Source organism: Streptomyces griseicoloratus, from assembly GCF_014534645.1.
In the GTDB taxonomy this organism is placed as follows: Bacteria; Actinomycetota; Actinomycetes; order Streptomycetales; family Streptomycetaceae; genus Streptomyces; species Streptomyces griseicoloratus.
On the sequence record NZ_JACVQF010000200.1, the window covers coordinates 226686 to 284356 of the forward strand.

Below are 57671 nucleotides of genomic sequence, written 5' to 3' on the forward strand. Positions count from 1 at the left end.
GGCGGCCCTGCCCTTGCCGTACTCGGGACGGCGGGTCCACAGAGACACGTCACTGCTCGTCGCGACGGCGATGGTCTCCCCAGAGGGAGAGAAGCCGAAGGCCCGGAGTTCCGAGTACGTGGAGTGGAAGATGTGCCACCACTGCTCCCCGTACGGGCCGGAGTGGGGAAGTCCGCCGTCGACCGACAGCAGCACACGATGGTTGGGCCAGGCCGGAGTGACAGCCTCCAGGGTCCAGCCGTCCCCGGTCGTGGTGTGCAGCCCACCGCCGAAGAGCCCCGCGATGCGTACGCGGCTCCCGGCGATGGGTCCGAGTCCGGGGCAGGACAGGTCGGCAACCGCGTCGGGGGTGCTGTCCTCGGGATCCGGGTCGCGGTCCCTGGCCGTCTTCTCGCCGGTGACGGCGTCGAAGAGACCGTGCCCGTCGTGCGAGACGACCATGACCAGGTCATGGCCGCTCTCGGGATGCGACGCGAAGCCGATCCCGAGCAGTCCGCCGACAGGGACTCCGTACGCGTACTCGAAGACGGGCCGCCATGGCGCGGGCGCGGGAACGACCGGGGCGGCGAGCAATCGGTCCCGCAGCGCCCGCTGGTAGGCGGAGATCCCCGGTTCACTGACGGATCGCTCCACCGGAGTCGCCTTCTTCGTCTTCTTCATCACCTCTTCATGATCTCGCTCCGGGCGGCTACCGCGGCGGGAGGCCCGCCGGGACGTCGCCGGCGGCGCGAGCCGGCCTACCCCGCCGCGCCCGGTCGGGCGTCCTCGCGGCGGGCCACCGCGACGCCGACGACACCGACGATCAGCAGTACGGCGACGGTACCGAGGGTGAATGCCTCGAACGCGGCACGGGAGACGCCCCAGACGTCGTGGAAGACGTAGTCGATGCCGAAGAGCTGTTCCAGGACCCCGGGGAAGAGCGCCGACCACGACCCGATCAGGATCCACGCGTAGACGAGCGCCGCGCAGAGCAGGAAGCCACGGGTGCCGAAGGGGACGCGATAGGGCCGCGGGACGTCCGGCCGGCGGAGCCTCAGCAGGGCCAGCGCGGGGATGATGACCAGGTAGGACAGCAGCAGGGTGGTGACCGCGACGGTGAGCACCACGGCGAACACCTCGGCCGCGTCGCCGTTCGCGAGCCGCATGGCGGCGAGCATGAAGACCGTGGCCACGGCTCCGGAGAGGAGGTTGGTGCGCACCGGCGTGCCGAGCCGTGGGTGGAAGGTGCCGAGGGCGCGGCTGAAGAAGCCCCCGTCGGCCGCGGCCATGGCCTGCATGCGGTCGCTGACGATCATCCAGGCGCTGCCCTGGGTGAGCAGAGCGAAGACGAACATGACGGCGGTGATCTTCAGCAGGGGGCCGGCCGCACCGCCGTAGACGCCGAAGACGAGGCGGGCGCCCTCCATGAAGCCGCCGATGCCGGTGACCTGGTGGGCGGGTACGACGGCCAGGAGGGCGAGGACCGGCAGCAGGTAGCAGCAGGCCGCCACGGTCGCGGATCGTCCGAGGGCGGCGGGCACGTCGCGCTGGGGATCGTGCATCTCCTCGCCGGCGGCGTTGGGTGCTTCGAAGCCGACGTAGGCGAACAGCAGGATCGGTACGAGGGCGAGGAAGCCGGCGGTCGTCGGGGCGAAGCTGGTGTCGGTCAGGCCGTGGAAGCCGTGCTGCACCCCGTAGAGGACGGCCGTGACGGTGAACACGGCGAGGGCCAGGACCTTCATCGCCGCGCCCGCGGTGGTGATCCATTTGCCGCGCCGCAGGGAGACGACGGCCGTGAGGATGGCGATCCAGACGAACAGCAGCTTGAAGGCGTAGTCGGCCACCGTGCCGGAGCCCAGGTGGAAGACGAAGCCGTCCCAGGTCTCCGCGGCGAGGAAGACCAGTGAACCGCCCAGCCAGATGGGGTTGGTGACCCAGTACATGAGGGTCGTGAGTGCCGCCGCCGGGCGGCCGAGGGCGAGCTTGACCCACACGTACGGGCCGCCTTCCTGGGGGAAGGCGGCGCCGGTCTCGGCGAACAGCAGGGCGTAGGGGACGAGGAAGAACAGGGCGATGGCGGCCGTCCACGTGGCGGCCTCGCCGCCGCCGGTGGCGATCTGTCCGACGGTGTCGAAGGAGATGACCGCGGCGACGGCCATGGCGGTGATGTCGAAGCGCTTGAGGCTGCGCTGCAAGGGGGACGCTGCCGCTCGGTGGGTGCGCGGCTTCAGGTTGGAGGACACGGGCAGTTCCTAGAGGAGGGGAGTGACTGCGAGGGGGGCGCGTGCGGGGCGCCGGCAACGGTTGGGGGTCCGTGTCAGGTGCTGCCGGGTGGGGAGGCCCGGTGATGTGCCGGGCCTCCCCCGGGGGGGTCAGGCGGCGCGTATCTCACCGGTGGGCTCGGTGCGCTCCAGGACGCTGCGCAGCGCGGAGGCCGCTTCCTTGGCCTCGGCCTCGGTCATGACGAGCGGCGGGGACAGCACGAGGCTGTGGGCGGAGTCGCGGACGATGACGCCGGTGTCGCGGCGGATGACGTCGTGGGGCATCCGGTCGGGGTTCAGCGGCAGGGGTGCGCGGGTGGCGCGGTCCTGGACGAGTTCGACGGCGAGCATCATGCCGACCGAGCGGATCTCGCCGACGATCGGCAGATCGCCCAGCTGGGCCTCCAGTTCGCCGTGGAGGAAGGCGCCGAGACTCGTCGCACGGGCGAGAAGGCCCTCCTGCTCGATGATGTCCAGGTTGGCGGTGGCCACCGCGGTGGCGACGGGGTGGCCGTTGTAGGTATAGCCCATGGGGAAGCCGTGGTCGCGCAGCAGGACCTCGGCGACGTGGTCGCCGACCAGGAGAGCGCCGAGCGGGACGTAGCCGGAGGTGATGCCCTTGGCGGTGACGATGATGTCCGGGGTGACGCCGAAGTACTGGGCGGCGAACCACTCGCCGACGCGGCCGTAGGCGGTGACGACCTCGTCGAGGATCAGCAGGATGCCGTGCCGGTCGAGGACGTCGCGGACCCGGGGCCAGTAGTCGGCCGGCGGGACGAGCATGCCGCCGACGCCCATGATGGGTTCGCCGATCATCGCGGCGATGTTCTCCGGGCCGATCTCCTCGATGCGCTCCTCCAGTTCGCGGACGAGGAAGTCGGTGACCTGCCCGGGGCTCAGGTGCCGGTCGCCGTAGAGCTCGCAGCGGTACGGCCACGGGGGCGTGAGGTGGGAGACGTGCGGCATCATCGGGGCGAAGCCCTCGTGATAGAGGGGGAAGCCGGTGGCCGAGCCGCCGCCGTAGCCGATGCCGTGGTAGGCCTTGCTGCGCGCCAGGATCCAGGTCCGGCTGCTCTCGCCGCGTCGGTGGTGGTAGTAGCGGGCCATCTTGATGGCCGCCTCGTTGCCCTCGGAGCCGCCCGAGGTGAAGTAGACGTGGTTCAGGGGGGCGGGGGCGATGGCGGCGAGGCGGGCCGCGAGTTCGATGGCACGTTCGTTGGAGAACTCCCAGAAGCTGGTGAAGTACTCCAGCTTCCTCATCTGTTCGTGGGCGACGTCGGCCAGTTCCGTGCGTCCGTGGCCGACCTGGGCGAGCCAGAGGCCGCCGGTGGCGTCGAGGTAGCGGCGGCCCTCGGTGTCGGTGAGGCGGCAGCCGGAGCCGGAGGTCATCACGACGCGCTCGGTGGCGCTGCCCGGCAGGTAGGGGTGGATGATGTGCGCCCGGTCGAGCCGGGTGAGGTCGGCGGCGTCGAGGGTCATGAGTCGTGTGTCCTTTGTTCGGTACCGGTGGCGGATGCCGTGCCGGAGAGGGTGTCGGTCGCAGGGGCGGTCAGCCGTGGGCGATCCAGGTCGTCTTCAGGCCGGTGTACTTGTCGAACGAGTGCAGGGAGAGGTCACGGCCGTGGCCGGACTGCTTGAATCCGCCGAAGGGAGTGAACGGGCTGAGCGCGTCGACGGTGTTGACGGACACGGTGCCCGCACACAGGGCGTCGGCGACGCGGTGGGCCCGGCCGAGGTCCCGGGTCCACACGGAGGCGGCCAGTCCGTAGGCGGAGTCGTTGGCGAGGCGGACCGCCTCGGCCTCGTCGCGGAAGGGCAGCACGGTGAGCACGGGGCCGAACAGTTCCTCGCGGACGAGCGGGGCGTCGGGTCCGAGCCCGGTGACGACGGTGGGGTCGAGGTAGGCGCCGTCCCGGTCGGGTCGTGTGCCGCCGCACACCAGCGTGCCGCCCGACGACCGCAGGGCTTCGAGGATGCGTTCCACCTGGGCCTCGTCGACGAGCGGCCCGAGACGGGTCGTGGGGTCGAGCGGGTCGCCCGGCAGCCAGGCGCGGGCGTGTTCGGCGACGCGGGCCGTGAACTCCTGTGCGACGGCGGCCTCGACCAGCAGCCGGGTGTTGGCGGAGCACACCTGCCCGGCGTTGTAGACGAAGCCCCAGGCGGCGCGTTCCGCGGCGGCCTCCAGGTCGGCGTCGGCGAAGACCACGTTGGGGCTCTTGCCGCCGGCCTCGGGCCACACCTGCTTCAGGTTGGACTCGGCGGCGTAGGCGAGGAACCGCCGGGCGACGGCGGTGGACCCGGTGAAGACGAGGGTGTCCACGTCCGGGTGGAGACCGAGGGCCCGCCCGGTCGTCTCCCCGGGGCCGGGGACGACGTTCAGCACGCCGTCGGGCAGGCCCGCCTCCGAGGCGAGTTCGGCCAGGCGCAGCGCGGACAGCGGGGACTGCTCGGCCGGCTTCAGTACGACGCTGTTGCCCGCGGCCAGGGCCGGCGCCAGTTTCCAGCTCGCGATGTCCAGGGGGAAGTTCCAGGGCACGACGGCGCCCACGACGCCCAGCGGGGCGCGGCGGACGAGGGCGAGGTTGCCGGGCGGGGCCGGGGCGACCTCGTCGTAGAGCTTGTCGGCGGCCTCGGCGTACCAGGCGAAGACGCCGGCGGCGCCGGGTACGTCGGTGCCGTGGGACTCGGCGATGGGCTTGCCCATGTCGAGGGTGTCGCACAGGGCGAGTTCCTCGCCGTTCTCCTCGATGAGGCAGGCGAGGGCGAGCAGGACCCGCTTGCGCTCCGCGGGTGCGGTGCGCGACCAGCGGCCGTCCTCGAAGGAGGTGCGGGCCGCGGTCACGGCCCGGTCGACGTCGGCTGCCGAGCCGGCCGCCACATGAGCGGTGGTCTTGCCGGTCGCGGGGTTCACGGTCGGGATCCACCGGTCGCCGGCGGGCTCGGTCCACGCTCCGTCGATGAACAGGCGCGTGCGTGGCGTGAGGTCGGCGGCGCGCTGCCGCCAGTGGGCGTACGTGTGCATGCTGTGGCCTTCGATTGCGTCGTGGGACGTCGGCGAACCGGTGCTCGTTCGGATCGGATGGGGCCTGGGCCGTCTCAGGGGCGCTGCCGGAAGCGGCGGCGCGACGGGGGGGCGGGGAGCTCGGCGGTGAGTGTCCGCGCCCACTTCTTTGAGTCGAGATTCAAACAATGGGTGAACCGGACGTCAATGCTCTCGGCGGCAACTTCTTGCGAAGACTGATACGCGTAGCAGAGAATCGACCACCATGGGGAAAGCGGGCAGACCACGCAACCAGACGGCACGCAGGCAGGCCCTCGTCTCCGCCGCGGGCCGGGCCATCGCGGAGCGCGGGCTGGAGGGCCTGCGCATCAAGGACATCGCGGACGCGGCGGGCGTCTCCCAGGGCTCGGTCCTGTACTACTACCCGGAGCTCGACGACCTCGTCCTGGAGGTGCACCGCGGCGCGGTGGAGAGCTACCTGGACTCCCGTCAGCGGGCCTACGACGAGGCGCCCGCGGAAGATCCCGCGGCACGGCTGCGTGCCCTGCTGAACAGCGGTCTGCCGGGCACGACCGACGATCCGGTCCACGGGCTGCTGTACGAACTGCACCGGCGGGCCGGCCGCAGCCCGGGCCACGCCGAGCTGATGACGTCTCTTTTCGCCCGGGAGGTCGCGCTCTACACGACCGCCCTGGAGGTCGGCGCCGCGACCGGCGTCTTCTCGCTGGCCGCGTCCGCGCACGATCTGGCGCACGGGCTGGTGGCCCTGGAGGACGGCTTCGGTCTGCACATCGTCAGCCACAACGCGGCTGTGCGCCCCGGCAGAGCCCGTGAGCTGATCACGGCCCACGCGCGGGCGGTGACGGGCTGCCCCGGTCTGTAGCCGGCCGCCGCCCGGGGGGTTCACCGACGGGCGGGTGGCCGCTCAGGCCCCGGCGGCCCGGTCGGCGATCTCCCGCAGCAGGTCCATCACCGCCTGGGCGCGGGCGGTCTGGGTCATGCCGCCCACAGAGGCGATCTTGACTTCGAGCGGAGGGCCGCCGTCCCGGAGCTGCAGTTCCGCGACCTCGCCTCCGCCGTACGTCTGACCGGTCGCCGGCCGCTGGTTGAGCACGGAGTAGCCCAGTCCCCGGGCCACCAGGGAGCGGACGGTCTCGTAGCTCCGGGTCCGGTAACGGACGTCGGGCGCGGTGCCGGTGGCAGCCACCAGTGAGCGGAAGTAGTCGCGGCTGTGCGGAAGGTCCAGCAGAACGAGCGGTTCCGTGGACAGTTCGGCCAGATCCACGCTGCCCTGGCCGGCCAGCGGGTGATCGGCCGAGACGATGACATGGGCCGGGGCGCGGGCGATCGTCTCACTGCGCAGGGCCGGCTCGGCCGCCAGACCGAGGTCGTAGGTGAGGGCGAAGTCGATGCGTCCCGCCGTCAGGGCGTCGACGAGCTGGTCCGTCTCCGCCTCCACCACGTCGATCTCGATGCCCGGATGGCGCCGGGTGCACTCGCTGAACAGGGGTGGCAGGTAGAAGGGGGCCAGGGTCACGAAGCAGCCGACGGCCACCGGCCCGGAGATGGTCTCACCGTCTCCCCGGGCCTCCCGTTCGACCTCCCGGGCGCGGGCCAGCAGCTCCCGCGCCTGCTGCCGCAGCCTCTCCCCCGCGGGCGTGAGGGTCAGCCCCCGGCCCCGTCGGCGGATGAACAGCTGCACCTGAAGGTCGCGTTCCAGATTGTAGACGGCCGCGGACACGGCGGACTGCGCGATGTGCAGCTCCGCCGACGCCTCCGTCATCGAACCGCGTTCGGCGGCGACGAGGAAGTAGCGGAGCTGTACGAGCGTGAAACCCACTGGTGACGTCATCCGTGACCCTTGCGCCTGGTGATCGGTGTCGGTGCCGACCCTATGCGGCACTGTCTAGCGGGTCTCGGGGGCCGCCGCTTCCTCCGACACGTCCTCCGGGTGCAGCAGCGTGGAACCGGCGGTCTCCCGCAGGGTCAGGGCGGCGACGAGACCGCCGACGGCGAACACCATCAGGTACGGGCCGGGCACCAGGGTGCTGCCGGTCGCGGAGATCAGCACGGTCATCAGGTACGGCACGGTGCCGGCGAACAGGGCTGCGGTGAGGTTGTAGGCGATGGACAGGCCGCTCTGACGCGTGCGGGTGGGGAAGGCCTCCGCCGACCACACCGCGTACGTGCCGAGGATCGCGGCCAGGATCACACCGAGCAGCAGACCGGCGATCCAGGTCCCGGCGAGCCCGGTCCGCATCAGGAGGAAGGCCGGGGTGGAGACGACCAGCAGGGCGGCCGTCGCCCCGACGAACACCGGCTTGCGTCCCACCCGGTCGGACAGCAGGCCGAACAGCGGCACGAGCACGAGTCCCAGCAGTGAGATCACCGTGGACAGCAGGGCGGCGCTGCCGGCCGAGTGCCCCAGGTGGTCGGTCTCGTAGGTGACGAGGTAGGTCAGCACCGCGTAGAAGGGCACGTGCATGGCCGCCATCAGGCCCGCCGCCTGGAGCAGCTGCCGCTTGTGGCGGCGCAGCAGCTCCCGCGCCGGGCTGCGCGGGACGGAGCCGCCGGCCTCCAGCGCCCGGTACTCCGGGGTGTCCTCGATCTTGTTGCGGATGATGAAGCCGATGACGCCCAGCGGCGCGGAGACGAGGAAGGGGATGCGCCAGCCCCAGGCGGTCAGCTGATCGTCGTCGAGTCCCGTGGACAGCAGCAGGAAGACGAACGAGCCGGCCAGGAAGCCCAGCAGGGAGCCGACCTCCAGCCAGCTCACGCCGAAGCCGCGACGGCGCCGGGGCGCCATCTCGGCGAGGAAGCTCGCCGCACTGCCGAACTCGCCGCCCGCCGCGAAGCCCTGGATCAGGCGCAGCACCACCAGGAGCACCGGGGCCGCGATCCCGATCGACGCGTAGCCGGGCAGCAGACCGATCGCCAGGGTCGCGCCGGACATCATGAAGATGACCAGCGACAGGGTGCGCTTGCGCCCGATCCGGTCGCCGAGCGGCCCGAACACCAGGGCACCGATGGGCCGGATGCCGAACGACACGGCGAACACGCCGAACACGGCGAGCAGTCCGGTCGTGCTGTTCTCGGCCGGGAAGAACACGGTCGCGACGGTACCGGCGAGATAGGCGTAGGCCGCCCAGTCGAACCAGTGCACGAACACGCCGACGGCTCCCGCGGCGACGCTCCTGCGCAGTGCGACCGTGTCGGTGGCCACCGCGGCTTCGGTCGTCGTGGCGTCGCTGTTGAAGGTGCGCATACGCGCCTCCTTGGGTGGATGGGTGGAGAGGGCCTCAGGTGTGCGGGTGCCGCCGGCGCCGCGCCCTCAGAGCGCGGGCAGGCCGGTGAGGGAGGCGGGGCTGGTGAGCGCGCGGAGTTCCGCCTCGGTCAGCAGCTCGCGCTCGCGTATGAGGTCGAGTGCCGGTCTGCCGGTGTGGTGCGCCTCCAGCGCGATGGCGCAGGCGGTCTCGTAGCCGAGTGCGGGGCCGAGCGCGGTGACCAGTCCGGTGGAGGCCGCGACGGTCTGCGCGAGCCGGGTCCGGTTGGCGGTGATGCCCCGCACGCAGTGCTCGGTGAGGACCCCGATCCCCGCGGTGAGGTGGTCGAGGCCGGCGCTCAGACTCCGGTGGATGACCGGCTCGAAGGCGTTGAGCTGGAGCTGGCCGCCCTCGGCGGCGAGGGTGACGGTCACGTCGTTGCCCATGACCTCGAACGCGATCTGGTTGACCGCCTCGGGAATCACCGGGTTCACCTTGCCGGGCATGATGGAGGACCCGGCCTGCCGTGCGGGGAGGTTGATCTCGCCGAGTCCGGCCTGCGGTCCCGAGGACAGCAGACGCAGGTCGTTGCAGATCTTGGACAGTTTCACGGCGATGCGCTTGAGCACGCCGGACAGTTGCACGAAGACGCCGACGTCCTGGGTGGCCTCGATGAGGTCGGGTGGGGACTGGAGCGTCCCGATCCCCGTCAGCCGGCGCAGGTGCTCCATCGCACGCTCCCGGTAGCCCGGGCGGGCGTTGAGTCCGGTGCCGATCGCCGTGCCGCCGAGGTTGAGTTCGTGCAGCAGCACTCTGGCCTCGGCGAGCCGCTGTTCGTCCTCGGCGAGGGTGGCGGCGAACGCCCCGAACTCCTGGCCCAGCGTCATGGGTACGGCGTCCTGCAGCTGGGTGCGGCCCATCTTCAGCACGTCGGCGAACTCGGCGGACTTGGCCGCGAAGGCCTCGCGCAGGCCGGCCAGGGCGACGAGCAGCTCGGCGATGTGCGCGTCGAGCGCCAGTTTCACCGCCGTGGGATACACGTCGTTGGTGCTCTGTCCGAGGTTGACGTGGTCGAGGGGGTGCAGGACCGCGTACTCCCCTCGGGAGCGGCCCAGCAGTTCCAGGGCGCGGTTGGCGATCACCTCGTTGGCGTTCATGTTGGTCGACGTGCCGGCGCCGCCCTGGATGAGGTCGACCACGAACTGGTCCCGCAGTGCGCCGTCGCGGATCTCGGCGCAGGCGTCCGCGATCGCCGACGCCCGTGCCCCGTCCAGGGCGCCGACCTCGGCGTTGGCGCGGGCCGCGGCGTGCTTCACCGCGGCCAGTGCGCCGATCAGGTGCGGCCGGGCGGCCAGGGTCTCTCCGGTGAGGGGGAAGTTGGCCACCGCCCGGGCGGTGTGCGCACCGTAGTAGGCGTCCGCCGGCACGGCGACGTCGCCGAGCATGTCGTGCTCCGTGCGGTACCCGGTGTCCGGCCGGGCGGTGTGCCGGGGGTCTGGGATCAGGGGCATCGGTGTCCTCCGGGGCGTCGGGGATCGAGAGGCCAGCCGAGTACGCCGGCCGCCCTCGCGTACCGGCCGGGGCAGGGCCGTGCGGAGCCGGCGGCGGGCGGCACGGCGCTGTCCGCGACCGTGGCCACGGGCAGCGCGTGGGCGCGTCCCGGCAACCTCGCGGCGTGCCGGGGGCGTCCTTCCGTGGCGTCGCTGCGCCTCCGGGCGGAGGGCGGGTGTGCGTCGTCCGGGACGACGGTGGGGTGGACGGTCACCTCCGTGCCGTACGCACCGGGACGGTGAGCAAGGGGGCCGGGCGTGCCGCCCGTCCTCGCCGTGCGGCGGACGTCCGCAGCCGGGGCGGCGGCCGCGCGGCGCCGCCGGGTGGCCGCGAGCTGCCATCGGTGACCGCGGTGCACCGCGCCGGACGGGCCGGTGATGACCGCTGCCGCACCGGACCCGGGAGGAACGCCACCCGGGTCCTCGCACGGCACCCGGCCGGTCCGAGCGGTCACGGCGACGGCCGTCCCGGTCATGCCGCCGCTCCCCCGGCCGGCATGCTCCGGTCCACGCCGGTCCAGGCCAGCGCGATCGCCCCGTCGAGCAGCGCCCGCCGAGCCGTCCCGCCGACGCAGTACGCGGCGAACTCGTGCTGGTGGTTGGTGGCGGGCAGGGATCCGATGCCGATGTAGGGGTGGATGGCCGGGACCACCTGCGAGACGTTGCCCATGTCGGTGGAGGCCCGGTTCATCCGCGCGGCCTGGCCCGGCGGCGCGAACTGCCGCCCCAGGGCGAGGGCGTTGGCGCGGTAGTGCCCGAGGGCGGTCTCGTCCGTGCGGAACTCCGCGTACGGCTTGCTCTCCGGCTCGATCTCCAGCTCGCAGCCGGTCGCGAGGGCACCGGCCTCGAAGGCCCGCATGACCCGTGGCTCCAGCTCGGCCAGTTCGGCGAGCGTCTCCGCCCGCACGTACCACCGGCCGGTCGACCGCTCCGGGATGGCGTTCGGGGCGTCCCCGGCGTGGGTCACCACACCGTGCACCCTGGCCGAGGCCGGCAGCTGCTGGCGCAGCAGGCCGATGGCGACCTGGGCCACGGTGAAGGCGTCGGCCGCGTTGACCCCGGCCTCCGGGTAGGCCGCGGCGTGCGCGGACTTCCCGGTGTAGGAGACCTTGGAGTGGCTGACCGCGAACGGGCGGGCCTCGGCGACGTCGACCGGCGCCGGGTGCACCATCATCGCGAGGTCCACCCCGGCGAAGGCGCCCCGGTCGAGCATCTCGATCTTGCCGCCGCCGCCCTCCTCGGCCGGAGTGCCGTAGACCTCGACGGTGAGGCCCACGTCGTCGGCGACGGCGGCGAGGCCCAGCGCGGCCCCCACCGAGCTCGCCGCGATCAGGTTGTGCCCGCAGGCATGACCGAGGCCCGGCAGCGCGTCGTACTCGGCGCACAGCGCGATCCTGGTGGGTCCGCTGCCGAACCGTGCGAGGAACGCCGTTTCCAGGCCCAGGTAGGACGAGGTGACGTCGAATCCGGCGCGTGCCAGCGGTTCCGGTACGACCGCGGCGGCCCGGTGTTCCTCCCAGGCGGTCTCCGGGTCGGCGTGCAGCCGCTCGGAGAGGCCGATCAGCTCCTCGGCATGACGGTCGACGGCCTGCCTCACCGCTTCTTTCGGCGCGCCCATCACAGGTCTCCCGGCACGCCGTACGAAGGAGCGGAGGCGGGGTCGAGGCCGCGACGCACGTAGTCGTCCCGCTGCGGCAGCCAGACGTCGAGGAGTTCGCCGAGCCGGTCCACGGGGCCGTCGGCCCAGTCCACCCTCAGGTCGGTCACCCGCCAGTCCACGTCCGCGACGACCGCCAGCCCCGCGGAGTACACCGGCCCCTCCTCGCCGCCGGCCGCGACGGCGGCCTTCAGGGCGGTGACCAGACGCTCCTCCAGCTCTCCGCCGGCCGCGGCGTAGGCGTCGAGGAGAACGCCGGGGATGTGCTCGCCGGACAGCATGTTGCCGGCCGCCACCGCGCCCTCCGCGGTGGCCGAGGCGTGCTTGCCGAGCGTCCGCGAACCGCTGAAGGCGAACCCGGCACCGGAGCGGCCGAGCACGGTCAACTGCCGGTACTGGATGGTCTTCTCGTTGCGCGCCGCGCCGGTGACGTCGGCCAGGGCGCGCTCCGCGTCGCCGTGGTCCGCCAGGGCCTCCAGCAGGCTGGTGCCGAGCGTCGGGTCGGTGACGTTCTGCGAAGCCGCCGCTCCGACCCCGGGCCGCAGATGGGCGACCCGGGCGGCGACCGCCGGACTCGACGAGGCGGCCACGATGCCGAACCGCTCACCGTCGCGTACCACCAGGGACATGGTCATGCCCGGTCCTCCTCGGGGATCACGGCGATCGCGTCGATCTCGCACAGCCACTCCGGGCGGGCGAGGGCGGAGACCACGAGGCCGGTGGAGATGGGGTGCACGCCCTTGGTCCAGCGGCCCACGGTGCGGTACACCGCCTCGCGGTAGCGCGGGTCGATCAGGTAGATGGTGAGCTTGACCAGGTGCTCCATCCGGCTGCCCGCTTCTTCGAGCAGCATCTTGATGTTGGCCATGGCCCGCTCGGCCTGGGCCTCGGCATCGCCGATGCCCACGGACTCGCTGGTGTCGAGGTCCTGGCCGATCTGGCCGCGGACGTACACCGTGTTGCCGGCGACGACGGCCTGGCAGAGGTCGTTGTCGAGGTTCTGCTCGGGGTAGGTGTCGCGCGTGTTGAACGGACGGATCCGGGTGTGTCCGCCGGCGACGACGGGGGCCTTCGGCGGGCGGCCCTCGCTCGTGGAGGTCATCGTCTGCTCCTCAGTTCTCCGGGGTCGCCGGCACGGCGCCGGGGCGGTCGGTCGGGCGGTACGCGAGGTAGCCGCGCTGGATCATGATGTGGTCGGCCACGTACCGGGCGTCGTGCCATACGCCCCAGATGAAGCTCGACCCGCGGCGGGACAGCCAGGGCAGGCCCAGGAAGTAGACGCCGGGCTCGCTGGACACTCCTCGGCGCTGGTTCGGCCGGCCCTTCTCGTCGAACGCGTCGACCTCCAGCCAGCCGTAGTCGGCGGCGAAGCCCGTCGCCCAGACGATCGAGGTGACGCCGGCCCCGGCCAGGTCGAGCTCCAGGCGGGGACTGGTCAGGCACTCCGGGTCCGGTCCGAGGACGTGGGCCTGCGGTTCCTCGGGGAAGTCGAGCCCGTTGCGCTCGACGTACGCGTCGGCCGCCCGGAGGAAGTCCAGGTACTTGGTGTCGCCGAGCGCGATGTTCGCGGCGAGATCCGGCGCGAAGCGCAGGACGCCGTCCTCGTAGGAGTCGGTCAGGCCGACGAGCTCGATGCCGGTTCCGGCCAGGGCGCGGAAGTCCACGGTGTGGCCGCCGCGGGCGCCGCTGACGGCGATGGTGACGTGTTCGGCACCCTGGGGAGGGGTCTCCGCGTCCCAGACCCCGAGCACACCGAGCCACCAGCAGAAGTCACGTCCTCGGTACTCGCGGGGAGGACGGTCGTGCGGACCGACGGAAAGGAAGACCCGGCGGCCGGACCGGCGCAGCTCGTCGGCGATCTGGACGCCCGAGGAGCCCGCTCCGACCACGACGACCGCGCCCTCGGGCAGCTGCGCCGGGTTCCGGTACCCGCTGGAGTGGATCTGCACGGGGACGGCGCCGTCCGGGACGATGGGCGGGATCACGGGCCGCTGGAACGGTCCGGTGGCGGCCACGACGAAGCGTGCGTCGATCAGGCCCTCCGACGTCTCGACCCGGAAGCCGGGCCGGCCGGCGTGCCTGCGCACCGAGGTCACCTCGACACCGCACCGGACCGGGGCACCGATCTTCTCCGCGTACGCGACGAAGTAGTCCGCGACCTGGTCCTTCGAGGCGAAGGCGTCGGGGTCGACGTCGGAGAACTCCAGCCCGGGGAACCGGTCGTGCCACGCGGGCCCGTTCGCGACCAGGGAATCCCACCGCTCCGAGCGCCAGCGCTCGGCGATGCGGTGCCGCTCCAGGACGATGTGCGGTATGCCGTGGGCTCCCAGGTGCTCACTCATCGCCACGCCTGCCTGGCCCGCCCCGACGACGACTACTTCGGTTTCTTCACTCGGCATTTCGCCTCCACTCAGGCGGTAGTGCATCCCGTGTCGCGTTGACTGTGCTACCGCACGAGACATCCTCAGACGCCCTCGGAAAGCTGTCCAACAGATGTTTCCGTTGTAGGCGATCTGATTTCGCGATGCAGGCGGGGCGCGTGCCGGCACTGAGGCGTTCCAGCGGCCACCACATGCTGCGCCTCGTGATGTGCGGGAGAATGAGGACTCTTCCGCTTCCGCTCGCCGAGCTTTCCAGCAACTGGCCAGACCGGAAGGAGCGGTATGAGAGAGAACAGATGGGCCACCGTGGTCGCAGCGCTGTGCGCATCCGCAGCACTCGGGCTGGTGGCACCGCACGCAGCCGTGGCCGACCCCGAACCCTGCTCCTACACGTCACCCGGCCTTCGGCCCACGCTCACCTACGGCGACACCGGCGAGGCGGTCAAGCAGGCCCAGTGCCTGAGCAACGTCTGGGGCGGCGAGCCGCCCAAGCTGGCCCTCAACGGTGTCCTCGACTCCGCCACGCTGGAGAAGATCGAGTGGATCCAGGTCTGCCACGGCCTGCCGCCGAGCGGTGTCATCGAGGACCGCACATGGCAGGTCCTCTATCGCCCGGCTCTGGACTGCTACCACCCCTACCCGGCCTGAGGAGTTCACCCCCCGGCCGGACCGGACGGCCCGTGTGCGTTCTTCGCACCCGGGCCCGTCCGACTCCGGTGTCACGGGCTACGGCTGTGGCCGGCGGTCCGGTTCGCGGGGTGCGGACTCCTCGGTCCGGACCGTGGCGGTCATCTCGTCCGGGTCGAGGATCTGGTCGCCGTACAGGTCCTGCAGCCAGTTGGTCTGGTAGATGGTGTCGAGGTAGCGCTCACCGAGGTCGGGTGCGATGGCCACCGCGGTGATGTCTTGCGCGTCGTGACGGGAGAGCCACTCGGTCGCGCCGCTGACCACCGTTCCCGTCGAGCCGCCGAACAGGAAGCCGCGCCGGGCCATCCGGTGGCAGGTACGGATGGTCTCCGCCTCCTCGACCCTGATCACCTCGTTGACGTAGGACTCGTCGAGCAGCGGGGGACGCATGCTCATGCCGAGCCCGGGGATCATCCGGCGGCCGGGTTCGCCGCCGAAGGCCACCGAGCCCACGCTGTCCACCGCGACGATGCGCACCGGCCGGTGCCACTGCCGGAAGTAGCGGGCGCAGCCCATCAGGGTTCCGGCGGTGCCCGTGCCGATGAACAGGACGTCCAGGCTCGGGAAGTGACGGGCGATCTGCTGTGCCGTCGTACGGTAGTGCGCCCGCCAGTTGCCCGGGTTGGTGTACTGGCTGAGCCACACGTACCGGCTGTCGGAGGCACACAGCGAGCGGACGTACTCGACCCGGGTGCCGAGGAATCCGCCGTTCTCGTCCGGGTCGGCCACGATGTGCACCCGGCTGCCGAGCGCCTCCATCAGCAGGCGGGTCGACAGGTTGCAGCGGGAGTCCGTCACGCACAGGAACTCGTAGCCCTTGCTCGCGGCGATCATGCTGAGCGCCACGCCCAGGTTGCCGGACGAGGATTCGACGAGGATGGAGTCCGGTTTCAGGATGCCGTCCCGCTCGGCGCTCGCCACCATCTCGTTCGCGGCCTTCAACTTGATGGAGCCGGCGAAGTTGAAGCCCTCGCACTTCAGGTAGAGGGGGCATCCGAAGATCGGCTCGAGGTCGACGAAGAGACGGCCTTCGTTGAAGTCATGGGGAGCGGATATCACGGGCACGATGGGCCTCCTGGTACCGGGGAAGGGCAACGGCCTCAGCCGTACCGGCGCAGGTCGTGGAAGAAGTTGTCGATGAGGCGGAGGTTTCCCGCCCTGGCCGTTTCGTCGTACACGTACTTGCCGACGGCGAGGTCCAGGACGCCGAGTCCGAAGGGCGAGAAGACCACCGGTCGGTCGGGCGGCGCGGCGGCCCGCCCGAGCATCACGTCGTTGAGCGTGCCGTTGAGGAAGTCCCGGTTGCCGGTGCGCTGTTCGGTCAGGTGGGGAGAGGTGCCGGCCTTCAGGCAGTGCTCGACGTCGTCGACGAAGTTGGCCGAGGCCATGAGGACTTCGGGGGCGAGGTCGCGCAGGGACACGTGCAGGACGAGGGGGTTGTGGGCGAACAGGGACGGGTCGGTGACGTGCGGCTCGCCCGCGACGGTGGCGAAGACCACGAGATCGCAGGCGCGGATGAGGTCCTCGGCACTGTCGTGGACGGTGACGTCGGCGGTGGTCCCGCGCTGTCTCAGGTACCCGCAGAACCCGGCGGCGCTGTCGGCGTCGAGGTCGTGCACGCCGATGGTGTCGAAGGTCCAGCCGGTGCCGGCGAGGAACGTGTGGATGTAGCGGGCGATCAGCCCGGTGCCGAAGAACCCGACACGGCTCGGGCGCGGCCGGGAGCGGCTGAGCCAGTCGGCGGCCAGCGCGGCGGACGCCGCCGTCCTGGTCGCGCTGATGATGGAGCTCTCCAGACAGGCGAACGGGTAGCCCGTGCCGGGGTCGTTGAGGATGAGGACCGCGGAGGCGCGGGGCAGCCCGGCCCGCACGTTGTCCGGGAAGCTGGAGATCCACTTGAGTCCGTCGACGTGCACCGACCCGCCGATGGAGGCCGGCAGCGCGATGATCCGTGCGGTGGGACGGTCGGGGAAGCGCAGGAAGTACGACGGGGGGTTGACCGAGTCCCCGGCGCCGTGCAGCCGGTAGGTGGCCTCGACCAGTTCGACGATCTCCTTCTCGCGCCCGTCGAGTGCTTGCTGCACCTGGGCGCCGGAGATCACCGCGAACGTCGGCGCCGAAGCCGTGTCGGGCGTGACCGGCTGCGTGACGGTGGACAACAGGTTGGTCATCGCCGGTCTGCCTCCGAGGTCGGGCCGGAGCCGGCCGGGCGGTGGGGCTCGGCCATGCCGACCAGCACCTGTCGCTCTCCGGTGTAGGGCTCTCTGCTGTGCGCGGTGCGGATGTTGTCGACGAGCAGCAGGTCACCGGCCTGCCAGGGCTCACGTCGGGTGTGCTCGTCGTAGGTGGCGTTGAGCAGTTGGACGATGTCCTCGCCGATCGGACTTCCGTCACCGAAGCGGGTGTTGAACGGGAGGCCGTCCTCTCCGTAGAGGTCCACGAGGTATTCGCGCACCTCCGGGGCCAGCGTCCACTCGTTGAGGAAGGCGATCTGGTTGAACCAGCAGTCCTGGCCCGTGAGAGGGTGCCGGACCACGGCCGGGCGCCGCTGTGTGGTGCGCAGGGAGCCGTCCGGCTGCCAGGTGAAGTCGATGGCGTTGGCCCTGCAGTAGCGCTCGATCTCGGCGCGGTCGCCGGTGCCGAACGACTCCTCCAGGGACGCCCCGATCTCGTCGGTGTAGCAGCGGGTCAGCAGCCAGCCCTCACGCTCGAAGCGCTCCCTCGGCTCGGCGGGAAGCGCCTGAAGGACGCGGGCCGCGTCGGCCACCGCCGTCGCCCCGCCCTGGTCCGGCGCGGTCAGGCAGGCGAACAGCATGAGGCCGGGCGTCTCCAGCGTGTAGCTCAGCTCGTGGTGCATGCACATCGGCTGGTTGGCCGGCCAGGTCGTGGAGGAGTACAGCCCCGGGCCGAACTCCTCGCGCGGGGCGAAGGACTCCCGTTCCGTCATGAGACCGCCGGTCAGACGGTTGAAGACGGCACCGACCTGGTCCTTGTCCCGCAGTCCCAGGCCGCGGACGAGCAGTGCCCCGTGTTCGGTGACCTGGGCGCGCAGCGCCTCGCGGTGCCGCGCCGCCCAGCTCGGTGCGTCGGCCGGGGTGTCGACGTGTGCCACCGCGGGTTTGTCCGGGCGCAGCTCCACGTCGAGCGCGGCTGCCAGGGATGAGGTCGTCATCTCGGTTTCCTTTCGGTTGCCGGTCTGGAGGGCCTGGCCGGCTTCAGGAGGCGGCCAGCGGTGCGACGGCGGCCAGGACGGCCCGTGCCGCCTCGGCCGGGCGCAGGCGCGGGAAGTAGTGGCCGCCGTCGGCGAGTTCGTGCAGGTCGACGCGCTCGGCCAGCAGCAGCCAGTCCCGGTGGGCGTCGGCGTGTCCGGCCGTGATCGGGTCGTCGGCGGCCACGACCACCGACACCGGAACCGACAGCTTCTCCTGGGGCGGGTCGTCCAGGACGTCGCAGAAGTACAGGTGGGCGGAGAGGCAGTCGTGCCGGTAGGCGGCGCCGATGTGCCCGGCGTGCTGCTCGTCCAGCTCCGCCAGCTCGCCGTAGCCGCCTTCCGCGGCCAGGCGCGCGGCGATCGCCGCGTCGTCCCGGCTCCTCAGTTCGCCGGCTGCTGCCCGGCGTTCGGCAGAGGTGCCGGGCAACTGGGCGCCGAGGAACAGTCGCGTCACCTCCACACCGCGGTCCTGGAGTCTGCGGGCCGTCTCGATGGCCGGTGCGGTGCCCGACGAGTGGCCCCACAGCATGACCCGGGTCAGGCCGCGTGCGGTGATCTCGGCGGCGACCCGCTCCGCCACCTGTGCGATCGACGCGAACGGCTCGTGGGGGGCGGCGGGGTCGTGACCGGGCAGCTCCACCGCGAGGACCTGTGTGCCGCTCCCGGCCAACGCGTCGGCCATCGGCTGGTAGTTGACCGCGTTGCCGCCGGCGTGGGGGAAGCACACGAGGGTGCACTCCGGCGTCTCGTCCGCCCCCGACAGCGGCTGGAGCAGTTCCGTGCGCTGCCGGGCAGCGCCGTCGAGGAGGGCGGCCAGGTCGCAGAGCACCGGGTGCCTGGTGATGTCCTTGAGGGACACCGCGCGGTCGAGCGCGATCGTGAGCTTCACCGCCGTGAGGGAGGTGCCCCCGGCGGCGAAGAAGTGGTCCGTACGGCGGATCCGGTGCTCGGGCACGGCCAGCAGCTCGGCCCAGGCGGCCGCCAGCCTCCGCTCGGCCGGGGTCCGCGGTACGTCGTCCTGCGCGGGCGTGTCGTCGTGGGCGGCGGGCGCGCTCTGCTCGGCCAGCGCGGTGAGCGCCTTCCTGTCGGTCTTGCCGTTGGCGGTGAGCGGGAGTGCGGACTGCCAGTGGAAGGCGGAGGGGACCATGTAGGCGGGCAGGTCGGCGCCCAGCGCGTCGCGCAGCTCGTCGGTGGGCAGCTGCCGCCCCGAGTAGAAGGCGATCAGGTGCTGGCCCTGTCCGGCCCGCGAGGCGACGACCACCGCGCCGTCCCGCACCCCGGGAACCTTCAGCAGGGTGTTCTCGATCTCGCCGGTCTCGATGCGGAAGCCGCGGATCTTGACCTGGTTGTCCCGGCGCCCGAGGAACTCCAGCTTGCCGCCGGGGTGCCAGCGGCCCCAGTCACCGCCCAGGTAGAGCCGTTCGCCCGGCCGGTACGGATCGGCGAGGTACGCCTCCTTGGTCCGCTCGGGGTCGTTGATGTAGCCCCGGCCCACACAGACGCCGGAGAAGGCGATCAGTCCGGGTGCGCCCAGCGGCACCAGCGACAGCTGCTCGTCCACGACGTAGACGTGCACGTTGTTGACCGGCCGGCCCAGCAGGACGCGCTCGCACACCCCGTCGATGATCTCGTGATTGGTGTCGTCCGAGGTCTCGGTCAGGCCGTAGGCGTTGACCAGTCCGATCCCCGGCTGGACGGCGAACCAGCGCTGGACCAGCTCCGGTTTGAGCGCCTCGCCGGTCACCGACACGTAGCGCAGGTCCGGGAGCTCACGGGGGTGCTGCTCCAGGTAGGAGACCAGGACCTCCAGATAGGAGGGCACGAGCTGGGCGACGCCGGCCCGGCCGCTCACCAGTGTGTCGACGAACCGCTCCACGTCCACGAGGACGTCCTGTCCCACCAGCAGTGTCCGCCCGCCCGTCAGCAGCGCGGACATCATCTGCCACAGCGAGATGTCGAAGCACTGCGGTGCCGTCTGCGCCACCACGGTGCCCTCGCCGATGTCCAGGTCGTCGATCTTGGCGAAGAGGTGGTTGAGCATGCCGGCGTGCTCGCACATCGCGCCCTTGGGCTCACCGGTGGATCCGGAGGTGAAGTAGATGTAGGCGAGCCGGCCCGCGTCCACGGCGACGCCGGGGTCGTCGTCGGGGTGCGGTTCCGCGTACGCGTCCTCGATGAGCAGCTTCTCGGTCTCCGGGAGCCGGGACAGCGCCTGGTCGAGGGTGCCGGTGCTGCCCGCTTCGGTCAGCACCAGCCGGCATCCGGCCCGCGTGAGCGTCGCGGCGATGCGGCCGGGCGGGAACTGGGGCTCGATCGGCAGGTACGCGCCTCCCGCTTTGAGGACCGCCAGCGTGGCGGCCAGCCAGTCAAGATCGCGTTCGGTGACGACGGCGACCACGTCCTCGGGGCCCAGCCCGCGGGCCAGCAGTGCCCGTGCCAACCGGTTGGCCCGCGCGTTGAGTTCGCCGTAGGTCCACTGCCGCTCGCCGTGCACCGCCGCCACCACGTCCGGATGCGCTCGCGCACGCTGCTCGAAGAGCTCGTGCGCCCGCGCGTCCGGCAGGGGCCGCCGGGGTCCGGCCAGTCCTTCCAGCTGCTCGCGCACCTCGTCGTCCGACAGCAGGCTCTGCCGTGGGTGCCAGGCGTCCGCGTCGGTCGTCATCAGCCCGAGTGCCGTCAGGTGGTAGCCGGCGATCCGGGCCGCGCTCTGGGCGTCCAGCACGTCCGTGCGGTAGCGCAGCCGTAGCGTGAGCCGTCCGCCGCTCTCGGACCAGTGCACCTGCAGAACGCCGTCGCCGGCCGGGGGCCCGTCCGCTTCCATGGGCCCGTACACGACCTCGTACGACGGCTCCGCGGCCCGCAGTTCGCGACGCAGTTCATCGACCGGGAAGTCCCGGTGGGCCAGTACGTCCGTCTCCGCCCGGTGAGCCGCGGACACCAGTGAGCGCCAGGTGCCGGGGGCGACGGGCAGGCGACAGGGCAGGGGCTCGCCGCGTGCTTCGGGGACGTACCCCGTCACGACCTCCTGCTCGCCGGACAGGACGGCCAGCACCTTGGCGTGCGCCGCCAGCAGCAGCGCGCCGACCGGTACGCGCAGTTGACCTGCCAGTCCGCGTACCGCGTCCGCCACGGCCCCGGGCACCGGGGTCTCGTGTCCGGCCGTGCCGGGGGACGGCTCGCGAACCCATCGCGGCACCGCGGTGGAACCGCCGGCGGTCAGCACTCGGCTCCAGAACTCCCGGTCCGCCTCCACACGTGCTCGCATCGCATGCTCCTCAGTTCACGGTCGCCGCGGCGGCGCCGTCCACGGACGGTGGTGTGCTCCGGCCGGTGCCGCCGGGCTGTACCCGGGCCTCCGGCGTCTCGACGGCGGGGTTGCCGCCCCAGCGCGCGTGCGGGGGGATCTCCTCGCCCTTCATGAGGAAGGAATCCGGTGCCAGTTCCGCGCCGTCGCCGATCGTCACGCCGTAGTGCACGTGCGCGGCGACGCCCAGCGTGCAGCGGGCACCGATCGTGGTGGCGTCGGACTTGAAGGTGCCGTCCTCCTGCGAGTGGCACTGGACCTTGCTTCCGGCGTTGAGGGTGGTTTCGTCGCCGATGGCGGTGAGCGTGCGTTCCGTGATGAAGCAGCCGTCGTCGAAGACCCTGCTGCCGATGCGGACGCCCAGCAGGCGCCAGACGAGGGACTTGTAGGGGGTTCCGTTGAAGAGGTTCAGGTAGTGGTCCGGAACCTTCCACAGGCGCTCGTGCGACCAGAAGGCGGGGTCGTAGATGGAGCACAGCAGGGGACGCAGCCTGCGGAACGACCTGATGCAGTGTTCCACCAGGATGTAGTAGGCGGTGGAGAGGGCGAGCGTCAGTGCCACGTACGAGGCGATCACGATGTGTCCGACCACGCCGTACAGGTTCACGGAGGCGAGGGCGAGGAGCGTGAGCGCGAGGGTGTGCAGCCACCGCACGAACAGCATGAGGGCCATCGTGCGCAGGTTGTGGCGGTTCTTCGCGGCGAGGCCGCGGCGCAGGCCCTCGCCGGTCCTGAGGTCGTCGAACCGCGAGTCGCGCTCCACCGATCTGGGGATCTCGAAGCACGGTGAGCCGAGGAGCCCGACTCCTTCGCGGACCTCTCCGTCCAGCGGCACCATCACCTTCGTCGCCAGCAGGCAGTTGTCGCCCGTCCGGCCGCCGGTGGGATAGGCGATGTTGTTGCCCAGGAAGTTGCGCGGACCGATCGACGTCCGCGACAGCCGGAAGGACGTCGCGGAGTAGTCCGCGTTGATGACGGAGAGCCCGTCGGCCACCATCGTTCCCCTGCCCACGGTGACGAGCAGGGGGCTCTCGTGCTGCACCACGGTGCCGAAGTTCGACCCGGTCTGCTCGACGTCCGACAGGTCGTACCCGATGCCGCGCAGGTAGTGCACGATGTACGAGCTGTCCCCGAAGAGCCAGGTGAAGAACCTGATGTTCGTCATCCGCGCCGTCGCACGATGTACCGCGTAGTGGAACCCGTACAGCGGGTACACCCTGTCGGGTCTGACGACGAGGCCGAGCAGACGCGGAAGGGTGCACAGGGCGGCGAGGCCCAGGACGACGAAGCCGAAGAACAGGGTGAGGGAGAGCACCAGCGCGTCGGTCACCAGTTCCGGCAGTGTCAGTGTGGCGGTGGGTTCGAGCCGGTCGCGGATGGCCGGTATCTCGTTGAACAGGGTGTACAACCCGCCCACGGTCAGCGGGATGTACAGCAGGAACAGCTGGAGCAGGGAGGCGAGGCCGAACCACGCCCGGCGCATGGTGCCGCACGGGGCCGGCGCGACCCGCAGGTAGTCGACCTCCGTGGGCTGTGCGGGGGATCCGTGCCGGTGCTCACCGGCCCCGACGGCCTGGCCGCGGTGCAGGGACGAGGAGTGCCCCAGCTGTGCGCCGTCGCCCATGGACGTGTCGATGTCCAGTACGGTCTTCTCGCCGATGTAGACGTCGCGGCCGAGGGTGATCCGGCCGGTCTGGATGCGTCCCGCGTGCGCCCGGTAGCCGAGGAAGAACGAGTCCTTGCGGACGACCGTGCCGGAGCCGATCGACAGCAGGTCGGTGCAGACCGGCACGGAGCGGGAGAGAATCGTGACCCCCCTGCCGATCCGCGCCCCGAGCGCCCGCAAGTACAGCACGTACAGCGGATTTCCGACGAAGAGGATCATCGGATTCGCGTGGAGCAGTGCCTTGACGACCCAGAAGCGCAGATAGGCGGCACCCCAGACGGGGAATTCGCACGGCTTCCAGCGTCCGACCAGCACCCATTTGGCAACGACCGGGAAAGCGCACAGGGCCAGGAATCCGGCGCCGCCGAACAGCAGCGACCGTACGTAGATGTCCAGCGGCCCGGAGCCCTCGGCCACCCACTCGTATCCGCCTGCGGTGACGAGTCCGGCGACCAGCGCATATCCCAGGAAGAACAGCAATTGGAAGGTTCCGCAAAGGGTGTGGGCCAGCTTTCCGCTCGTCCGCGTGACCGGTTCCGGCGGCATCGGGCGTACGGACGGCGAGGGGGCCGCCGGGGAATCGGCACCGGCCGGGAAGGATTCCGCGAGGGCCGCCGCCAGGCTGCGGATCGTGGGGTACCGGTAGATGTCCTTCATGGACGGGGAGGGCAGGTCCTCCCGCTTGCGTACCCGCGCGCAGAACTGCGCCATGACCAGGGAGTTGGCACCGAGGTCGTCGAAGAAGTGCACGTCGACCGGAACGCTTTCGACGCCTGCGACGCCGGCCAGCGCTTCAGCCAGTAGCGTTTCGGTTTCCGTCCTCGTCGGACCGGGGCCGCTCCGCCCTGTGACGGCGCTTTCGCCCGGTACTTCTATGTGGACATCCGAAGACTGCTCCACGATGTGATCTCCTCGAGGGCGTCTGGGTCCCCGATGGCTGCCGGATACGAGTCAGGGCGCGGAGCGCCGTGCAAAGTCCCGCCGCGCCATCGGAAGCTCTGGCAGGTGCTCTTCTCCGATCACGAACTGAACTGTCGCTTCAGTTTCGGCCCGCCGTCGTCAGGCTGCCACTCCGAATCGATCACCGTGCGAGCGGGAAAGTGCCCCGCGGCCCCGTGATCCCTGGGCAGCCGCAGATACCGGGGCACATCACGGATCACCTGAATGGCGGATGCTTCGGGCCGGGCGATCCGGAATTCGGCGGTCGTGGAATGCCCCCTGCCCGGTGGGGAACGCGGGCGCGTCCGGGCGCAAGGCGGCCCACGCGACGGTCGCCTGGCGCTGTCCGCGCCAGGAGACCGTCGCGTGGGCCGTGACCGCGCCGTCAGGCGCGAGCCGGCGTCAGGAGGTGAGAGTGGGGTGTTCGAGGTCGGCCCAGACCGCGAGGTCCAGGGCGCGTTCGAGGCCGTTGCGCTCGGCGGTGGTGATGTCGCCGGGTGGGGTCGTGGTGATCTCCTGCATCCGGGCGCGGTTGAGGAGGCCGAGCGCGGGATTGTCGTCCGACGACAGCAGGTCGCGTACCTGGGTCTGCAGTTCGGCCACGTAGGCGGGGTCCTGGGTGGAGGGGTAGGGGCTCTTGGCCCTCTCCACGACCGACCGTGGCAGGAGTTCCTCGGTGGCTGCCCTCAGGAGGCTCTTCTCGCGGCCGTCGAAGGTCTTCATCGACCACGGGGTGTTGAAGACGTACTCGACCAGGCGGTGGTCGCAGAACGGGACACGGACCTCCAGACCGGTGGCCATGCTGAGGCGGTCCTTGCGGTCCAGGAGCATGCGTACGAAGCGGGTGAGGTGGAGGTGGCACACTTCCCGCATCCGGCGTTCCAGGGGGTCCTTCTCGCTGTCGAGGTGGGGCACCTGGGCCATGGCCTCCTCGTACCGCTGGGCCAGGTATCCGGGCAGGTCGAGCCGTTCCCTCAGCTCGGGATCGAGCAGCGAACTGCCGCCGCGGCCGTGGTGGCGTTCGAGCGCCGCCAGCCAGGGGAAGGTGCCGGCGTCCCGTGCGGCGGGGTCGTGGAACCATGCGTAGCCGCCGAAGACCTCGTCGGCGGACTCGCCGGACAGGGCCACCGTGGAGTGCTTGCGGATCGCCCGGAACAACAGCAGCAGCGACTGGTCCATGTCGCCCAGGCCCAGGGGCAGATCCCGGGCCCGTACGGCGGCGGCGCGCACGTCCGGATCGGCGAGCCCCGCCGGATCGAGGACGATGTCCTCGTGTTCGGTTCCCGCATGCCGGACGACATCGTGGACGTAGGGCGTGTCGGGTGTCGAGCGCAGGCCGTCCGGGATGAAGTTCTCGCTCTGGCCGACGAAGTCGACGGCGAAGCTGCGCACGGTTTCCTTCCCGCGGAGTTGCTGCGCTGCCAGCGCGGTGATGGCGCTGGAGTCCAGGCCGCCCGAGAGCAGTACGCACCGGGGTACGTCGGAGACCAGCTGCCGGCGGACGATGTCGTCGAGCAGTTCGCGTACGCGGGCGATGGTGTCCTGTTGGCTGTCGGTGTGTTCGACGGCGCTCAGCTGCCAGTAGGGCCGGGCGTTCAGGCCGGCGCGCTGGACGGTCACCACGGTGCCGGGTTCCACTTCCCGCATTCCCGCCCAGATGGCGTGGCCGGGGGTTTTGGCCATGGAGAACAGTTCGCGCAGGCCGTCCAGGTCGACGGTGCGGGGTGCGAGGGGGTTGGCCAGGATGGCTTTGGGCTCGGAGCCGAACAGTACGCCGTCGTCGGTGGTGAAGTAGTACAGGGGCTTGATGCCCATGCGGTCGCGGACCAGGAGCAGCCTGTCGGTTCGTCCGTCCCAGACGGCGAATGCGAACATGCCGTTGAGGTGTTCCGGCAGATCGGCGTCCCACTCCAGGTAGCCGCGCAGGACGACTTCCGTGTCGCTGTCGGTGTGGAAGCAGTGGCCGCGGTGGCGCAGCTCGTCGCGCAGCTCGGTGTAGTTGTACGCCTCGCCCGAGTACACCAGTACGACGTCGCCGTCCGGGGTCTGCTCACTCATCGGCTGGACGCCGCCGGGAAGGTCGATGATGGCGAGCCGGCGGTGGCCCAGTGCGGCGTGCGTGTCGAGCCAGAGACCCTGCGCGTCCGGTCCACGGCAGGCCATCGTGGCGTTCATGGCCTCGGCGGTGGGCCGCTCGGACCGCAGGTCGCGCTGGTAGGACACCCAACCGGAGATACCGCACATGGGGTAGCCCTCCTTGTCGTGGAGAAACATCCAGCGACTGGACGGAGCCCCCTACGAGACAGTAACAAGCGGTATCGGCCCGCGCAGCTCGCGTACGGAGAACCCGATGTCAGAGGGACGCGTCACGATGGCCTGCATGACGGACGGAATCATCTGGCTTGCCGCGCCCCGGTGCATCGCCTTCGGGGGTTACCGCGTGATGATGGCCCGCGGGCTGTCCCCGGAGGAGTTCGCGGACCGCCTCGCGGCTGCCGTCGACGGCGCCGAGCGCGTCGCCGTGGCGGTCGGGCAACACACGGGAGACACCCTCCTGGAACTCATGGAGGACACCTACGGCGATGCCTTCGAGGGCATCGGCCTGCGTCTCGGTCGCACCGGGGACTGGTCGTACGCGGTGGCGTACGGCGGCTGGCAGGGCGAGTTCGGCCCTCTGGAACCCGTCTCGCGCGGCGGCGCCCACGTCTTCCTGCTGGAGTACGAGGAGGAGAACGGCAAGCCCGTGCCACCGCAGTTTGCCCATGCCCACGACGGCCGCCCGATGAGCGCGTGCAATCTGCACCTGGACGCCTCCTGGGGCTACCGGGGAGTCGAGGGCGACCCCGTGACGGCCGCCCGCCTTCAGGAGTCGCTGACCGCCGCCGGTCTCCCGGCCCCGGAGCGGGACAGCAGGGAGGTGCACCGCATCGCGCTGGGGGTCGTCGAGCGGTTCTTCGGGCTCTCGCTGCCGAGAGATCCGGTCGTCAACGGCACCCTGCCGGCCGTTCTGCTGGAACCGGCGTGATCCGCGGGCATGCGCTCATGGGCGGGCGCACCCCGCTAGTCTGCTCCGCATGTCCGATCACCTCGCGCACCCGCGACGCGACGACAGGCCCGAGGAGTCCGGGCGGGAACGCCTGAGCCGGCTGTTCGACGAGGACGCGGAGCTGTACGACCGGGCCAGGCCCGGATATCCGCCGGAGCTGTACGACGACCTGGCGGAACTCGCGGGTGCCGGCCCCGGCAGCCGCGTACTCGAGGTGGGTTGCGGGACCGGGCAGGCGACGGTGCCTCTGGCCGGGCGGGGTTGCCGGATCACGGCCGTCGAGGCGGGACCGGACATGGCCGCGGTCGCCCGCCGCAACCTGGCCGGGGCCGCGGCGGTGGAGGTGGTGACGGCCGAGTTCGAGAACTGGCCGCTGCCCGAGGAGCCGTTCGACGCGGTCGTCTCGGCGACGGCGTTCCACTGGATCGACCCGGCCGTGCGGATGGTCAAGGCCGCCGATGCGCTGCGTCCGGGTGGGTCGCTCGCCGTGGTGCGCACCCAGCACGTGAGGGGCGGCACCGAGGAGTTCTTCGTCGAGGTCCAGCGCTGCTACGAGCGCTTCGACCCGGACACGCCGCCCGGGCTGCGGCCTCCCGCGGCCTCGCACATCGACGGCTCGGACCATGCGGAGGAGGTGGCGGCAAGCGGACGGTTCGGCCCCACGGTCTTCCGCCGCTACGAACGGAACCTCACGTACACCACGTCGGCCTACCTGGATGTGCTGCGGACCTACTCCGGCCACCGGGCTCTTCCGGAAGCCGCCAGGGACGGGCTGCTGGGGTGCATCGCGAACCTGATCGAGAGGCGGTACGGCGGCCGGGTGACCAAGCGGTACCTCATCGAGCTGGCAGTGTCACACAGGCGGTGACGCCGGCCGGGCCCGGTGCCGCACGGGTTTCACCTTCGCGGCTGCCGGACCCGGGCACCGTCCGGGATGCGCGTGCGCCGGGCCTCGACCAGCATCAGGACGACCGCGACCAGGATGAGCAGCCCGGGCGTGGGACCGAGGATCACGGCGTCGCACACGGTGAGGGCCGCGAGCGTCCACGCGACGAACGTGGGCGGGACGATGGCGCGGCGGTCCAGCCAGAGCACCAGCAGCCCGACGAGCAGGAGTGGGATGCCGAAGCTGCTCAGGCTCAGCCAGTAGGCGCTGTTGGCCGGGCTCATCGCGGACAGGTCCTCTCCCCACAGCTCCCCGCTGAACCACGCTCCGGCATGGCGTGCGGCCTTCTCCAGCGTCAGGGCGAGGATCGTGTGCGCGGCGCCGACGAACGAGATGAGCCAACCAGCCCACTTGATCATTGTGACCTCTCCGGCCTGGGATTACGAAACCATGATTCCGGAACTACAGTATCGATACTGACGTCTCGTATCATGCGGTCATGGCAGCGAAAGGGCAAGCGGGCGGACGTCCCCGGGACAGCCGCGTCGACCGCAAGATCCTGGAGACCACTCGCGAGCTGATCGACGAGGTCGGCTACCCGAACCTGACGGTCGACCAGGTCGCGGCACGCGCAGGAGTGGGCAAGGCGGCGATCTACCGTCGCTACGGCTCCAAGGCCGAGATGGCCTTCGCCGCCTCCGTGCACGGGCAGCAGCTGCCTCCGGTGGCCGACACCGGCTCGCTCCACGGAGACCTGCTGGCGCTGGCCCGCACGTTCCACGTCCGCTTGTCCGCCCCCGCGACCCGGCATCTCGGACCGGCCCTTGTGAACGAACTCGCGACGAATCCCGACCTGGTGACCCGGTTCCAGAACACCTTCCTGGCCGCGGAACAAGCCGACTTCGCCGAAGTCATCGAGCGGGCCGTGGACCGTGGCGAACTGGCCGGACCCGTCGACCCCGTGATGGCTCACGTGCTCGTCGCCGGCGCCCTCTCCGCCGCCATCCACGTCCTCCGGCTCCCCGTCGACGATGCGATGGTCGCCGATCTCGCCGCCGCCGCCACGGCCGGCCTCACCGCTCTGGCCATGCAGCACCACGCGGGTCAGGAGTGAGAGGACGACGACGGCGTGCAGTCGCCATCGCGCGATGCAGTTCACCGTCCCAGTACGTCGGTGAGCCAGTCGTACACGAGGGCGGAGGTCAGCGCGATGTTGCTGAGCCCGCAGTGGCTGTCGGCACCGTGTTCGGCGGCCAGCCGGTGGATGGCCTTGGTGGGGACGTCGAGTCGTTCGTGGAACTCCCGGGCCTGGCGGCGGGCGACGGCGTTCTCACCGTCGGAGGACAGGGTCAGGGTGGGGCAGGAGATCCGGGGCACCAGCCCGTCGAGGGTGAAGTCCCGGGCGATACGGAGGAAATCGGAGAGCGTCCGGGCGCCGGTGGTCCAGAGCATGTAGTTCTCCACGGTGGCGTGCAGTGCCCAATCGGCGGATCCGAGCTGCTGGTGGAGGCCGTTCCAGAATTCGGCAGGGGCATCGGCGGGCACCGGGTCGGGGAGTGCCGAGGTCAGGGCGTCGAGGATCACGGCGTGAAAGTCGGTGATCGGGGCGTTGGCGACCAGGGCGGCGACGCGCCGGTCGTACGCGGCGGCGCGGGGGGCGAGATAGCCGCCGAAGCTCAGTCCGTACAGCGCGATGCGATCGGCCTGCACGTCGGACCTGTCGGTGACAAAGTCGAGGACCGCTGCGAAGGGGACCTCCGAGTCGGCCCGGAAGACCTGGTCCGGATGGTGGTGCAGCAGGCCGCGCTGGCCCGGCCCGTGAAACAGCACGACGTTGAGCCCGCGGGCGAGCGCATGCGGGACGCCGGCCAGGAAGTACAGCTCCTCGCCGTGGCCGTCGCCGCCCCCGGAGATGATGACGGTCGGACGCCGGGTGCCCGAGTCGTCGGCGGCGAAGAAGTAGCCGGGCAACGCGACGCCGTTCTCGTAGGGGATGGCGATCCGTTCGGCCGGCGTGTCGAGCAGCGGCAGCGCGCGGTCGAAGCACGACACGCTCCGGTCGTAGAGGGCGGTGAACTCCTCGGCCCGCCCGCGGTCGCAGTAGAACTCGGCAGCCCGCAGGTAGTTGTAGGCCCGGTGCAGGAACGTGCGCGCGGTGAGCCTGCGGCCGGCGACCCATGCATCGTCGGCCATGCGGGCAGCGATGCGACCTTGTTCGGTCCATGCGCGGATGAAGGCTTCGCGGCCGCCTCCGTCGCGGGCCGTCTTCCGCGCGACGTGCACGACCTCGCCGGGCGACGCGGCCGCGTGGTCGGCGTAGGCAAGGGCGCGCAGGTAGGCGAAGTCCTGCATCTCGCTGCCGGCGAACCCGAGCCGGTTGATCGCCATGATGGAGTCGGTGGTCATGGGTCCCTCTCATCGATGGGGTGCTTGCGTGGCCACCTTCGGCTTCCCGGGTACGGGTCCACCACCGGCAGACGGGCCGGTCCGTCGCGGGAGGCGACAAGGGAGGGTGAATGTCGCATCGGAAGGGCGGGCTCCAGGGGGAACGCACCTGCAAGCTCATCCGCCGGGCTCTGATCGAGCTGGTGGAGGAGAAGGGATTCGCCGAGGTCACCGTGGGGGAAATCGCCGCACGGGCGCCGGTCAACCGGGCGACGTTCTACCGCTACTACCGGGACAAGTACGCCCTGGTCGAGGAGATCTTCCAGGACGTCGTCTCCGAGCTTTCGGCCGGTCTCGGCCCGACGGGCCAGGTCGCCACGCGGGAGCGGATCGTCGGCTGGGAGCGACTGTTCGAGCACGTCGGCAGGCATCACCGGCTGTACGCGGCGCTGCTCGGCCGGCGTGGGGACCCCTGGTTCGCGGCACGGTTGCGGGAACGGTGCGTGGAACTGGCCCGCGATCGGCTGCGTACCGTCCAGGACGCCATCCCCGGCGCCGGTCGGGATGCGGAGTCCGACGACCTGCAACTGGTCCTGGCCGCCAACATGATCCTCGGAGCGATCACCTGGTGGCTGGAACATCACCGGCCCCGCTCGGCACACGACATGGCGGAGGCGGTCGTCCGATTCGCCACGCAGGGCTACTTCGACGCCCTGGGAATCGGTACGGCACAGCCCGGTTGAGCCCGACGGCGTCCAGCCGGCCGCGCTCCCCGGCGAGTTCGGCCACGCCGGGCCTGCCCGGCCGAGGACGAAGGTGAAGGAAATGCCGTGGCTGGGCGCAGAGTGCGCGTGGCAGGCTGGCGCGGTGATACATGAGCTGTCCCCTGGTGCTCTGAGCTGGGGCGAGGTGGACCCCGCGCGTCATCCCTTCGACAGCACGGCGGCAGCGCGGGTGGTGCGCTCGCTCGGTCCAGCCCGTCGCGTACCGATCCGCCCCGATGTACCTCTCGCCGACCCGGCGATGAGTGCCTGGAGCCACGGTGAGGCAGGGGCCTGGGCCGATGCCATGTCGTATGCCCTGATGGAGCACTACGGCCGGTGGGCCGTGGGCTGGCGCTGGGCGCACGACGAAGGGGACTTCGACGGCGGGCCCGTCGGGAGCTGGTGCTGCCCCCGGGACTCGATCACCACCCCGGAGGAGACGCTGGAGCGCGTCGTCACGGCGCTGTGCGAGTGGCGGGGGTGGGTGGAGGGTCTGACCGGCTGGTTCGAGGCGTACCCGCTGGAATTGGCCGGGATCGAGGACCAGCGGATCCTGTGGGAGAGCGCCGCCCGGAACCTCATCCTGCAGGTCGTCGACCGGACCGGCTGCGGCAGCGGCTGGCACGGTCATTGCCGGCAGGTGCTCACCTGGTTCCTCAGCCGCTGGGGAGTCGCCCCCGATGCCGCGCAGGGCCTGGTCGACCGGGCGATCGGCGGGCGGTTCCGCAGCTGGACCGGACCGGACACCGTCCTGGTCGGCGACGTCGCGGAACGGCTCGCGCAGTCGCTGCGGCCGGGCGACCGGGCGCGGCCCCCCGAGCCGGCGGCCGACCACCTGGAGCGGTGGCTCGCCGTACGCCGGACCGTGGCCTGGCCGCAGGCCCCGGACGGCGGCGGGGACGGGCCGGTGACGCCGGCCCGCGACGGGGCGGCCGAGGACGTCCGCTCCTTCGACCGTGTCCTGGACCCCTCCCGCGCCGAGGGCCTGCTCGCCGCACTCGACCGGCTCCGGGCCGACGCGGCGCGTGGCACCCCGCTCGACTTCGCACTGCTCCAGGGCTGGCAGCAGCACGTCCTGGGCACACCGCGGCCACCCGCGTTCCGGTCCCGCCCGGCCTTCGCCAAGGACGGCCAGGAACGCTACGGCATGGCCTCGGACACCCGCGCGCGCCTCGACGCCTGCCTGGCCGAGAGCACCGCGGAGGACGGTGCGCCGCTCGCTCTGACCGCCCGCGCCGCACGCGCGTACCTCGACGTGTGCTTCTTCCATCCGTTCGATGACGGCAACGCACGGTCCGCCTTCCTCACCCTCGTCTTCGTCCTCGCCCGCGAAGGCGTCGCGCTCGACAGCGTGGGCCTGCTCCGCCGCGTCTCCTTCCGGGCGGACAGCCCGCAGGACGCGCTGAGCCTCGCCCGGTACATCGACTTCCACGTCTCGGACACCCGGCGCAATGCTCTTTGAGCGGGCGGCTCGCCTCCCGTAGGGCCTCGCGCCCGACGGTCCCGGTTCTCAGCCGTTCACGCCAGGGTGACGTGCATGCCGCCCTCGGCCAGGACCTCGAGGACTTCGGCGAACAGGTTGCGGGGCTCGCCGTCCGCTGTCAGGGCCTTGGACAGGTGCCCCTGTGCGGTTGCGGCGTCCCGCCAGAGCAGGGTGGCGGGGGCCGTGTAGCCGAAGGTGCCGCTCAGGCAGTCGTCGAGGGCGGCGAGGCACCCGCCGAAGTAGCCGCCGGGCCCGTTGACCGCCTCGCCGAGCGCGAGGTAGAGGCCCGGTTCGTCCGTGGTGTGCCGGCCGTCGAGTTCGTAGGCGTGACCGGCCGGCCGGTCGGGGCGGGGGCGTCGGAAGGCGCGCTCTCGGACGAGATCGAGCCAGACCTCTCGGCGCCGGGTGTCGAGGCCGGCCCAGGCGCCCAGGGTGTCCGGTGGTCCGGCGAGCCACAGCTCCCAGACGGACCGGACGTATGCCGGAACAGGCGTGATCGTCTCCCCGTCGAGTTCCAGGTCGATCAGGCCCGCCCCGTCGGACGATGCGCGCCAGGACCTGACCTGGCTCCAGAACAGTCGTTCGGTAAGCCGCTCACCTTGGTCGTCATGTATCTCCAAGGCGGCCTGTTCCAGATTCAGCGCACGCCGGGTGCCTTTCGTCAGTGCCGCCCGCAGTCGATCGCTCTGGGCGAGTCCTCGCAGGACGAGTGGGGGCCGTGCCCCCGCGTCCGGCAGTATGCGGGAGAACTCCCGGCAGGAGCCGAGCCATCGGTGCCCGTCGTGCACGCGGACGGAAGCCCGGTGCCCCTCGGGCGGGCCTTCGTAGTCGTCCAGGCCCGTGAGCACGAGACTGTCCGTCCCGGGGAGCCGGCCCAGGCTCTCGGCGTCCTCCAGCAGCCAGGGATCGCATGCCTCGTCGTCGGGCACCAGCCACACCCGGCTGCCGACCCAGCCGCGCGGATCGGCCACTTCCGGGACCCAGCCGAACAGTTCGTACGTTCCGCGCCGGGGCTCCCCGAAGAGTCCGTCCGCCGAGGCGCACACGCCCCAGACGTGACCGTCCTCCGCATCCGTCAGTGTGTACCGCGCGTGACTGTCATCGGCCCTGTCCTCATGCACGGTGGGAATCATGCCCGGACCGGGCTTGCCCGGCGAAGCCCTTTTCCCGACGGACCGGACCGGTGCCCCGGATGCATGCTCACCGCGGCTGCGGAAGCGTAGGAGAAACGGGTGGCGCGCGCGTCCTCGTGGCTTGCTTTCTGGAGCATTCACATGGCTGTGAAACACGTTCTGCACAGGCTGTCGGTCGCGGCAGAACCGACGGCGCCCTCCACCGCTGCCAGGACATCGGCTTCCGACTGGGGACTCCTGCTCATCCGCCTGACCTTCGGTCTGCTGCTGGCCGGTCACGGTGCCCAGAAGCTGTTCGGACTCTTCGGTGGCGGCGGACTGTCTGCGACCGCTGACGGGTTCGCTGCCCTGGGCTTCCATCCGGGAGAGGTCTTCGCAGTGATCGGCGGCTTGTCGGAGTTCCTCGGCGGCCTCGGTCTGGCTCTCGGTTTCCTGACCCCGCTGGCCGCCGCCGCACTGATCGGAGTGATGATCAATGCCATGGTCACGGTCACCGGGGCCCACGGTCTGTGGGCCGGGGACGGCGGTGTGGAGTACAACGTCGGCATCGCCGTCGTCGCCTTGGCGATCGCGGCGACGGGTCCGGGCCGACTCGCCGTGGACCGTTTCTTCCGCTGGGGCTCGGGCGGCTGGGCGTCGGCCGCCCTGGCACTCGGCCTCGGCGGTATCGGTGCCGTCATCACACTGAGCCTCTGACTGCGTTGCGACAGCCTGCGGACGACCCTTGGAACCGGCCGGGATCGAGCGGAGCAGGTCAGTCATGAGCGGCCACGAGCGGAGGCCGGCCGAGGCCCAGCGCGCCCGCGCGCCATGCCGCCGCCGTCTTCCGGGCGGCCGGGGCCCGGGAGGTGCTGAACTCGGTGCCGGGCTCGATGAGCGGGCGCCGCACCGTACCGGGTGGCCGGGTCGGTCGTCGGGGCCGTGCCGGCCGGAGCGTCAACGCCACGCGTGGCGGATTTTCAACCGTCCGAAGCCCATGGTCCCGGAGATCCGGATCTTCGGCCCGCCGGAGCGGGATCGCCGGCGGGCCTTGTAGCGCAGATCCTTCCACCCGGTGTGCAGACCCTCGACGTCGACGACCGCGTCGCGCGGCACCGTGATTCTGGCCCCGCCGGTGCCGAGCTGCAGCTCGATGTCGACGACCGGATACTCGATGACCGCCCGGGACAGATCCAGCCGGACCCTTCCGTACGCGGACCCGACCTTGAGGACCCGAGGCACCCGCCAGGCACCACGCCGCCGGATCCGACCGCCGGCGGCGGCGATCGTCGACGTGCTGCCCGGGTGCTCGTCCGGGAGCGAGGACAGGGCCGACGCCAGGTCACTGTGCGTTGTGGCGGTGAGCACCCGGCCGAGACGTTCGTCCATCTCCTCGTGCGAGATGCGCTCATCGGCGTACGCCTCCTGCAGGCGCTGCAGGGCCGCCTCGCGGTCGTCTTCGTCGGGCAGCGGCGACGGATCTTCCGGCGGTAAGGTCACCGCCTCACTCTAGTGCCGCGCCTACGACGTGAGAACGTGCCGGTGTTCCGGGCCGGGCCTCAGCTCGTCCACCGGTCAGTCCGACAGGCCGGCGAACATGCCGGGGTCGTAGGAGCCTCCCTGCATGCGGGTGATCACGCCGAGCCGGTTGGCGGCGTTGATCATGGCGACCAGGGAGACCAGCGCGGCGATCCGATCGTCGTCGAAGTGCTTGCGCACCTGTGCCCAGGTCTCGTCGGAGACGCCCTGGTGGGCGTCGGCGAGCCGGGTGCCCTCCTCGGTCAGCGCCAGCGCGGCCCGCTCGGCCTCCGTGAACACGGTGGACTCGCGCCAGGCGGCGACCAGGTTGAGCCGGACCGGGGTCTCCCCCGCGAGCGCTGCCTCCTTGGTGTGCACGTCGACGCACCAACCGCAGCCGTTGATCTGGCTGGCGCGCAGCTCCACCAACTCCTGGAGGGCCCTCGGCAGCGACGACTCCCGGATCGCCAGGCTGACGTTGTAGATCCGCTTGCCGACCTTGGCACCGACCTCGTTGGCCATCAGGTTGATACGGGGCTCCATGACTTCTTCCTCACGTGTGTGCGATGGCGGACCGCGCGGATCGTCCACGCGGCGTCCTGACGAACACGGGATGCCGGCGCCCCGGTCCTTGTGACATCGACGGTTGTGTGACGTGCGCCACCGAGATCCGGTGTCACAAAGCAGCGGGGACCGGCATCTTGTGCGTGTGGAACGGTCGAGAGCAGACGCGTGGGGGTCGGCGATGAGCGGGTCGGGGGCGGCCATGAGCGAGAGCAGCGGGCGAGCGGGGGGCACCGCCGAACCGCTTGCCCACGGCGACCGGATGAACTCCGCCACCGAGGCGTTCGTCGCCCACCGGAGCCTGCTGTTCACCGTCGCCTACGAGATGCTCGGCTCGGCCGCCGACGCCGAGGACGTCCTGCAGGAGACCTGGCTGCGGTGGGCGGGCGTCGATCTCGGCACCGTGCGCGACCAGCGTGCGTTCCTGGTCCGGATCACCGCCCGTCAGGCGCTGATGCGGCTGCGTACGCTCCGCCGGCGCAAGGAGTCCTACGTCGGCCCCTGGTTGCCGGAGCCGCTGCTGACCGCGCCCGACGTGGCCGAGGACGTCGAGCTGGCGGACAGCGTCTCGATGGCGATGCTGCTGGTGCTGGAGACCCTCGGCCCGACCGAGCGGGCGGTGTTCGTGCTGCGCGAGGTGTTCGATCTGCAATACGACGAGATCGCGGAAGCCGTCGGCAAGAGCCCGGCCGCGGTCCGCCAGATCGCCCACCGCGCGCGGGCGCACGTCGCGGCGCGCCGGCCGCGCGGGGCGGTTTCCCGGGCCGAGGCCCAGGACGTGCTCGACGCCTTCCGGCGGGCGGTCGAGACGGGCGATCTGCAACGGCTGCTCGACATCCTCGCGCCGGACGTCGTCCTGCTGGGCGACGGTGGAGGAGTCGTGCGGGCCGTGCCGGCCCCCGTCACGGGAGCCGGCGAGGTGGCGCCCCTGGTCGCCGGGCTGGCCAGGTTCGGCGCCGCGGCGTCGCTGGGGTCCGCACAGGTCAACGGCTGTCCGGCGCTGGTTCTCCGGCTCAACGGCGAGATCGACACCGTCCTGGCGGTGCGTTTCGACGACGGCCTCATCACGGGGCTCTACGCCGTGCGCAATCCGGAGAAGCTCTCGCGCGTCGAGCGGGAGACCGCCGTGAGCCGCTGAGCATCCGAGGCGGTGAGCGCACGCCCGGTGCGGCGCTGCAAGCGGGCGACACACACCCCATGCGGTCACAATGGGGATGTGATCGGACGTAAGAGTCGATCCCGGATTTCGATGCTCCGCGCGGTGACCGGCCGAAGGCCGGGCAGTCGGGATGGGCGCCGGTACGCGGGACGCCGACACCACCGCCGGGACAAGGACGAGGACGACTCTCCACCGGCGTCTTCCCCGGCGCGCCTGCGCTCGATGCTGACGGTGGGCAGCGTCGCCGGTCAGGTGTTCGTGCTGCAGCTGACGGTCGTGGTGCTGCTGGTCGCTGCGGCCGTCGTGGCGCTGGTGTTGCAGGCCCGGCGCGACAGCACGGGCGAGGCCAGCCGTCGGTCCCTCGCCGTCGCCGAGGCGTTCGCCCACGCTCCGGGGACGGCCGCGGCGATGAGCAGCAGGGATCCGACCGCGGTGCTGCAGCCGCGGACCGAGGAGATCCGGAAGGCGGCCGACGTCGACGCCGTCGTGGTGTTCAACAGGGAGGGCATCCGCTACACCCACCCCGATCCCGGGCTGATCGGGAAACCCGTCCTCGGCAAGGTGCGACCCGACGAGAGGTACACGGAGACCTTCGACACCGCCCGGGGGCGCTCCGTGATCTCGACCGTTCCCGTCTTCGGGACCGACGGGAGGGCCATCGGTCAGGTGGGTGTCGCCATCACGGTCGAGCAGGTGAACGCCATGGTGAACCGGCAACTGCCGATCGTGCTGGCTTCCGCGGCCGTGGTCCTGGCCCTGTCCGCGGGCAGTTCGGCGCTGATCAGCCGGCGGTTGCGGCGCCAGACGCACGGTCTGGGCCCGGTGGAGATGACCCGCATGTACGACCATCACGACGCGGTCCTGCACGCGGTCCGGGAAGGGGTGCTGATCACCGCGGGAGAGGGGCGGCTGCTCCTGGCCAACGACGAGGCGCGGCGCCTGCTGGACCTGCCGGCGGAAGCAGAGGGACGGGACATCGCCGAGCTGGGCCTGGACCCGGACATCGCCGGGCTCCTGGCCTCGGGACGGGTGGTCACGGACGAGGTGCACCGTGCCGGAGACCGGCTGCTGGCGGTGAGCATCCGGTCCACGGACAGCGGTGGAGGCCCGCCCGGCAGTGTGGCGACACTGCGGGACACCACCGAGTTGCGGGCCCTGGCGGGCCGGGCGGAGGTCGCCCGCGAACGGCTCCAGCTGCTCTACGACGCGGGGATGCGGATCGGCACGACTCTCGATGTGACACGTACCGCGGAGGAGCTGGCGGAAGTCGCCGTCCCGCGGCTCGCCGACTTCGCCACCGTGGACCTGCTCGAACGGGTCCTCCAGGGCGAAGAACCGGACGTCACCCCGCCCGGCGCCATGCTGGTCTTCCGCCGGACCGCCCAACGGTCCGTCCTGCCCGGCTGCCCCGAGGCGGTGATGCCGATCGGCCGCACGCACAGCTACCGCGCGGATTCGCCCACGGACCAGGCCCTGGCCACCGGCCGGGCGTCCCGGCATCCGGTCGACGCCGCCGTCCTGCGCTGGTGGTCGGCGGGCGCCCCCGAACGCGCCGACAGCATCCGGGCCCACGGGATCCACTCGATCATGGTGGTGCCCCTGCGGGCCCGCGGCGTCAACCTGGGACTGGTGGTGTTCTTCCGCCATCGCACGGCGGACACCTTCGGGGAGGAGGACCAGCTGCTGGCCGAGGAGCTCGCGGCCCGGGCGGCGGTGTGCATCGACAACGCCCGCCGCTACACCCGCGAGCACACCATGGCCGTCACCCTCCAGCGGCACCTGCTGCCGCGGGGGCTGCCCGAGCAGATCGCCCTGGAGGTGGCGTACCGGTATCTGCCGGCGCAGGCCGGAGTGGGCGGCGACTGGTTCGACGTACTTCCTCTGCCCGGGGCCCGGGTGGCGCTGGTGGTGGGCGATGTGGTGGGGCACGGCCTGCACGCCGCGGCCACCATGGGACGGCTGCGCACCGCGGTGCACAACTTCTCCGCTCTGGACCTGCCCCCCGACGAGCTCCTCGCCCATCTCGACGAGCTGGTCACCCGGATCGACCAGGACGAGGACACCGAGGAGGAACGGGCGGGCTCGGAGATCACCGGAGCCACCTGCCTGTATGCGATCTACGACCCGGTCCTGGGCCGCTGCACCGTGGCCCGGGCCGGTCACGTGGGGCCGGCTCTCGTCCACCCCGACGGCGCGGTCCTCTTCCCCGAAGTACCGCTCTCCCCGCCCCTGGGACTGGGCGGCAGTCTGCCCTTCGAGACAGCCGAGCTCCAGCTGGCCGAGGGCTCAGAGCTGGTGCTCTTCACCGACGGTCTGATCGAGGACGGCGACGTCGACGCGCGCCTGAATCTGCTGCACGACGTGCTGGCCGGCGCCGTGGGCCGGGAGCCGGAGGAGATCTGTCAGGCCGTCGTGGACGCCATGGTCCCCGCCCGTCCACGGGACGACGTCGCCCTGATCGTGGCCCGGACCCGGCTGCTGGACCCGACGCAGGTCGCGGAGTGGGAGGTACCCTCCGACCCCGCCGCCGTCGCCCGGGTGCGCGGGGAGTGCGCCGAGCGGCTGGAGGCGTGGGGGCTGGAGGGCGTCCAGTTCAGCACCGAGCTGATCCTCAGCGAGCTGATCACCAACGCCATCCGGTACGGCACTCAGCCCATCAGGGTGCGCCTTCTGCGCAACCAGACCCTGATCTGCGAGGTCTTCGACGGCAGCAGCACCTCCCCGCACCTGCGCCGGGCCAACACCACGGACGAGGGCGGCCGCGGGCTGTTCCTCGTCGCCCAGTTCGCGCAGCGCTGGGGCACCCGCTACACCCCGCGCGGCAAGATCATCTGGGCGGAACAGCTCCTGCACGACGCGGCGACGGAACCCAGCGGGCGGCCGGAGGACATCCTGGAGCAGTGGAGCGACGAAGCGCTGTGAGGTGACCGGGGCGTCCCCGGTCCGGCTGGTGCGGAGGGCGCCGGTGACGTGAGCAGCGCCTGCGCCGCGCAGCGTCGTCGGGCCGCACTGCCGCCGCTCTGTGACCCATGCCACATGCAGTTCCTGTCAGAAATCGGGGCGCTGTCCCGCTCAACTCACCGAGAGCAAGCGAACCGACAGGAGCAGCTCATGAAGCACCGCATCGTCGTCCTCGGCGCCGGCTATGCCGGGGCCTACGCGGCCGGGACCCTGGCCCGCCGGCTGTCCCCGGCGGACACCGACATCACCGTCGTCAACGCCGAGCCGGACTTCGTCCAGCGTATGCGGCTGCACCAGCTCGCGGCCGGCCAGGCGATCGAGGCTCCACAGCTCGCCGACGTCTTCGCGGGCACGGGGATACGGCTGCGCCTGGCCCGTGTCACCGCCGTCGACCCCGAGCGCCGGGTCGTCGCCGTGGCCGACGCCGACGGCGGCGGCGAGCTCGGCTACGACACGCTTCTCTACACGCTCGGCAGCCACGTCGCCGACCGCGGCGTCCCCGGCGTGGCCGAGCACGCCTTCGACGTCACCGGCCGGCCCTCGGCGCTGCGCCTGCGCGAGCGCCTGGACAGCCTCGGCAGGCGGGGCGAAGGCGGGAGTGTGCTGGTCGTCGGCGAAGGGCTGACCGGCATCGAGACCGCCACCGAGATCGCGGAGTCCCGGCCCGGCCTGTCGGTGACGCTGATCGCCCGCGACGAGCTGGGCGCCCGGCTCTCGGCCGGAGCCCGCGGCCACCTGCGCCGGGCCTGCGACCGGCTCGGCATCACCGTCCTGGAGCACACCCGCGTCGAAGCCGTCGAGGCGACGCGGGTGCTGTGCGCCGACGGCACCGTCCTGGCGTCCGACGCCACCGTGTGGACGGCCGGGTTCGCGGTCAGCCCCATCGCCGCCGCCGGCGGGCTGGAGGTCACCGAGAACGGCCGGATCGTCGTCGACCGCACCATGCGGTCGGTCTCGCACCCGAACGTCTACGCCGCCGGCGACAGCGCCTACGTCATCGGCGACAACGGCCTGCCGCTGCCGATGTCCTGCGCTTCGGCCGGCTACACCGGCCGGCAGGCCACGGACGCGATCGTGGGGCGCCTGACCGGCCGTGAGATCCCGAACACCAAGCTGGAGTACGTGGCCAACCACATCAGCCTCGGGCGGCGGGACGGGATCTTCCAGATGGTCGACGACGAAGCGCAGGCGAAACCGAAGTACGTGGGCGGCCGGAAGGCCGCGCGGATCAAGGCGGGCATCCTCGGGATCTCGCTGTGGGCCGTCTCGCACCCGACCTTCGGCATGCCCAAGCGCAAGCACCGCCTGGCCGCCGCGGCGGAAGCGACCGCCGCGAACCGTGTCGCCGCCTAGGGTGGCCCGCGTGAACATCACCGACACTGATCGCTTCGACACCAGTCGGTTCGAGGCCGGCCGCAACCGGCTGGCCTCGCTGGCGTACCGGCTGCTGGGCTCCGCCACCGACGCCGAAGACGCCGTGCAGGACGCGTTCCTGCACTGGCAGGCCGCCGACCGGCAGCGGATCGAGGTGCCGGAAGCATGGCTGACCAAGGTCGTCACCAACCTGTGCCTCGACCGGCTCCGCTCGGCACAGGCCCGCCGCGAACGCACCGCCGGCGCCTGGCTGCCCGAACCGCTCCTCGACGGCGACCCGATGCTCGGCCCTGCCGACACCTTCGAGCAGCGCGAATCGGTCTCCCTGGCCGTACTGACGCTCATGGAGCGCCTGTCACCCGTCGAGCGGGCCGTCTACGTCCTGCGCGAAGCGTTCTCCTACGGCCATGCCGAGATCGCCGAGATCCTCGACATCACCGAGTCCGCGAGCCAGCAGCACCTGCACCGGGCCCGGCGCCGCATCACCGCCACGCGCCGGCGCGGCGGTGGCGAAGTCGACCAGGCATCCGCCCGCAGGGTCGTCGAGGAATTCCTCGCCGCCGCCTCCTCGGGCCGCACCGAACGGCTGGTGGCGCTGCTCACCGACGACGCGACCGCGATCTCCGACGGTGCCGGCCTGGCCAGGACGCTGCTCCGGTACGACACTCCGCAGCGCATCGCCACCGTCGCGCGGGCCGGTTTCACACCCACGCCCGCGAAACGGCGATTGGCCGGCGGCACGCCCGCCGTCCATTACGCGCTCGTCAACGGCTCCCCCGCCATCCTCTTCGTGGTCGGCGACAGGGTCGCCGGCGCCGTGACGTTCGACATCGCAGGCGGCAGGATCGCGACCGTTCGCGGCATCGCGGCCCCCGCCCGCCTCACCCGCCTCGGGGAAGCCTGGCGGCGGCACGAACCGGACACGCCGCTCATCACCCGGTGGTGACCCGACGCCGACGACGGCCCGGCGCGTGACCCGCGCTCGCAGGCACCGGTCACCCGTTGGAAGGGCCCCGCGTGACAGGCTCTCGGTGCCTGGGCAGGCCGGCTGTGTCTGCCCAGGCAGGTGACGCTCGGGGCTCCGCGTCCGCACGTGGTTCCTGCCGGATTCCCGGCCGCGGCGCCACACGCGGAAGTGGCGGACGGTCTGCTCGGCTGCCAGGTGTCCCTCGACGACCTCGCCGACCGTCCGCCGCACCCGATGGCACACACGCACCCGGTACGTGACCATCACTCTGGTCACTCCCGTCACCCTGCATCACTCGATCGAGGGATACGCGGCGCCGGCGACCACACCCGCGGGCCCGGCCCGCATATCTCGGCCGCTTGGGAGCACCCGACCTGGGCAGAGAGCAGTTGCCCCGCGGACGGTACCGGACCGTGCTGCCCGCATCCGTGCCTTGTGCCCAGGGCGACGGGCTTCGCCGGTGCGGCAGGTCGGCCGAACAGGTCACAGCACATGGGAGACGGCAAGGTGTCGGCGCCTGCCTGTGGGACGGTGGAGGCAGTCGGGACCCGGGTGGTTTCGGCTGCGGGCCGGTCTATGAGATGAGGTGCCGCGGTGACGGGCCAGGATCGCGATACGTGGCGGATGCTGGCTGGTCTGCTCGTCGACAGTCGTGTGAAGTCCTTCGACCAACTGCCGACGTGTGTGGCCCAGCATGCCGCACCCGCCGGATTCACCGATGTACTGATCTACCTGGTCGACCTGCAGCGCGACGTGCTGCGCCTGCTGACCGGGCAGGGTCTGGACGCGGCGCAGGGGGCGGAGGAGTGTCAGCCGGAGATCCTCGTCCAGGGCACGGTGGCCGGACGCGCGTTCCAGTACGGCCGGATTGTGGGCGTGGCCGGCACCGCCGGGGGCACGCACAGCTGGTGGGTCCCTCTTCTGGACGGCACGGAGCGCCTTGGGGTGCTGCACATGGAGTCGTCGTGCGGCGACGCGGATGTGCAGGAGTCGATGTCGGCGCTCGCCTCGCTGGTGGCGAGGCTCGTCGTCGGCGCCCGGAGCTTCAGTGATTCCTACGCCCGTCTGTCGCGTGCCGAACCGATGAACGTGGCGGCGGAGATGCAGTGGCAGCTCTCCCCGCCTCGTGCCTATGCGGACGACCGCGTCACCATCGGCGCGGTGATGGAGCCGGTCTACCAAGTCAGCGGCGACGCATACGACTACGCCACCGCCGGTGACGTGGTGCACCTGTCGCTCTTCGACGCCATGGGCCATGACACCGCCGCCGGACTGACCGCCAACCTGGCCATGAGCGCCTGCCGCAACCGCCGCCGCCAGGGCACCGGACTCGCCGATCTCGGTGACGCCATCGAGGAGGTGCTTCTCGAGCAGTTCGGCGCGGATCACTACGTCACGGGTGTCCTCGCCGATCTCGACACCACCACCGGCGTACTGACCTGGGTCAACCGCGGTCACCATCCGCCCGTCGTCATCCGCGGCGGACGCTGGACCACCTTGCTCGACTGCCCGCCCGCCCACCCCATGGGGTCCGATCTCGGCCTGCCCACCGTTCTGTGCCACGAACAGATGCAGCCCGGCGACCGACTCGTCCTCTACACCGACGGCATCACCGAGGCCCGAACCCCCGGCGGCGAGGAATTCGGCCTGAGCGCCTTCATGGACTACCTCACCCGCCACCACGCCGACGGCCTGCCCGTCTCGGAGACTCTGCGCCGCCTCATGCGCGCCCACCTGCGCCACCACCACGGTGAGCTCCAGGACGACGCCACCATCCTGGTGTGCGAATGGCACGGCACCCTCGCCCCCAGCCACACCACCGCACCGGCCTCGGTGTTCGTGCCGCCGAGTTGAGGCGCACCCGATGGGCGGTCAGCCCACCGTCCGGCGGGGCTCCGACACGCGGCAGCCGGGTACTGGCCGGCGTATGGCGGACACGGCAAGGTTGGACCACGGTCGGGCACGTGCTGAGCCGCGTCACCGGCCACCTGTCCGTCACCGGGCCTCACTCCCGGTGATCAGGAGGAGTTCAGGGTGCCCTCAGCGGACGCCGATGTGGACGTGTTGATCGTCGGTGGCGGGCCGGTGGGGCTCACCGCCCGAGCGCTGCTGGAGCGGTGGGGCGTGCGGGTCCTGCTGGTGGAGAGACACAGCGGGCTCTCGCCCTTTCCGCGGGCCCGGCTGGTCAACGTGCGGTCGATGGAGATCTTCCGGCAACTCGGGGTCGCCGCCGAGATCACGGCCGCCGCGTTCGCCCCGGAGTACGGCCGCATCCGCTTCCGCGACACCCTGTACGACCACGATTTCGCCACGGCAGCGATGGTCGGGGTCAACGCGCCGGTACCCGAGAGCCCCGTCATGGGCGTGGTCACCTCGCAGGATCGGCTGGAACCCGTCCTGCTGGCCGCGGCAGACGGACCTGTGCGGTTCGGCGTCCAGCTCATCGGCCTGGAGGAAGAAGCCGACGGCATCGCGGCCCGGCTCGTCGATCACCGGCGCGGTGAGGAGACGCGCGTCCGGGCCCGTTACCTGGTCGCCGCCGACGGCGCGAATTCCACCGCCCGGGAACTGGTGGGAGTCGGCACCGCCGGCCCCGGCACGCTGGGGAACTTCACCACCGTCGTGTTCGACGCCGACCTCGGCGACCGGTGCGCCGGCCGGCCCGCAGGCGTCTACTTCACCGCGCACGGATCATTCCTGCCGCTCTACCCCGAAGGAGGCTGGGCCTGGCTCGTTCCCACGCCCGAGGACGCCGCGCGCGCCGACTGGTCCGGCCTCGTCTCGCGCGCCCTCGGGCCGGGCGCCGACGTGCGAGTCTCCGTGGTGCGTGTCCGGCACTGGGCGATGAACGCATTCGTCGCCGAACGTTTCCGCCAGGGCAGGATCCTGCTGGCCGGCGATGCCGCGCACGCGGTCCCCATCATCGGCGGCCTGGGCATGAACGCCGGCGTCGCCGATGCGCACAACCTGTGCTGGAAACTGGCGGGCGTTCTCCACGAGTGGGCCGGTTCGGGCCTGTTGGACACCTACGAGAGGGAACGACAACCCGTCGCCCACCTGACGCTCCGCCAGGCGGTGGCCAACGCGCAACTGCTCCTCCAGGTCCAGGGCCAGCGCCGCGAGCAGCTCCGGCACGGCCAAGCGGCGCCGGCTGCGATCGAACCGCCCTGGTCGGACCAGTACTTCGCCCAGCTCGGCCTCGTACTCGGCGTCACCTACCACTCCGACGCGGTCCTCCCCGACGACGGCGGCCCACCCGAGCCGTACGAAAGTGGCACGGACTACGTCCCCACGGCAGAGCCGGGCCGCCGGATGCCGCACCTCTGGCTGGCGCACCACCGCTCCACGCTCGATGCCCTCGGCGAATGGTTCACCCTGCTCACCCCGGACCCGGCGTACTGGGAGCACCACACCACCCCGCCATGGCCGCTGCGCGTCGAGGCCCTGCCCGGCGAGCACACCTGCCTCTGCGGCCTCCACCCTCACGGAGCGATTCTCGTCCGGCCCGACGGCCACATCGCCGCCCGCTGGCGCGACCGCCCACCAAGTGGCGCCGCCCTCCACCACGCCCTCACCGCCATCACGCAGAGCTGACAGTGCCTCCCGCCGCCCGGCGGCCCGGTTCCTCGGCACGGGGGCTGCCGTGTATCGCGGGCGTATCGAAAATCGCATACGCCGCCACAACGGCCCTCCCTCTCCAATGGGGGCATGAACCACAGCGCATCCTCGTCAGTACCGCCCCGCCGCACGCGCAGGATCGTGCCTGTCGGCCTGGCGTTCCTCGGCCTGGCCGGCGTCGCCTTCGTCGTGCGGCGGCCGCTCATGATGTCCGCTCCGATGTGCATGGCCGGGCGGTGGCACGGTTGCTTCGACACGTTCAACGGTGTGCTGCTCATCACGTTGGCCACGCTGCCGTTGGCCGCGCCGGTGGCGTGGGCTCTGGCGCGCCGTCGGCGTGCCGCCGGCGTCGCATCGGCGTGGCGGACGTCGCTGGCCGAGGTGGGCATGGTCCACGGGACGGTGCCGTTCCTGTGGATGACCATGATGCCGGGCTCCGGAGCCGGCGTCGTTCCCGGCCGGGTGAGCCTGGTACCGCTGCGGGACCTGGTGACGATGGGGCCGGTCGGGCTCGCCGGCAATCTGCTGATCTTCGCGGCGCTGGGGTTCTTCGCCCCGATGCGGTTCGCGGCGCTCGCGTCCGTGCCACGGATCCTGGCGCTCGGGGCGGGCTGCTCGGTCCTGGTGGAAACCGCACAGTACGTCCTGCGGCTGGACCGGGTGTCCTCCGTGGACGACGTACTGGTCAACGCCGCCGGCGCCGTGCTCGCCGCGCTGGCGTCGCGCCGCTGGTGGCGCACCACGGCGACGGTGCCGTCGGACCGGCCTCGCCCCACGCCGGCACCGGCAGGCTGAGCCCCGTCCCCGGTGTGCACGCGTCTTTGCATACGCCGGCGATATGCCGGCCTGCTTAGGCTTCGGGCATGCGCGTACTGATCGTGGAGGACGAGCCCTACCTGGCCGAAGCCGTCCGTGACGGTCTCCGGCTGGAGGCGATCGCCGCCGACATCGCCGGCGACGGCGACTCCGCCCTGGAACTGCTCGGCCTCCATTCCTACGACCTCGCGGTCCTCGACCGCGACATACCCGGCCCCTCCGGCGACGAGGTCGCCCGGCGCATCGTCGCCTCCGGCAGCGGCATCCCGATCCTCATGCTCACCGCCGCCGACCGGATCGACGACAAGGCCTCCGGGTTCGAGCTCGGCGCCGACGACTACCTCACCAAACCGTTCGAGCTGCGGGAGCTCGTGCTGCGGCTGAGGGCGCTCGACCGCAGACGCGCGTACGCCCGGCCCCCGGTCCGCGAGATCGCGGGCCTGCGGCTCGACGCCTTCCGCCGGGAGGTCTTCCGCGACGGACGCCATGTCGCGCTCACCCGCAAACAGTTCGCCGTGCTGGAAGTCCTCGTCGCCGCCGAGGGCGGGGTCGTCAGCGCGGAGGAGCTGCTGGAACGGGCCTGGGACGAGAACGCCGACCCCCTGACCAACGCCGTGCGCATCACGGTCTCCGCGCTGCGCAAACGGCTCGGCGAACCATGGGTCATCGCCACGGTGCCGGGTGTCGGCTACCGCATCGACACAGGCCCCGGCATCTCCCGCCCCGGCAGTGGGCATGCGTAGACGCCCCGGCCTCAGTGCCCGACTGAAACTCACCCTGAGCTATGCCGGGTTCCTCGCCGTGGCCGGCGCTCTGCTGCTGGCCGTGGTGTGGGTGTTCCTGCTGCGCTACGTACCCGACAACCCCCAGGGGCTTCTCGGGATCTCGCCCAACCGCTACCTCCTGGTGCGCACCTTCGCCCCCGCCGCCGCCGTGGCGATGGGCTTCCTGCTCGTGTTCGGCCTCGTCGGGGGATGGATCCTCGCCGGCCGGATGCTCGCACCGCTCACACGGATCACCGCCGCGGCCCGGCTGGCCGGGAACGGATCGCTGTCCCACCGGATCCGCATGAGGGGCCGCCAGGACGAGTTCCGTGAACTCGCCGACGCGTTCGACACCATGCTCGGACAACTGGAGTCGCACGTCGCCGAGCAGCGGAGGTTCGCCGCGAACGCCTCCCACGAACTGCGCACCCCGCTGGCCATATCGCAGACGCTCCTCGACGTCGCCCACAAGGACCCCGCGCGGGACCGGGGCGACCTCATCGAACGCCTGCGCACGGTCAACACGCGAGCCATCGCCCTCACCGATGCCCTCCTGCTGCTCAGCCGCAGCGACCGCGGCAATTTCACCCGCGAGAGCGTCGACCTCTCGCTCGTCGCCGAGGAGGCGGCCGAAACGCTGCTCCCCTTCGCCGAACGACGCGGGATCACGCTCGACGTCACCGGCGGAGCGACCCTGACCAGCGGCTCCGCGGAGCTCCTGCTGCGGATGGTGACGAACCTCGTCCAGAACGCCGTCGTCCACAACCTCCCCGCTGGAGGCACCGTGACGGTCCGCACCGAGGTCCAGGGCGGCACGAGCGTGCTGCGGGTCGAGAACACGGGTCATCCGCTCCCACCGGAACTGGTGCCGACCCTCACCGAACCCTTCCGGCGCGGAACGGAACGTGTACGCACCGGCGAGCACGCCGGCGTCGGCCTCGGCCTCGCCATCGTGCACAGCATCGTCCACGCCCACGACGGAACCCTCGACCTCGCCCCCCGCCCCGCCGGCGGTCTCCTCGCCACGGTCCGGCTTCCCGCCACACCGTAGGTGTCGTCCCCGAGTGGGGCCCGTGCCCTACGAGTCGATCTGCTCGTGCCGGCGCCGGAGGAACACGGAACGGCTGGATGCCGTACCGGTGCCGGTGCCGCGAGCGGCGGCGCGGGCCGGGGCGTCGGGGAGGGTGAAGGCGAAGACGGCGGTCGCCGCCGCGATCGCGGCGAGGGCGACGTAGGCGTGCTGGTAGGCGGAGACCGGCGGGTCCGCTGCCGCCGCCGACGGGGTGCCGAGGACGAGGGCCGTGGTCACCGCCGCCGGCGCGAGCGCGCCGCCGGTCTGGCGTACGACGGTGTTCAGGGTCGTGGCGTGGGGCAGGTCCTTCGGGTCGATCGTGGCCAGTGAGGCCACCGTGGTGGGTATGAAGAAGCAGCCCATGGAGAGGCCGAGCAGGAACATGTAGGCGCGGAAGGTCCACAGACTGGTGTCCGCGTCACAGGTGGCGAAGAGCAGCAGGACGATGCAGACGCCGGTCATCCCGCAGCCGACGATGACGCGGGGGCCCACCCTGGCGTACAGGACGCCGACGATCTGGACGGTCAGCAGGACACCGAAGGCCTCGGGAAAGGTGGTGATGCCCGATTCCGAAGCGGAGCGGCCCTGGGCCTGCTGCAGGAAGAGCGGGCCGATGTACATGGCGCCGAGTATGGGGATCAGGCCGACCAGATTGATCAGGTTGGTGTCCCGGAACAGGCGGTCTGCGAACAGCCGGAGTTTCAGCAGCGGGTTGCCGACGCGGAGTTGGAAGACCACGGCGGCGGCCAGGAGGACCGTGCCGAGCCCCAGTGCGGTGAGGACGGCGACCGACGACCAGCCGCGGTTGGGGCCTTCGCAGATGCCGAACATCAGGGTGCCCAGGGCCGCCGCGCTCAGCAGCAGGCCGGGCAGGTCGAATCGCCCCGGCCGGCTGCCGTGGTGCCCGGCCAGGAACAGGGCGCCGAACACCAGGGCCCCGAGGCCCACCGGCAGATTGACGTAGAACACCCACCTCCAGGACAGGTGATCCACCAGCAGTCCGCCCAGGACCGGTGCGGCCGCGGGGGCGACCTGCTGAGGGACGATCATGTACCGGGAGATGCGCATCTGCTCCGAGGCCGTGAAGGTGCTGAACAGCAGCGCGGCCGAGGCGGGCAGAAGCAGTCCGGCGGAGAGCCCCTGGACCGCGCGGCAGGCGATGAGTTGCCCGAGGCCGGCAGCCGCGCCGCACAGCATCGAGGAGGCGAGGAAGCCGACGAGCGCGGTCAGAAGGACGCGTTTGCCGCCGAACCGCTCGACCAGCCAGGCCGACGCCGGGATGGCCATGGCGAGACAGATGGGATAGATCACGACGACCCCGTCCAACGCGGCCGTGGTGAGCTGGAACTGACGGGCGATCGAGGGCAGCGCCACAGTGGTGATCGCGCCGTCGACGATCGCGATGAACGTCACACAGACGCAGACGACGGGAACGACCAGGCGCTGGCTGAGCAGAGCAGGCAGGGCAGGCAGCACGGGGGGACGTCGACGCATATGCTGAGCATACACATTATGTTCATGGTCATAGAATGGGCTTTCGGCGACGCGACGTTCGGTGACGGAAACGGAAGACACCATGGCAGTACAGGGCAGCAGCGACATCCTGATCGACGAGCTCTACGAAACGACCCACCGCCTGCGGCAGTTCGTCGAGGCCCGGTTGCGGGAGAAGGGCGCGTCGGTGGCACGGCTGCGCGCGCTGCGCATGCTGGCTCGGGCGGAACACCCCTTGCGGATGCGGGATCTGAGCGAGATGGCGGGCATCGCCGCCCGGACCGCGACCAGCATCATCGACAGCCTGGAGCGTGACGGCCTGGTGGAGCGCGTACCCCACCCGCACGACCGGCGGGCGTTCCTGCTGCATCTCACCGACGAGGGCCTGCGCTGCCACCGCGAAGCGGAGGAGATCGACCGCCTCGCACTCGCCGAGGCGACGGCTGCCCTGGACGCCGGGGACCGTGAACAGCTGAGGGCCCTGCTCGCCCGGATCCGTGAGAACACGGTCTGACGGCCTCCCAGCCACCCGGGTTTGTCATCCGTTCGAGTGATGCCAGGTCAGCCCCCACTCCCTCGCATTGACACCGGGTCCCCGCGCGCGCTCCACTGGCCCAGCCCGGCCCCGTCAAGCGGCCGGTGTCAGGTACTGACACGACAGTCCGGCCGGGCGCTCGGCCTGCGCCGGACATCGCGGCCGTACCGCGGACATGTCGAGGGGGACGACAGTCATGACCGGACTGACCAACTCCGCCCGGGCGATCCTCAAGGCGACCTACACCCAGCCCGTCCCGTCCGCCGTGCCCGCCGAGCCCGGTACGTCCACCGGTTCGGGATCGGCGATGTCGGTGTTCGCGAAGCTGAACTTCATGCGGTCGCTGCGGCTGACCGGGCCGGAGACCGAGGCCCTGGGGGAACGGCTGCGAGGTGAACGCCCGGAGTTTTCCGAGGTGTTCGAGACCATCGCACCGTCGCTGGCCGACAGCGGCCCGGCGACCGCCGCGAGCACCGCACGGCTGTATGCCGGTGTCGACCCCGGCACGCTGGCCGCCATCGGGCGGACGGCCGCGGCACTGCGCGCACCCGGAAGTGACGTCGGGCTCCTCGTCGACCGCTTCGTCGAGGAGGCCGGTATCCAACCGGTCGGCTGGCTGCATCTGGAGCGGATCGAGATGCAGCCGGTCGGTCTCGAACGCGGCGAACTCGTCTCGACCATCCCCATGGCTCCGGGCGAGACCGTCCGCGTGAGCCACAAGGAATGGTCGACGCAGAGCGAGGAACTGTCCCGGATCGTCACGGACGAACTGGAGACGTACGCCGAGAAGGGCGTGGCCGAGAAGACGGACGTGGCCATGTCCACCGCCAACGAGTCCAAGCGCGACACCAACCTCAACTTCGGGGTCACGGCCAGCGGCAGCTACGGCACGGTCTCGGTCACGAGCACCCTCAACTACGGCGTGTCCACCTCCGATCACGAGTCGCGCCAGGCCAGCACCAAGCACGCCACGGAGATCACCTCCAAGGCGTCCTCCCGCTCGCGCCGGGAGCACAAGGTCTCCTTCCGGACCGAGACCCGCCGCGGCGAGGAGGACGAGGCGGCCCGCGTGATCACCAACAGCACCCCCCGGGTGATGCGCATCGACTACTACCGGATCATGCGCAAGTGGCGGGTGGACCTCATGCGCTACGGCCTGCGCATGACGTACGACCTGGTCGTCCCCGACCCGGGCGGCGCGCTGCGCCGCCAGCTGATGGAACTCGCCGAGATCGACAGGACCCTCGCCACGCCCTACGAGTTCCCGTTCGGCATCGACCAGATCGACCGCGACAACTGGATGTCGCTCGCAGCCCGTTACGGCGCGCCCGTGACGGCTCCGCCGCCGGCGTTCCTCAACCCGCCCGACTACACCTACGAGTTCCCCTCCATCATCGGTGAGGGCGAAGCCGAGACCACCCGGTACCAGTCCTGGCGGATCGACCTGCCGGAGGGCTACGAACTCGTCCCGACCCTGTTCGAGGTCAACTACTACGGCTGGCCGCCCGCCGACCTGGCCCGTTTCGACGTACTCGGCGACGAGGTGCCACAGGTGACGGGGACACCTGTCGGCGGTCCTGAGATCAAAGGGCGCTACCAGTCCCAGCTCGCGCACCTGAACGGCAAGGCCGGCCACATCTCCATCCAGTACACCCACCGCAACATCAGCTGGGCCGGCTTCCGGCTCGCCGCCACCCTGCGGCTGTCGACGGACGCCTACCTGGCGTGGCGGCTCGCCACCTGGCAGAAGCTGCGGGAGGCCGCCGAGCAGCAGTACTACACCCTCCAGCAGCGGCTGCGGGACCGCCGCGAACAACTCCTGGAGGAACTGAACCGGGACGACACCCTCACGCTGCGCCGCGCCGAGCGCGAAGAGCTGATGAAGCGGTCCCTGCAGTGGCTCTTCGGCAGCGACTTCGACACGGCGCCCGACGCGATCGACTCCGTGCTCGCGGAGCTGGGCACCGGCGGCACACCGACCTGGACCGACGACGTCGATCCGTCCGCACTTCCCGTCGAGGCCGGTACGTGGCTGAAGATCCGGAAGTTCGGCGAGTTCGTCAAGTTCCTGCACCAGGCCGTCGAATGGGAGAACGTCCTCTACTTCCTCTACCCGTACTTCTGGGGTTCGGAGAAACTGGCCGAGACCAAGCGTCTGCTGTGGCATCCCGATCCGCTGCGCCGCGAGTTCCTGCGGGCCGGCGCCGCACGCGTCGTCCTGCCCATCCGGCCGGGATTCGAGCGCGCGTTCTCCCGGCTGATGTCCACCGGTCGCCTGGACGGCGACGGGTCGCAGGACCCCGAGGACCCGCCGTACATGACCATCGCCCAGGAGATCGAGGCGTACGCGCGGACGAACTATCCGGGCATCCCGCCGGCGAACCCGGACATCGCCGCCCGGGCCCGGCCGCTGCTGACGGTGAACCAGCAGCGCGCGTGGAGGGACATCGGGGCGATCGTCACGGCCCTGGAGGAGTACGCCGAGAAGGCGAAGCAGCAGCACGACCCGACGTGGCACGGCGCGCCGGTCGAACCCGAGTACTACCCGACCACCCGGCAGGGCCTGCGGGTGCTGCTCGACACCCGTCCGGACCTCACGCTCACCGACCCCTGGGGGCGGCCGTACCTCTACCGGAACCCCGGGCGCACCGCGCCGTTCGTCGTCACCAGCCAGGGGGCGGACGCGTCGGCGGGCGGCACGGACGAAGGGAGGGACATCTCCACCGACGCGGAGGGAAATCTCGTCGGCACCTGGTTCGAGTACACACCGTGCAGCGGCCTCGACATCGAGGTCGGCTCCGACTTCGACCGGAACGGATAGCGGGACCGTCATGGCCGACATCCAGCTGCTGGGCAGCTACTGCTCGTTGCCGACCCGCAGCGTCGGGGACGACGGCAAGGGGGGCATCGACCGTGTGCGCCAGGACCTGGAGGCGCGTACCGCGGAGTGGTACATGGTCGAGTGCTTCACCAGGTACTTCAAGCAGCGCTACCCGGACTCCGAGGTGATCAGCGAGATCAGCTACCTGGACACGAAGCGGTTCCGCGGCGCGATGGCGATCCTCGTCAAGTGGATGTACGCGGAGTACCGCAACGTGCTCAGCCGCAGGGCCCTCAAGAAGAACATCACCTCGCAGCGGGCCGGTGGACGGCTGCGCTCGGACATGCTCGGCGTCCGGACCGAGGGGTCGACCATGGTGCTCGAACTCGTCGAGGTGACCACGGTCGGCGAGGCCGACAAGGCCGAGACCGAGGACGTCCAGCACAAGATCGACACCCTGAGGCGTCACGTCGTCGACGAAGCCCTGAAGGAAATGCTCGCCGTCCAGCGCAGCGGGCGGTTCGGCATCGGCGCCCCCGCGCAGATCGACGTGCGCCGGTCGACCTGGCGGCCGTACTGGAACGAGCTGTACTACCCGCTCGTCCCGGCCCAGGCCGCCACCGGCGGTCCCGGGAGGGTCAGGTACGAGTGGATCTGCTACAAGCCCACGTTCCGTCCCGACGGCATCGGCAAGGACGGACTGGTGCTGTACGAGATCCACTCGACGCCTCTGCCGCAGGGCGTCCCCGTGGAAGTGCTGAGGCGGGTCGCCCGGCGGCTGCGTGAACTGGAGAACCAGCATCAGCTCGTCCTGCTGCCCGCGATGCAGCAGTACTGGGACGACAACGCCGCCGACCGCAGGGAACTGCAGAAGTGGCTCGCGATCGGGCTGGGCGCGGCCCTGGTCGTCACGCTCGTGGTGATGGCCTGGCCCGCCGCGGTGCCGCTCGCCGTGGGAGCCGCGGAGGCGGCCGGGGCGGCGGGGACGGCGGGGGCCGCCGCGGAGGCCGCGGGCACGGCCGCCGGGGCCGCGCAGCTGGCGAGCGCGATCCGCTACGCCGACGCGGCGGCGAAGGTCGCCGGATTCCTGGAACGGGCGCAGGCGGCGCTGCGGCCGCTGCTGCCCGCCGGTGCCGCGGGCGGTTTCGTGGGCAACTACTGACCGGGCGTGCAAGGCCGGCCGACGACCCTCACAGCGCCTCGGGTTCGAAGTCCCAATAGGGACGAGCGCGGGAGCGGGCGGCGAGGGTGTGCGCGTGTCGTGCGCCCAGGGTCGCCGTCAGGTCCGCGAGGGCTTCTGCCTCCACTTGTTCCGCCGTCAGCCGGTTTCTCAGGCTGCGCAGGTCCGCGGCGTACGCGAGGCGGGCCGACAGCGTCAGGGGGTGGGTGCGGCCCAGGGTCTCGGTGGCCCGGGTGACCGTCTGCACGCCGAGGGCGGCCGCGGACTCGTCGTCGCCCACGAGGCCGCGGAGTGCGGAGGCGTTGACGGCACAGCCCAGGGTCCAGGGGTGCCGCTCGCCCACCGCGGCCGTCAGGCCGGCCAACGCCTGTTCGATCAGTGTGTGGGCCTGCTGCCGCTCCCCCACGCTGCGCAGCACCAGGGCCTGGTTGGACCGCGCCCCGGCGCTGTACGGATGATCCTCGCCGAACATCGTCCCGCAGCGAGCGACGATCGATTCGCTGGCCGCGTGTGCCTGGTCGACGTCGCCGTGCACACGCGCGAAACAGCTCTGGCTCATGGCGAAGACCAGCGTGTACGGGTGCGCGGGGCCGAGCACGCGCTCGGCCTGCTCCAGCACCCGGTGCAGCAGCTGCCCCGCCCGGTCGTGGGCACCGTCGGCGTAGAGGCACAGCGCGAGGTTGTGCTCCGCGCGCAGCGTGTGGGGATGGTCCGTCCCCATGACCACGCGGCACTCACGGACGTTCTCCGTCTGCAGCGACACTGCTTCGGCGACCCGGCCCGTCAGACGGTGGTCGATGGCGTAGGAGGCCGCGGAGAACAGGGTCCACGGGTGGCGTGCCGTCAGCAGGGCCCGGCGCGCCCGCAGCGTCCGGCCGTCCGACTCCAGGGCCTCGGCATAGCGGCCCAGCAGCCGCAGTGACACGGCCAGACCGTGCTGTGCGTGGAGGGTGCGGGCGTCCTGATCGCCGCAGAGGCTCCGGTACTCCGTGAGGACCTGCTGCGTCAGTTCCCTCGCCTCGTCGTAGCGGCCGAGCGCCCACAGGTCGGCACCGCGGCCGCCGACGGCGCGCAGGTGGTGCAGGTCCTGCCCGCCGCGCTCCTCTCGCAGGCGCTCCACCGCGGCCCGCGTGGTGGTCTCCGCCCGCCGGTGGTCCCCGGCGGCACGCAGCAGGTCGGCGTACCGGTACGTCAGCTCCGAGAAGCAGGGGTGGCTCTCTCCGAGGAGCGACCGCCAGCGCTGCACGGCACGCTCGCCGAGTTCGGTGCCGGCCGTGTACTTGCCTGCGAGGAGCGTGTAGCGCAGACAGTTCAGGACCAGCCGCTGTACGAGCGGATCCTTGCTCTGGAGGACGTCGGCGTGGGTCAGGTGCGGCAGGACCTTCTCGTAATCGGGCCACACCCGGGGGTCGGTGGGCCGGCCCGGGACCGCCGCGGCCAGCGTCGTCCGCACGGCCTCGCCCAGCTCGTGCCGCTCCTCCTCCGGCATGTCGTTCCGTACGAGCTGGTGCACCATCCGGTGCAGGTACAGGGTCTCGTCGAACGGAGCGGTTGCTCCGGAAGCGGGTTCGTGGCGCTCCAGACGGACGACGGAGTACTGACGCAGCTGGTTGATCGCCTTGTTCCACAGAACCGGGTCGTCGAGCAGCGCGGCGAGCCGGCCGGGCAGCCGTGCCTGCGACGTCTGCCTGAGGAGGGGCACGGGGATCGAGCCGGGGGCGAAGAACGTGCACAGCCGCAGCAGGTCGACGGAGTCGGGTGCTGTTTCGCGGAGACTGTTCAGCAGGATCGACCATGCGGTCCGGAACGCCACCGGGAAGTCGGCGGAGACCTTCACCGTGTCCTCGTCGACACCGCCTTCCAGCAGTCCGAGGTACTCGTGGACCGGCATGTGGGAATCGTCGAGCCAGCGCGCCGTCTGGTCCAGCAGCAGCGGCAGGTCCTCCAGTGCCGCCGCCAGCTGGTCCGCCTCCGCGTCCGTCAGCCGCGGCGCGCGGCTCCGGACGAAGGCGACCGATTCCTTGCGGTCGTAGACCGGCACCTCCAGGAGCCGGCTGTTGTGCCCGCCCCACCCGGGGTTGCGCGAGGTGATCAGTACGTGCCCGGGGCCCGTGGGCACCAGGTCCCGGAGCTCTTCCGGTTCGTCGGCCGCGTCCAGGACCAGCAGCCAGCGCGCGTACGGATCACCCCGGCGCAACGAGTCCCGCACCGCGCGCAGGCGCTCGCCGTACTCGGCGCCCACGGACAGGCCCAGTCTCGGGGCGAGTTCGGCGAGCGTCCGGCGCAGGACCGTCCGCCGTGCCGCGTCGGCCCACCACACCACGTCGTACTCGGCGCCGAAGCGGTGCACGTACTCCACCGCGAGCTGTGTCTTGCCGACCCCCGACATGCCGTGCAGCGTGAGCACACCCGCTCCGGGCTCGGCGCCCTGCAGCAGGCTGTACATCTCGGTCAGCAGCGCCCCGCGTCCCGCGAACCGCGTGTTCCTGCGTGGCACGGCACCCCAGATCTCCGGCATGTCCGCCGGGTAGCGCGGCCCGCGCCGGTCCCCGTCGGCGGAACCGGGGAACGGGTCGGCGGGCAGGTCGAGCCGCTCCAGCAGACGCCGCTCGGCCTCGACGGCGTCCACGTTGGTGAAGTCGGCCGGCGCGAGCCTGGCGATGGCCGTGGGAATCCAGGTCATGGAGACCGACACGGCCGCGAACCGGGAGGGGTCGGGCGCCACGACCTCATGCAACGCGAGGTTCCACTCCTCCTGGGTACGCGAACCCAGTTGGAAGTACCACTCGCTGATGACGAGGAGGATCCGGCCGTCGGCGAGCTTCAGGTCGCGCAACAGGTCCGCGAGCGGTACGTCGGCCCGCAGGTCCCATCGCTGGAGGACCACCCGGTGGCCGCGCCGTTCCAGCCGGCTGCCGATCCAGGACGCCCAGGCCCGGTTGAAGCCGGCGAAGCTGAGCGTGATGGTCTGCCGTCCGGTCCGGGACCCGGAACCGCGGCCCGGGGCGTGCGGGAAGGATTCGTCCGGCTGTTCCCGGGGGCCGTCGGAGGGCGGCTCCCCCGGCCGCTCCGGGGCCCGCTGCGCAGACGCCCGCAGACGGGCCACTTCGCCGCGCAGCCTGTCCAGTTCGGCCTGGTGCCTGTCCCGGTCCTGCTCCGCCTCCGCCGTGGCGGCGTCGGCGTCGGCCGCGAGCAGTTCGCGCTCCAGCTCGTCGCAGCGTTGCTCGGCCCGTGCAACACGGTGCTCCGCCGC

General features: G+C 71.4%; 44 protein-coding genes (1 of these 44 only partly in view). 20 read left to right on the forward strand and 24 right to left on the reverse strand.

Annotation, left to right across the window (positions count from 1 at the left end; translation table 11 throughout):
- The 4 genes from H0H10_RS21550 to H0H10_RS21565 form a co-directional block, all read right to left on the reverse strand.
- Positions 1–660, reverse strand: the 5' portion of a protein-coding gene (locus tag H0H10_RS21550) for a hypothetical protein (RefSeq protein ID WP_188182663.1). Its footprint begins 9 nt before the window's first position; only the first 660 of its 669 coding nucleotides appear in the window; it begins with the start codon at positions 658–660; its stop codon lies beyond the left edge, outside the window.
- Positions 661–737: 77 nt separating this feature from the next.
- Positions 738–2222 carry an APC family permease gene (locus H0H10_RS21555; RefSeq protein ID WP_309141866.1) on the reverse strand — a complete coding sequence of 495 codons (1485 nt, stop codon included), beginning with the start codon at positions 2220–2222 and terminating at the stop codon, positions 738–740.
- A gap of 129 nt (positions 2223–2351) precedes the next feature.
- Positions 2352–3719, reverse strand: coding sequence for an aminotransferase family protein (locus H0H10_RS21560; RefSeq protein WP_188182664.1), 1368 nt, complete (start codon positions 3717–3719; stop codon positions 2352–2354).
- Between the two features lie 70 nt (positions 3720–3789).
- Positions 3790–5262: an aldehyde dehydrogenase gene (locus H0H10_RS21565; protein WP_188182665.1), complete on the reverse strand. Its 1473-nt coding sequence runs from the start codon at positions 5260–5262 to the stop codon at positions 3790–3792.
- A 244-nt stretch (positions 5263–5506) separates the two neighbouring features.
- Between H0H10_RS21565 and H0H10_RS21570 the strand changes: the two genes are divergently transcribed.
- Positions 5507–6124, forward strand: a complete 618-nt coding sequence (locus tag H0H10_RS21570) for a TetR/AcrR family transcriptional regulator (RefSeq protein WP_188182666.1) — start codon at positions 5507–5509, stop codon at positions 6122–6124.
- A gap of 42 nt (positions 6125–6166) precedes the next feature.
- Here the strand turns inward: H0H10_RS21570 and H0H10_RS21575 are convergent, their stop codons facing one another.
- From H0H10_RS21575 to H0H10_RS21605, 7 genes are all read right to left on the reverse strand, one after another.
- Positions 6167–7093, reverse strand: a complete 927-nt coding sequence (locus tag H0H10_RS21575; RefSeq protein WP_188182667.1) for a LysR family transcriptional regulator — start codon at positions 7091–7093, stop codon at positions 6167–6169.
- 54 nt (positions 7094–7147) lie between these two features.
- Entirely contained in the window at positions 7148–8506 is a 1359-nt protein-coding gene (locus H0H10_RS21580) for an MFS transporter (protein ID WP_188182668.1), read from the reverse strand.
- 66 nt (positions 8507–8572) lie between these two features.
- Positions 8573–10015 (reverse strand): aspartate ammonia-lyase, encoded by a 1443-nt coding sequence (locus tag H0H10_RS21585; protein ID WP_188182669.1) that lies wholly within the window; start codon positions 10013–10015, stop codon positions 8573–8575.
- 511 nt (positions 10016–10526) lie between these two features.
- Entirely contained in the window at positions 10527–11672 is a 1146-nt protein-coding gene (locus H0H10_RS21590; RefSeq protein WP_188182670.1) for a M20 family metallopeptidase, read from the reverse strand.
- Complete coding sequence (locus H0H10_RS21595; protein WP_188182671.1) at positions 11672–12346, reverse strand: DUF1028 domain-containing protein; 675 nt, start codon at positions 12344–12346, stop codon at positions 11672–11674. The genes H0H10_RS21590 and H0H10_RS21595 overlap by 1 nt, the downstream gene beginning before the upstream one ends.
- The gene (locus tag H0H10_RS21600) at positions 12343–12813 is read right to left on the reverse strand and encodes a RidA family protein (RefSeq protein ID WP_188182672.1); all 471 of its coding nucleotides are present in this window, start codon (positions 12811–12813) and stop codon (positions 12343–12345) included. Before H0H10_RS21600 ends, H0H10_RS21595 begins: the two co-directional genes overlap by 4 nt.
- A gap of 10 nt (positions 12814–12823) precedes the next feature.
- A complete protein-coding gene (locus H0H10_RS21605) occupies positions 12824–14110 on the reverse strand; it encodes a flavin-containing monooxygenase (RefSeq protein WP_188182673.1) in 1287 nt (428 codons plus the stop codon).
- A gap of 264 nt (positions 14111–14374) precedes the next feature.
- Between H0H10_RS21605 and H0H10_RS21610 the strand changes: the two genes are divergently transcribed.
- Positions 14375–14740: a peptidoglycan-binding domain-containing protein gene (locus tag H0H10_RS21610; protein WP_188182674.1), complete on the forward strand. Its 366-nt coding sequence runs from the start codon at positions 14375–14377 to the stop codon at positions 14738–14740.
- Between the two features lie 78 nt (positions 14741–14818).
- Here H0H10_RS21610 and sbnA read toward each other — a convergent pair whose 3' ends face one another.
- From sbnA to asnB, 6 genes are all read right to left on the reverse strand, one after another.
- Entirely contained in the window at positions 14819–15844 is a 1026-nt protein-coding gene (gene sbnA, locus H0H10_RS21615; protein WP_188182675.1) for a 2,3-diaminopropionate biosynthesis protein SbnA, read from the reverse strand.
- A gap of 35 nt (positions 15845–15879) precedes the next feature.
- Positions 15880–16950: a 2,3-diaminopropionate biosynthesis protein SbnB gene (sbnB, locus tag H0H10_RS21620; RefSeq protein WP_188182676.1), complete on the reverse strand. Its 1071-nt coding sequence runs from the start codon at positions 16948–16950 to the stop codon at positions 15880–15882.
- Entirely contained in the window at positions 16947–17951 is a 1005-nt protein-coding gene (locus H0H10_RS21625; protein ID WP_188182677.1) for a TauD/TfdA family dioxygenase, read from the reverse strand. Before H0H10_RS21625 ends, sbnB begins: the two co-directional genes overlap by 4 nt.
- A 43-nt stretch (positions 17952–17994) precedes the next feature.
- Positions 17995–21255 (reverse strand): non-ribosomal peptide synthetase, encoded by a 3261-nt coding sequence (locus tag H0H10_RS21630; RefSeq protein ID WP_188182678.1) that lies wholly within the window; start codon positions 21253–21255, stop codon positions 17995–17997.
- Between the two features lie 10 nt (positions 21256–21265).
- Positions 21266–23863, reverse strand: a complete 2598-nt coding sequence (locus tag H0H10_RS21635) for a Pls/PosA family non-ribosomal peptide synthetase (protein ID WP_188182953.1) — start codon at positions 23861–23863, stop codon at positions 21266–21268.
- Positions 23864–24301: 438 nt separating this feature from the next.
- Positions 24302–26143, reverse strand: a complete 1842-nt coding sequence (asnB, locus tag H0H10_RS21640) for an asparagine synthase (glutamine-hydrolyzing) (protein ID WP_188182954.1) — start codon at positions 26141–26143, stop codon at positions 24302–24304.
- A gap of 136 nt (positions 26144–26279) precedes the next feature.
- Here asnB and H0H10_RS21645 point away from each other — a divergent pair, with 136 nt between their 5' ends.
- Positions 26280–26924 (forward strand): DUF6461 domain-containing protein, encoded by a 645-nt coding sequence (locus H0H10_RS21645; protein WP_188182679.1) that lies wholly within the window; start codon positions 26280–26282, stop codon positions 26922–26924.
- Between the two features lie 49 nt (positions 26925–26973).
- Positions 26974–27813, forward strand: coding sequence for a class I SAM-dependent methyltransferase (locus tag H0H10_RS21650; protein WP_188182680.1), 840 nt, complete (start codon positions 26974–26976; stop codon positions 27811–27813).
- Positions 27814–27842: 29 nt separating this feature from the next.
- Here H0H10_RS21650 and H0H10_RS21655 read toward each other — a convergent pair whose 3' ends face one another.
- Positions 27843–28250 carry a DUF6463 family protein gene (locus H0H10_RS21655; protein WP_188182681.1) on the reverse strand — a complete coding sequence of 136 codons (408 nt, stop codon included), beginning with the start codon at positions 28248–28250 and terminating at the stop codon, positions 27843–27845.
- Between the two features lie 80 nt (positions 28251–28330).
- Here H0H10_RS21655 and H0H10_RS21660 point away from each other — a divergent pair, with 80 nt between their 5' ends.
- Complete coding sequence (locus H0H10_RS21660) at positions 28331–28945, forward strand: TetR/AcrR family transcriptional regulator (RefSeq protein ID WP_188182682.1); 615 nt, start codon at positions 28331–28333, stop codon at positions 28943–28945.
- A gap of 41 nt (positions 28946–28986) precedes the next feature.
- Here the strand turns inward: H0H10_RS21660 and H0H10_RS21665 are convergent, their stop codons facing one another.
- Positions 28987–30237, reverse strand: a complete 1251-nt coding sequence (locus tag H0H10_RS21665; RefSeq protein WP_188182683.1) for an alpha/beta hydrolase family protein — start codon at positions 30235–30237, stop codon at positions 28987–28989.
- 110 nt (positions 30238–30347) lie between these two features.
- Between H0H10_RS21665 and H0H10_RS21670 the strand changes: the two genes are divergently transcribed.
- Positions 30348–30959 (forward strand): TetR/AcrR family transcriptional regulator, encoded by a 612-nt coding sequence (locus H0H10_RS21670; protein WP_188182684.1) that lies wholly within the window; start codon positions 30348–30350, stop codon positions 30957–30959.
- Between the two features lie 325 nt (positions 30960–31284).
- On the forward strand, positions 31285–32442 hold the full coding sequence (locus H0H10_RS21675; protein WP_306420957.1) for a Fic family protein: 1158 nt from the start codon (positions 31285–31287) through the stop codon (positions 32440–32442).
- A gap of 56 nt (positions 32443–32498) precedes the next feature.
- On the opposite strand, the gene H0H10_RS21680 is transcribed toward H0H10_RS21675, so the two are convergent.
- Positions 32499–33596, reverse strand: coding sequence for a barstar family protein (locus tag H0H10_RS21680; RefSeq protein ID WP_188182686.1), 1098 nt, complete (start codon positions 33594–33596; stop codon positions 32499–32501).
- Between the two features lie 141 nt (positions 33597–33737).
- Here H0H10_RS21680 and H0H10_RS21685 point away from each other — a divergent pair, with 141 nt between their 5' ends.
- A complete protein-coding gene (locus tag H0H10_RS21685; RefSeq protein WP_188182955.1) occupies positions 33738–34292 on the forward strand; it encodes a DoxX family protein in 555 nt (184 codons plus the stop codon).
- A 240-nt stretch (positions 34293–34532) separates the two neighbouring features.
- Here H0H10_RS21685 and H0H10_RS21690 read toward each other — a convergent pair whose 3' ends face one another.
- Complete coding sequence (locus H0H10_RS21690; protein ID WP_188182687.1) at positions 34533–35075, reverse strand: DUF1707 SHOCT-like domain-containing protein; 543 nt, start codon at positions 35073–35075, stop codon at positions 34533–34535.
- Positions 35076–35150: 75 nt separating this feature from the next.
- Entirely contained in the window at positions 35151–35636 is a 486-nt protein-coding gene (locus H0H10_RS21695; protein ID WP_188182688.1) for a carboxymuconolactone decarboxylase family protein, read from the reverse strand.
- A gap of 223 nt (positions 35637–35859) precedes the next feature.
- Between H0H10_RS21695 and H0H10_RS21700 the strand changes: the two genes are divergently transcribed.
- The 9 genes from H0H10_RS21700 to H0H10_RS21740 all read left to right on the forward strand — a co-directional run bounded on the left by H0H10_RS21700 (position 35860) and on the right by H0H10_RS21740 (position 48367).
- A complete protein-coding gene (locus H0H10_RS21700; protein ID WP_188182689.1) occupies positions 35860–36795 on the forward strand; it encodes an RNA polymerase sigma-70 factor in 936 nt (311 codons plus the stop codon).
- Positions 36796–37038: 243 nt separating this feature from the next.
- Positions 37039–39738, forward strand: coding sequence for a SpoIIE family protein phosphatase (locus H0H10_RS21705; RefSeq protein ID WP_223180198.1), 2700 nt, complete (start codon positions 37039–37041; stop codon positions 39736–39738).
- 189 nt (positions 39739–39927) lie between these two features.
- On the forward strand, positions 39928–41130 hold the full coding sequence (locus H0H10_RS21710) for an NAD(P)/FAD-dependent oxidoreductase (RefSeq protein ID WP_188182690.1): 1203 nt from the start codon (positions 39928–39930) through the stop codon (positions 41128–41130).
- 10 nt (positions 41131–41140) lie between these two features.
- Positions 41141–42097, forward strand: coding sequence for a sigma-70 family RNA polymerase sigma factor (locus H0H10_RS21715; protein ID WP_188182691.1), 957 nt, complete (start codon positions 41141–41143; stop codon positions 42095–42097).
- A gap of 645 nt (positions 42098–42742) precedes the next feature.
- Entirely contained in the window at positions 42743–43972 is a 1230-nt protein-coding gene (locus tag H0H10_RS21720; RefSeq protein ID WP_188182957.1) for a PP2C family protein-serine/threonine phosphatase, read from the forward strand.
- Positions 43973–44152: 180 nt separating this feature from the next.
- Complete coding sequence (locus H0H10_RS21725; protein WP_188182692.1) at positions 44153–45712, forward strand: FAD-dependent monooxygenase; 1560 nt, start codon at positions 44153–44155, stop codon at positions 45710–45712.
- Between the two features lie 114 nt (positions 45713–45826).
- Positions 45827–46531 carry a VanZ family protein gene (locus tag H0H10_RS21730; protein WP_188182693.1) on the forward strand — a complete coding sequence of 235 codons (705 nt, stop codon included), beginning with the start codon at positions 45827–45829 and terminating at the stop codon, positions 46529–46531.
- Between the two features lie 68 nt (positions 46532–46599).
- Positions 46600–47295, forward strand: coding sequence for a response regulator transcription factor (locus H0H10_RS21735; RefSeq protein ID WP_188182694.1), 696 nt, complete (start codon positions 46600–46602; stop codon positions 47293–47295).
- Positions 47288–48367, forward strand: a complete 1080-nt coding sequence (locus H0H10_RS21740) for a sensor histidine kinase (RefSeq protein WP_188182695.1) — start codon at positions 47288–47290, stop codon at positions 48365–48367. Before H0H10_RS21735 ends, H0H10_RS21740 begins: the two co-directional genes overlap by 8 nt.
- Positions 48368–48394: 27 nt before the next feature.
- On the opposite strand, the gene H0H10_RS21745 is transcribed toward H0H10_RS21740, so the two are convergent.
- The gene (locus H0H10_RS21745) at positions 48395–49882 is read right to left on the reverse strand and encodes a DHA2 family efflux MFS transporter permease subunit (RefSeq protein WP_188182696.1); all 1488 of its coding nucleotides are present in this window, start codon (positions 49880–49882) and stop codon (positions 48395–48397) included.
- A gap of 82 nt (positions 49883–49964) precedes the next feature.
- Between H0H10_RS21745 and H0H10_RS21750 the strand changes: the two genes are divergently transcribed.
- The 3 genes from H0H10_RS21750 (at position 49965) to H0H10_RS21760 (ending at position 54400) form a co-directional block, all read left to right on the forward strand.
- Complete coding sequence (locus H0H10_RS21750; protein WP_188182697.1) at positions 49965–50396, forward strand: MarR family winged helix-turn-helix transcriptional regulator; 432 nt, start codon at positions 49965–49967, stop codon at positions 50394–50396.
- A gap of 217 nt (positions 50397–50613) precedes the next feature.
- The gene (locus H0H10_RS40135) at positions 50614–53238 is read left to right on the forward strand and encodes a type II secretion system protein GspG (protein ID WP_223180199.1); all 2625 of its coding nucleotides are present in this window, start codon (positions 50614–50616) and stop codon (positions 53236–53238) included.
- Positions 53239–53248: 10 nt separating this feature from the next.
- Positions 53249–54400 (forward strand): hypothetical protein, encoded by a 1152-nt coding sequence (locus H0H10_RS21760; protein WP_188182698.1) that lies wholly within the window; start codon positions 53249–53251, stop codon positions 54398–54400.
- 28 nt (positions 54401–54428) lie between these two features.
- On the opposite strand, the gene fxsT is transcribed toward H0H10_RS21760, so the two are convergent.
- Positions 54429–57383: an FxSxx-COOH system tetratricopeptide repeat protein gene (gene fxsT, locus H0H10_RS21765; RefSeq protein ID WP_309141876.1), complete on the reverse strand. Its 2955-nt coding sequence runs from the start codon at positions 57381–57383 to the stop codon at positions 54429–54431.
- Between the last annotated feature and the right edge of the window lie 288 nt (positions 57384–57671).

Excerpts from the sequence above, each read along its gene's own strand:
- H0H10_RS21670 (WP_188182684.1), top strand. The coding sequence starts at position 30,348 with ATGTCGCATCGGAAGGGCGGGCTCCAGGGGGAACGCACCTGCAAGCTC.
- H0H10_RS21590 (WP_188182670.1), bottom strand. The coding sequence starts at position 11,672 with ATGGGCGCGCCGAAAGAAGCGGTGAGGCAGGCCGTCGACCGTCATGCC.
- H0H10_RS21665 (WP_188182683.1), bottom strand. The coding sequence starts at position 30,237 with ATGACCACCGACTCCATCATGGCGATCAACCGGCTCGGGTTCGCCGGC.
- H0H10_RS21720 (WP_188182957.1), top strand. The coding sequence starts at position 42,743 with ATGCTGGCTGGTCTGCTCGTCGACAGTCGTGTGAAGTCCTTCGACCAA.
- H0H10_RS21600 (WP_188182672.1), bottom strand. The coding sequence starts at position 12,813 with ATGACCTCCACGAGCGAGGGCCGCCCGCCGAAGGCCCCCGTCGTCGCC.
- H0H10_RS21655 (WP_188182681.1), bottom strand. The coding sequence starts at position 28,250 with ATGATCAAGTGGGCTGGTTGGCTCATCTCGTTCGTCGGCGCCGCGCAC.
- H0H10_RS21680 (WP_188182686.1), bottom strand. The coding sequence starts at position 33,596 with ATGATTCCCACCGTGCATGAGGACAGGGCCGATGACAGTCACGCGCGG.
- H0H10_RS21750 (WP_188182697.1), top strand. The coding sequence starts at position 49,965 with ATGGCAGTACAGGGCAGCAGCGACATCCTGATCGACGAGCTCTACGAA.
- H0H10_RS21695 (WP_188182688.1), bottom strand. The coding sequence starts at position 35,636 with ATGGAGCCCCGTATCAACCTGATGGCCAACGAGGTCGGTGCCAAGGTC.
- H0H10_RS21610 (WP_188182674.1), top strand. The coding sequence starts at position 14,375 with ATGAGAGAGAACAGATGGGCCACCGTGGTCGCAGCGCTGTGCGCATCC.
- sbnB (WP_188182676.1), bottom strand. The coding sequence starts at position 16,950 with ATGACCAACCTGTTGTCCACCGTCACGCAGCCGGTCACGCCCGACACG.
- H0H10_RS21675 (WP_306420957.1), top strand. The coding sequence starts at position 31,285 with ATGTCGTATGCCCTGATGGAGCACTACGGCCGGTGGGCCGTGGGCTGG.
- H0H10_RS21730 (WP_188182693.1), top strand. The coding sequence starts at position 45,827 with ATGAACCACAGCGCATCCTCGTCAGTACCGCCCCGCCGCACGCGCAGG.
- H0H10_RS21685 (WP_188182955.1), top strand. The coding sequence starts at position 33,738 with ATGGCTGTGAAACACGTTCTGCACAGGCTGTCGGTCGCGGCAGAACCG.
- H0H10_RS21595 (WP_188182671.1), bottom strand. The coding sequence starts at position 12,346 with ATGACCATGTCCCTGGTGGTACGCGACGGTGAGCGGTTCGGCATCGTG.
- asnB (WP_188182954.1), bottom strand. The coding sequence starts at position 26,143 with ATGTGCGGTATCTCCGGTTGGGTGTCCTACCAGCGCGACCTGCGGTCC.
- H0H10_RS21705 (WP_223180198.1), top strand. The coding sequence starts at position 37,039 with ATGCTGACGGTGGGCAGCGTCGCCGGTCAGGTGTTCGTGCTGCAGCTG.
- H0H10_RS21645 (WP_188182679.1), top strand. The coding sequence starts at position 26,280 with ATGACGGACGGAATCATCTGGCTTGCCGCGCCCCGGTGCATCGCCTTC.
- H0H10_RS21660 (WP_188182682.1), top strand. The coding sequence starts at position 28,331 with ATGGCAGCGAAAGGGCAAGCGGGCGGACGTCCCCGGGACAGCCGCGTC.
- H0H10_RS21650 (WP_188182680.1), top strand. The coding sequence starts at position 26,974 with ATGTCCGATCACCTCGCGCACCCGCGACGCGACGACAGGCCCGAGGAG.
- H0H10_RS21580 (WP_188182668.1), bottom strand. The coding sequence starts at position 8,506 with ATGCGCACCTTCAACAGCGACGCCACGACGACCGAAGCCGCGGTGGCC.
- H0H10_RS40135 (WP_223180199.1), top strand. The coding sequence starts at position 50,614 with ATGACCGGACTGACCAACTCCGCCCGGGCGATCCTCAAGGCGACCTAC.
- H0H10_RS21740 (WP_188182695.1), top strand. The coding sequence starts at position 47,288 with ATGCGTAGACGCCCCGGCCTCAGTGCCCGACTGAAACTCACCCTGAGC.
- H0H10_RS21560 (WP_188182664.1), bottom strand. The coding sequence starts at position 3,719 with ATGACCCTCGACGCCGCCGACCTCACCCGGCTCGACCGGGCGCACATC.
- H0H10_RS21575 (WP_188182667.1), bottom strand. The coding sequence starts at position 7,093 with ATGACGTCACCAGTGGGTTTCACGCTCGTACAGCTCCGCTACTTCCTC.
- H0H10_RS21760 (WP_188182698.1), top strand. The coding sequence starts at position 53,249 with ATGGCCGACATCCAGCTGCTGGGCAGCTACTGCTCGTTGCCGACCCGC.
- H0H10_RS21565 (WP_188182665.1), bottom strand. The coding sequence starts at position 5,262 with ATGCACACGTACGCCCACTGGCGGCAGCGCGCCGCCGACCTCACGCCA.
- H0H10_RS21630 (WP_188182678.1), bottom strand. The coding sequence starts at position 21,255 with ATGCGAGCACGTGTGGAGGCGGACCGGGAGTTCTGGAGCCGAGTGCTG.
- H0H10_RS21570 (WP_188182666.1), top strand. The coding sequence starts at position 5,507 with ATGGGGAAAGCGGGCAGACCACGCAACCAGACGGCACGCAGGCAGGCC.
- H0H10_RS21700 (WP_188182689.1), top strand. The coding sequence starts at position 35,860 with ATGAGCGAGAGCAGCGGGCGAGCGGGGGGCACCGCCGAACCGCTTGCC.
- H0H10_RS21745 (WP_188182696.1), bottom strand. The coding sequence starts at position 49,882 with ATGCGTCGACGTCCCCCCGTGCTGCCTGCCCTGCCTGCTCTGCTCAGC.
- H0H10_RS21735 (WP_188182694.1), top strand. The coding sequence starts at position 46,600 with ATGCGCGTACTGATCGTGGAGGACGAGCCCTACCTGGCCGAAGCCGTC.
- H0H10_RS21710 (WP_188182690.1), top strand. The coding sequence starts at position 39,928 with ATGAAGCACCGCATCGTCGTCCTCGGCGCCGGCTATGCCGGGGCCTAC.
- H0H10_RS21625 (WP_188182677.1), bottom strand. The coding sequence starts at position 17,951 with ATGACGACCTCATCCCTGGCAGCCGCGCTCGACGTGGAGCTGCGCCCG.
- H0H10_RS21585 (WP_188182669.1), bottom strand. The coding sequence starts at position 10,015 with ATGCCCCTGATCCCAGACCCCCGGCACACCGCCCGGCCGGACACCGGG.
- H0H10_RS21605 (WP_188182673.1), bottom strand. The coding sequence starts at position 14,110 with ATGCCGAGTGAAGAAACCGAAGTAGTCGTCGTCGGGGCGGGCCAGGCA.